Origin of the sequence: Klebsiella sp. MISC125 (assembly GCF_051131775.1) — a bacterium.
Taxonomy (GTDB): domain Bacteria; phylum Pseudomonadota; class Gammaproteobacteria; order Enterobacterales; family Enterobacteriaceae; genus Klebsiella.
In genome coordinates this window covers 2,979,854-3,037,524 of record NZ_CP180448.1, presented here as the reverse complement: position 1 = coordinate 3,037,524, position 57,671 = coordinate 2,979,854, and the positions used below count along the sequence as shown (strand labels likewise).

Annotated in this window: 52 protein-coding genes and 1 riboswitch (2 of these 53 running past the window's edge); of the genes, 26 read left to right on the top strand and 26 right to left on the bottom strand. The window is 54.3% G+C overall.

What is annotated here, in order from left to right:
* The 6 genes from ACMYSL_RS14385 to ACMYSL_RS14360 all read right to left on the bottom strand — a co-directional run.
* Positions 1-611, bottom strand: the 5' portion of a protein-coding gene (locus ACMYSL_RS14385; RefSeq protein WP_434663717.1) for an alpha/beta fold hydrolase. Its footprint begins 382 nt before the window's first position; 611 of the gene's 993 nt are visible here — the first part of the coding sequence; it begins with the start codon at positions 609-611; the stop codon falls past the left edge of the window.
* Positions 612-750: 139 nt separating this feature from the next.
* On the bottom strand, positions 751-1,488 hold the full coding sequence (locus tag ACMYSL_RS14380) for a glutamine amidotransferase (protein WP_434663714.1): 738 nt from the start codon (positions 1,486-1,488) through the stop codon (positions 751-753).
* A 104-nt stretch (positions 1,489-1,592) separates the two neighbouring features.
* Positions 1,593-3,512: a penicillin-binding protein 2 gene (gene mrdA / locus ACMYSL_RS14375; protein WP_434663712.1), complete on the bottom strand. Its 1,920-nt coding sequence runs from the start codon at positions 3,510-3,512 to the stop codon at positions 1,593-1,595.
* A 216-nt stretch (positions 3,513-3,728) separates the two neighbouring features.
* Positions 3,729-4,361: a LysE family translocator gene (locus ACMYSL_RS14370; RefSeq protein WP_434663709.1), complete on the bottom strand. Its 633-nt coding sequence runs from the start codon at positions 4,359-4,361 to the stop codon at positions 3,729-3,731.
* Between the two features lie 19 nt (positions 4,362-4,380).
* Positions 4,381-4,460, bottom strand: a riboswitch (ZMP/ZTP riboswitch).
* 59 nt (positions 4,461-4,519) lie between these two features.
* Positions 4,520-4,981: a DMT family transporter gene (locus ACMYSL_RS14365; RefSeq protein ID WP_434663707.1), complete on the bottom strand. Its 462-nt coding sequence runs from the start codon at positions 4,979-4,981 to the stop codon at positions 4,520-4,522.
* Positions 4,982-4,990: 9 nt separating this feature from the next.
* Complete coding sequence (locus ACMYSL_RS14360; protein WP_181486193.1) at positions 4,991-5,425, bottom strand: DMT family transporter; 435 nt, start codon at positions 5,423-5,425, stop codon at positions 4,991-4,993.
* A gap of 99 nt (positions 5,426-5,524) precedes the next feature.
* On the opposite strand from ACMYSL_RS14360, the gene ACMYSL_RS14355 reads away from it, so the two are divergent.
* Together ACMYSL_RS14355 and katG are read left to right on the top strand one after the other, a co-directional pair.
* The gene (locus tag ACMYSL_RS14355; protein WP_434663705.1) at positions 5,525-6,457 is read left to right on the top strand and encodes a LysR substrate-binding domain-containing protein; all 933 of its coding nucleotides are present in this window, start codon (positions 5,525-5,527) and stop codon (positions 6,455-6,457) included.
* Between the two features lie 265 nt (positions 6,458-6,722).
* Positions 6,723-8,900 (top strand): catalase/peroxidase HPI, encoded by a 2,178-nt coding sequence (katG, locus tag ACMYSL_RS14350; RefSeq protein WP_434663703.1) that lies wholly within the window; start codon positions 6,723-6,725, stop codon positions 8,898-8,900.
* 63 nt (positions 8,901-8,963) lie between these two features.
* Here the strand turns inward: katG and ACMYSL_RS14345 are convergent, their stop codons facing one another.
* Positions 8,964-9,545, bottom strand: a complete 582-nt coding sequence (locus ACMYSL_RS14345) for a TetR/AcrR family transcriptional regulator (RefSeq protein ID WP_434663701.1) — start codon at positions 9,543-9,545, stop codon at positions 8,964-8,966.
* Between the two features lie 149 nt (positions 9,546-9,694).
* On the opposite strand from ACMYSL_RS14345, the gene ACMYSL_RS14340 reads away from it, so the two are divergent.
* The 3 genes from ACMYSL_RS14340 (at position 9,695) to ACMYSL_RS14330 (ending at position 13,982) form a co-directional block, all read left to right on the top strand.
* The gene (locus ACMYSL_RS14340) at positions 9,695-10,567 is read left to right on the top strand and encodes an arginase family protein (protein WP_434663699.1); all 873 of its coding nucleotides are present in this window, start codon (positions 9,695-9,697) and stop codon (positions 10,565-10,567) included.
* 266 nt (positions 10,568-10,833) lie between these two features.
* On the top strand, positions 10,834-12,963 hold the full coding sequence (locus ACMYSL_RS14335) for a TonB-dependent receptor (protein WP_434663696.1): 2,130 nt from the start codon (positions 10,834-10,836) through the stop codon (positions 12,961-12,963).
* An 8-nt stretch (positions 12,964-12,971) separates the two neighbouring features.
* Entirely contained in the window at positions 12,972-13,982 is a 1,011-nt protein-coding gene (locus tag ACMYSL_RS14330) for an ABC transporter substrate-binding protein (RefSeq protein WP_434663694.1), read from the top strand.
* Positions 13,983-14,016: 34 nt separating this feature from the next.
* Here ACMYSL_RS14330 and mgtU read toward each other — a convergent pair whose 3' ends face one another.
* Genes mgtU through mgtA form a run of 3 tightly spaced genes read right to left on the bottom strand, consistent with a single transcriptional unit; the run spans position 14,017 to position 16,957 of the window.
* Positions 14,017-14,103, bottom strand: coding sequence for a magnesium transporter protection protein MgtU (gene mgtU, locus ACMYSL_RS14325; RefSeq protein WP_369685506.1), 87 nt, complete (start codon positions 14,101-14,103; stop codon positions 14,017-14,019).
* Between the two features lie 10 nt (positions 14,104-14,113).
* Entirely contained in the window at positions 14,114-14,206 is a 93-nt protein-coding gene (gene mgtR, locus ACMYSL_RS14320; RefSeq protein ID WP_182238782.1) for a protein MgtR, read from the bottom strand.
* 18 nt (positions 14,207-14,224) lie between these two features.
* On the bottom strand, positions 14,225-16,957 hold the full coding sequence (gene mgtA / locus ACMYSL_RS14315) for a magnesium-translocating P-type ATPase (protein WP_434663693.1): 2,733 nt from the start codon (positions 16,955-16,957) through the stop codon (positions 14,225-14,227).
* 803 nt (positions 16,958-17,760) lie between these two features.
* Here mgtA and ACMYSL_RS14310 point away from each other — a divergent pair.
* Positions 17,761-19,170, top strand: coding sequence for an MFS transporter (locus ACMYSL_RS14310; protein WP_434663691.1), 1,410 nt, complete (start codon positions 17,761-17,763; stop codon positions 19,168-19,170).
* A gap of 104 nt (positions 19,171-19,274) precedes the next feature.
* Positions 19,275-19,883: a class I SAM-dependent methyltransferase gene (locus ACMYSL_RS14305; RefSeq protein WP_182238790.1), complete on the top strand. Its 609-nt coding sequence runs from the start codon at positions 19,275-19,277 to the stop codon at positions 19,881-19,883.
* On the opposite strand, the gene ACMYSL_RS14300 is transcribed toward ACMYSL_RS14305, so the two are convergent.
* Positions 19,880-20,773 (bottom strand): LysR family transcriptional regulator, encoded by an 894-nt coding sequence (locus ACMYSL_RS14300; RefSeq protein ID WP_434663688.1) that lies wholly within the window; start codon positions 20,771-20,773, stop codon positions 19,880-19,882. The genes ACMYSL_RS14305 and ACMYSL_RS14300 overlap by 4 nt on opposite strands.
* 163 nt (positions 20,774-20,936) lie before the next feature.
* On the opposite strand from ACMYSL_RS14300, the gene ACMYSL_RS14295 reads away from it, so the two are divergent.
* Positions 20,937-21,737, top strand: a complete 801-nt coding sequence (locus tag ACMYSL_RS14295; protein WP_304259307.1) for a helix-turn-helix transcriptional regulator — start codon at positions 20,937-20,939, stop codon at positions 21,735-21,737.
* 85 nt (positions 21,738-21,822) lie between these two features.
* Complete coding sequence (locus ACMYSL_RS14290) at positions 21,823-22,440, top strand: LysE family translocator (RefSeq protein WP_434663687.1); 618 nt, start codon at positions 21,823-21,825, stop codon at positions 22,438-22,440.
* A 43-nt stretch (positions 22,441-22,483) separates the two neighbouring features.
* Here ACMYSL_RS14290 and ACMYSL_RS14285 read toward each other — a convergent pair whose 3' ends face one another.
* The 7 genes from ACMYSL_RS14285 to ACMYSL_RS14255 form a co-directional block, all read right to left on the bottom strand.
* Positions 22,484-24,784, bottom strand: a complete 2,301-nt coding sequence (locus ACMYSL_RS14285) for an FdhF/YdeP family oxidoreductase (RefSeq protein ID WP_434663686.1) — start codon at positions 24,782-24,784, stop codon at positions 22,484-22,486.
* A 202-nt stretch (positions 24,785-24,986) separates the two neighbouring features.
* Positions 24,987-25,904 (bottom strand): bestrophin family protein, encoded by a 918-nt coding sequence (locus tag ACMYSL_RS14280; RefSeq protein WP_434663685.1) that lies wholly within the window; start codon positions 25,902-25,904, stop codon positions 24,987-24,989.
* Between the two features lie 178 nt (positions 25,905-26,082).
* Entirely contained in the window at positions 26,083-27,003 is a 921-nt protein-coding gene (locus ACMYSL_RS14275; protein WP_434663684.1) for a cation diffusion facilitator family transporter, read from the bottom strand.
* 197 nt (positions 27,004-27,200) lie between these two features.
* Positions 27,201-28,070, bottom strand: coding sequence for an oxygenase MpaB family protein (locus ACMYSL_RS14270; RefSeq protein ID WP_434663683.1), 870 nt, complete (start codon positions 28,068-28,070; stop codon positions 27,201-27,203).
* 103 nt (positions 28,071-28,173) lie between these two features.
* A complete protein-coding gene (locus ACMYSL_RS14265; RefSeq protein ID WP_181486177.1) occupies positions 28,174-28,605 on the bottom strand; it encodes an OsmC family protein in 432 nt (143 codons plus the stop codon).
* A 72-nt stretch (positions 28,606-28,677) separates the two neighbouring features.
* Positions 28,678-29,166: a GNAT family N-acetyltransferase gene (locus ACMYSL_RS14260; RefSeq protein ID WP_434663682.1), complete on the bottom strand. Its 489-nt coding sequence runs from the start codon at positions 29,164-29,166 to the stop codon at positions 28,678-28,680.
* Between the two features lie 4 nt (positions 29,167-29,170).
* The gene (locus ACMYSL_RS14255; RefSeq protein WP_434664081.1) at positions 29,171-30,067 is read right to left on the bottom strand and encodes a LysR family transcriptional regulator; all 897 of its coding nucleotides are present in this window, start codon (positions 30,065-30,067) and stop codon (positions 29,171-29,173) included.
* A gap of 114 nt (positions 30,068-30,181) precedes the next feature.
* On the opposite strand from ACMYSL_RS14255, the gene ACMYSL_RS14250 reads away from it, so the two are divergent.
* From ACMYSL_RS14250 to ACMYSL_RS14230, 5 genes are all read left to right on the top strand, one after another.
* A complete protein-coding gene (locus ACMYSL_RS14250) occupies positions 30,182-31,033 on the top strand; it encodes a Vmh family MBL fold metallo-hydrolase (protein WP_181486175.1) in 852 nt (283 codons plus the stop codon).
* A 268-nt stretch (positions 31,034-31,301) separates the two neighbouring features.
* Positions 31,302-31,442: a stationary-phase-induced ribosome-associated protein gene (gene sra, locus ACMYSL_RS14245; RefSeq protein ID WP_110276534.1), complete on the top strand. Its 141-nt coding sequence runs from the start codon at positions 31,302-31,304 to the stop codon at positions 31,440-31,442.
* 306 nt (positions 31,443-31,748) lie between these two features.
* Positions 31,749-32,114: a hypothetical protein gene (locus ACMYSL_RS14240; RefSeq protein WP_434663681.1), complete on the top strand. Its 366-nt coding sequence runs from the start codon at positions 31,749-31,751 to the stop codon at positions 32,112-32,114.
* Positions 32,115-32,367: 253 nt separating this feature from the next.
* Positions 32,368-34,065: an NAD-dependent malic enzyme gene (locus ACMYSL_RS14235; protein WP_434663678.1), complete on the top strand. Its 1,698-nt coding sequence runs from the start codon at positions 32,368-32,370 to the stop codon at positions 34,063-34,065.
* A gap of 339 nt (positions 34,066-34,404) precedes the next feature.
* Positions 34,405-36,117, top strand: a complete 1,713-nt coding sequence (locus ACMYSL_RS14230; RefSeq protein ID WP_434663675.1) for an ABC-F family ATP-binding cassette domain-containing protein — start codon at positions 34,405-34,407, stop codon at positions 36,115-36,117.
* A gap of 50 nt (positions 36,118-36,167) precedes the next feature.
* On the opposite strand, the gene ACMYSL_RS14225 is transcribed toward ACMYSL_RS14230, so the two are convergent.
* Together ACMYSL_RS14225 and ACMYSL_RS14220 are read right to left on the bottom strand one after the other, a co-directional pair.
* The gene (locus ACMYSL_RS14225; protein ID WP_434663673.1) at positions 36,168-37,121 is read right to left on the bottom strand and encodes a bifunctional helix-turn-helix transcriptional regulator/GNAT family N-acetyltransferase; all 954 of its coding nucleotides are present in this window, start codon (positions 37,119-37,121) and stop codon (positions 36,168-36,170) included.
* A 200-nt stretch (positions 37,122-37,321) separates the two neighbouring features.
* On the bottom strand, positions 37,322-37,921 hold the full coding sequence (locus ACMYSL_RS14220; protein WP_434663672.1) for an inorganic diphosphatase: 600 nt from the start codon (positions 37,919-37,921) through the stop codon (positions 37,322-37,324).
* A gap of 227 nt (positions 37,922-38,148) precedes the next feature.
* On the opposite strand from ACMYSL_RS14220, the gene ACMYSL_RS14215 reads away from it, so the two are divergent.
* Genes ACMYSL_RS14215 through ACMYSL_RS14190 form a run of 6 tightly spaced genes read left to right on the top strand, consistent with a single transcriptional unit; the run spans position 38,149 to position 45,262 of the window.
* Positions 38,149-39,771, top strand: a complete 1,623-nt coding sequence (locus ACMYSL_RS14215) for a TIGR04028 family ABC transporter substrate-binding protein (protein ID WP_434663669.1) — start codon at positions 38,149-38,151, stop codon at positions 39,769-39,771.
* Between the two features lie 10 nt (positions 39,772-39,781).
* The gene (locus ACMYSL_RS14210) at positions 39,782-40,726 is read left to right on the top strand and encodes an ABC transporter permease (protein ID WP_434663667.1); all 945 of its coding nucleotides are present in this window, start codon (positions 39,782-39,784) and stop codon (positions 40,724-40,726) included.
* Positions 40,723-41,574: an ABC transporter permease gene (locus tag ACMYSL_RS14205; RefSeq protein WP_434663664.1), complete on the top strand. Its 852-nt coding sequence runs from the start codon at positions 40,723-40,725 to the stop codon at positions 41,572-41,574. Before ACMYSL_RS14210 ends, ACMYSL_RS14205 begins: the two co-directional genes overlap by 4 nt.
* The gene (locus ACMYSL_RS14200) at positions 41,571-43,175 is read left to right on the top strand and encodes a dipeptide ABC transporter ATP-binding protein (protein ID WP_434663662.1); all 1,605 of its coding nucleotides are present in this window, start codon (positions 41,571-41,573) and stop codon (positions 43,173-43,175) included. The genes ACMYSL_RS14205 and ACMYSL_RS14200 overlap by 4 nt, the downstream gene beginning before the upstream one ends.
* On the top strand, positions 43,172-44,161 hold the full coding sequence (locus tag ACMYSL_RS14195) for a putative FMN-dependent luciferase-like monooxygenase (RefSeq protein ID WP_434663659.1): 990 nt from the start codon (positions 43,172-43,174) through the stop codon (positions 44,159-44,161). The genes ACMYSL_RS14200 and ACMYSL_RS14195 overlap by 4 nt, the downstream gene beginning before the upstream one ends.
* A gap of 9 nt (positions 44,162-44,170) precedes the next feature.
* Positions 44,171-45,262 (top strand): alkylhydroperoxidase domain protein, encoded by a 1,092-nt coding sequence (locus ACMYSL_RS14190; RefSeq protein WP_434663657.1) that lies wholly within the window; start codon positions 44,171-44,173, stop codon positions 45,260-45,262.
* A 15-nt stretch (positions 45,263-45,277) separates the two neighbouring features.
* On the opposite strand, the gene araJ is transcribed toward ACMYSL_RS14190, so the two are convergent.
* Positions 45,278-46,429: an MFS transporter AraJ gene (gene araJ / locus ACMYSL_RS14185; RefSeq protein WP_434663654.1), complete on the bottom strand. Its 1,152-nt coding sequence runs from the start codon at positions 46,427-46,429 to the stop codon at positions 45,278-45,280.
* A 264-nt stretch (positions 46,430-46,693) separates the two neighbouring features.
* On the opposite strand from araJ, the gene ACMYSL_RS14180 reads away from it, so the two are divergent.
* From ACMYSL_RS14180 to ACMYSL_RS14165, 4 genes are all read left to right on the top strand, one after another.
* Positions 46,694-47,131, top strand: a complete 438-nt coding sequence (locus tag ACMYSL_RS14180; RefSeq protein WP_434663652.1) for a VOC family protein — start codon at positions 46,694-46,696, stop codon at positions 47,129-47,131.
* Between the two features lie 107 nt (positions 47,132-47,238).
* Positions 47,239-48,057, top strand: coding sequence for a polyphosphate kinase 2 (gene ppk2, locus ACMYSL_RS14175; RefSeq protein WP_434663651.1), 819 nt, complete (start codon positions 47,239-47,241; stop codon positions 48,055-48,057).
* Between the two features lie 183 nt (positions 48,058-48,240).
* Positions 48,241-48,429 carry a hypothetical protein gene (locus ACMYSL_RS14170; RefSeq protein WP_289177027.1) on the top strand — a complete coding sequence of 63 codons (189 nt, stop codon included), beginning with the start codon at positions 48,241-48,243 and terminating at the stop codon, positions 48,427-48,429.
* A complete protein-coding gene (locus ACMYSL_RS14165; RefSeq protein WP_434663649.1) occupies positions 48,429-48,752 on the top strand; it encodes a CcdB family protein in 324 nt (107 codons plus the stop codon). Before ACMYSL_RS14170 ends, ACMYSL_RS14165 begins: the two co-directional genes overlap by 1 nt.
* Positions 48,753-48,794: 42 nt before the next feature.
* Here the strand turns inward: ACMYSL_RS14165 and fdnI are convergent, their stop codons facing one another.
* The 3 genes from fdnI to fdnG are packed head-to-tail and all read right to left on the bottom strand — an operon-like array spanning position 48,795 to position 53,387.
* Entirely contained in the window at positions 48,795-49,451 is a 657-nt protein-coding gene (fdnI, locus tag ACMYSL_RS14160; protein ID WP_142982273.1) for a formate dehydrogenase-N subunit gamma, read from the bottom strand.
* Entirely contained in the window at positions 49,444-50,328 is an 885-nt protein-coding gene (gene fdxH / locus ACMYSL_RS14155; RefSeq protein ID WP_181486154.1) for a formate dehydrogenase subunit beta, read from the bottom strand. The genes fdnI and fdxH overlap by 8 nt, the downstream gene beginning before the upstream one ends.
* An 11-nt stretch (positions 50,329-50,339) precedes the next feature.
* Positions 50,340-53,387 (bottom strand): formate dehydrogenase-N subunit alpha, encoded by a 3,048-nt coding sequence (gene fdnG / locus ACMYSL_RS14150; RefSeq protein WP_434663646.1) that lies wholly within the window; start codon positions 53,385-53,387, stop codon positions 50,340-50,342.
* A gap of 226 nt (positions 53,388-53,613) precedes the next feature.
* On the opposite strand from fdnG, the gene yddG reads away from it, so the two are divergent.
* Positions 53,614-54,492, top strand: a complete 879-nt coding sequence (gene yddG, locus ACMYSL_RS14145; protein ID WP_182238846.1) for an aromatic amino acid DMT transporter YddG — start codon at positions 53,614-53,616, stop codon at positions 54,490-54,492.
* A gap of 41 nt (positions 54,493-54,533) precedes the next feature.
* Here the strand turns inward: yddG and ACMYSL_RS14140 are convergent, their stop codons facing one another.
* Both ACMYSL_RS14140 and ACMYSL_RS14135 read right to left on the bottom strand, forming a co-directional pair.
* Positions 54,534-55,823 carry a lysozyme inhibitor LprI family protein gene (locus ACMYSL_RS14140; protein WP_434663642.1) on the bottom strand — a complete coding sequence of 430 codons (1,290 nt, stop codon included), beginning with the start codon at positions 55,821-55,823 and terminating at the stop codon, positions 54,534-54,536.
* Positions 55,824-55,991: 168 nt separating this feature from the next.
* A complete protein-coding gene (locus tag ACMYSL_RS14135; RefSeq protein WP_434663640.1) occupies positions 55,992-57,482 on the bottom strand; it encodes an MFS transporter in 1,491 nt (496 codons plus the stop codon).
* 119 nt (positions 57,483-57,601) lie between these two features.
* On the opposite strand from ACMYSL_RS14135, the gene ACMYSL_RS14130 reads away from it, so the two are divergent.
* Positions 57,602-57,671, top strand: the start of a protein-coding gene (locus tag ACMYSL_RS14130; protein WP_181486150.1) for a TetR family transcriptional regulator. The gene runs 506 nt beyond the window's last position; 70 of the gene's 576 nt are visible here — the first part of the coding sequence; it begins with the start codon at positions 57,602-57,604; its stop codon lies beyond the right edge, outside the window.

Here is a 57,671-nt window from a genome sequence, read left to right as displayed (position 1 = left end):
AAATCGTGAGTGTTCTGCCGATAGCCCGCCTCACCGCGTGGGGTGGCAAAATAGAACTGATACCACCACGACAGCTCGGCCTGCGGCGGCAGCGGTTTTTCGCCAATTTGCTGGCTGCTAATCAGATACCCGCTCACCGAAACAAGCGACTTCACCCGCTCCGGCCACAGCGCGGCTACGATATCCGCCGTACGTGCGCCCCAGTCAAAACCGGCAAAATCAGCTTGTTTGATATGCAAGGCATCCATCAGATTGACGATATCTTTCGCCATTGCCGAAGGCTGACCGTTACGCGGCGTTTTCGCTGAAATAAAGCGCGTGGTGCCGTAACCGCGCAGATAAGGCACGATCACCCGGTAGCCCTTCTGCGCCAGCGCCGGTGCGACGGCGGCGTAGCTCTGAATATCATAAGGCCAGCCGTGTAGCAGGATCACCGCTTGCCCGTCGCGCGGGCCGATATCCACATAGCCAATATTGAGATCGCCCGCCTGTATCTGATGCAGAGCGTTAAAGGCGGCGCTGTCCTCCGCCGCGCAGACGCTGGCGGAAACCAGTGAGGAGCAAATTAGCGCCAGGGCGGCATATTTACGGGATAAAAAAATGGTGTTCATGATGGTTGCCTCTTCATGGTTTGGATGACAGGCCTATCACAACACCGCGATGTATCTGCACTGTGCGCGCAGAGGGGGGATTTTGTCGCACCGTGTATCGTCATTGAACTCAGATACACGGTGATACAAAACGGAAAAATCAGACGTTATCCGGCGGCAAATAGTTAGCCACAAAACGAGTCAAAATCGCCGATGCCACAGGACTCTCTTCGACTTCACGGCTCAGTTTGTCCGGGTCAACGCCCTCATTACGCAGAACCGCCTGACGATACGCAATCAGCGAGCGGGCAATTTCCGGAGTGATTTCCGGGTGGAACTGCGTGGAGACGGCATGCTCGCCATAGCGAACAATCTGGTGCGCATCGTGACTGGACGAGGCCAGCACCTTCGCCCCTTGCGGCAGTCGGGTCACGGTTTGCATATGCGTAAGATGTGCGCTGAAGGGGGCCGGATGGTCAGCCAGCAGGCTGTCAGTTAATCCATTCGCAGAGAGAGTAACGGTTTTGCTTCCGGCTTCGCGCCCTGCAGGATGGTAATCCACCTCGCCACCAAGGGCGTGCGCCATAAGCTGATGCCCATAGCAAACGCCAAACAGCGGCATCTCAATAGCCATCGCGTCGCGGATCCACCCGGCGGTCATTTCACTCCATGGCAGGCGCTCGGTCACCATATCCCATGACCCGGTGATCACCGCCACGGTGTGGTTATCCGGCGCGGGAAGCGGTTCCCCGGCAAACACCCGCGCCACGCTGATTTTATTGCGCCACGGCGCGAGCAAATGACCGAACCAGACGGGAAGATCGCCATGGTCAGAGGCGATTTCAACCGGCGGAGTGCCGGTCTGGATAAGAAGTAGCGTATTTCGGCTTAACGACATCAGAACGCCTTTTTCACAACAACACAGAACTCTACTATGAGCAAAAGCGCTAACGGCGGCAAATAACCAATCCGTTAACGCTTATGCTCTGAGTGAATAATGCCCTATTGCGCGTCGGCGCTGTCTACCTGCGGCACCGTCGATTGTGCACCTTGCGCCGCTGGCGCATTGGCAGGGTCAAAAATATGGTCGAGGATCGCGCGTGCCGTTGGCCCGGCAACCACGCCATCGCCGCCACCGTTTTCCAGAATCAACGCCATCGCTACCTTCGGATGCTGATACGGCGCAAACAGGGTATAGAAAATATGATCGCGCAGGCGGACCGGGATCATTTTGGCGTTATACACCTGATTCTCCTTCAGGCTGAAGACCTGCGAAGTCCCGGATTTCGCCGCAATCTGATACGGCGCGGTATGAAACAGCTTATAGCCCGTGCCGTTGGGCTGGTTCGCCATGCCGTACATCCCGTTGCGCACGATTCCCCAATACGGTGAATGCGGGTCGCCAACCTGCGGTAAATTTTGCGGCGGCTGATAGCGCTCAACCTTATTGCCCTGTTTCATAGAGTAAAGCAGATGCGGGTTTTGCACTTTGCCGTTATTGATAAGCGTAGTCAGCGCTTTCACCATCTGAATCGGCGTAGCGATCCAGTAGCCCTGGCCGATGCCGACGGAGATAGTGTCCCCTTGATACCACGGTTTTTTATGCACCCGTTGCTTCCATTCCCGGCTCGGCAACACTCCGGCGTACTCTTCGTTAAGATCGATGCCGGTTGATTGGCCATAGCCGAATTTGCTTAACCACTCATGGATACGGTCGATGCCCATTTCGAACGCCACCTGGTAGAAAAAGGTATCCGCCGACTCTTCAATCGCTTTGGTGACGTTAAGCATGCCGTGACCGCTCTTCAGCCAGTCGCGATAGCGCCGCTGGGTGCCGGGTAGCGTCCAGGTCGGCGCGCCGAAGAAAGAAGTTGTTGGGGTGATGACCCCTGCCGACAGCGCCGACAGCGCCATATAGGGTTTAACCGTTGAGGCGGGCGGATACAGCCCTTGGGTTACCCGGTTAATCAGCGGCCGGTCAGGATTATCGAGCAGCGAGCGGTAGGATTGATAACCAATTCCCCTGACAAACGGGTTCGGGTCATAGCTGGGGCTGGAAACCATTGCCAGCACCCCGCCGTCGCGCGGATCGACCGCGACCACCGCCGCACGCTGCCCCTTCAGCACCGACTCGATATACTGCTGCAAATGCAGATCCAGCGTCAGGTAGATGTTCTTTCCGGCAACCGGCGGCACCTCTTTTAGCAGACGTACCACCCGGCCATGGTTATCCACCTCAACTTCCTGATAACCCGTGGTGCCGTGCAGCGCTTTCTCGTAATAGCCTTCAATGCCCTGCTTGCCGATATTATGGTCAGCGGCGTAGTTCTCTTCTTCGCCCGCTTTCGCCAGCTTTTGCAGGTCACTGTCGTTGATTTTCGAGACATAACCGACAACGTGCGCCAGCTCCGCGCCATACGGGTAATCGCGCTGCTGATAGCTATCAACGGTGACGCCGGGGAAATGAAATTCATTGACCGCAAAGCGCGCCACTTCCACGTCGCTGAGATCCGATTTTAAGGTCACCTCTTTATAGCGGCTGTTGTGGTGCATGTCGTCGCGGAAATCAGCAATATCTTCGGGCGTTAAATCAACAATCGGCGTGAGCTGTTGCAGCAGCGCCGTCATATCGGCGATTTTGCTCGGGATCACCTGTAAACGGTACAGGGTGATGTTTTGCACCAGCGGAATGCCGTTGCGGTCGAAAATCAGTCCCCGGCTCGGCGCAATCGGCAGCATTTTGATGTCGTTCTGATTTGAGCGAGTTTGATAGAAGTCGTGCTGATCGACCTGCAGGCGGTAGAGGTTAATAATCAGGATGGCAAAGCAGACCACCACCAGTAGAAAAGCAATGACAGCACGGCGAATAAATAGCATCTCTTCCGCTGAGTGGTCGCGAATTTCATCTCTCATTAGGGACATTAGCGGTCATTTACCTGGATTACAAAGGGCCTGAAAAGGGAAAAGCGGGGAAGAATAGCGTTATCGACGCGGGAGCCCTACCGAAAGGTTGCTAATGATTTGGCAGAAATGTATCAGTATGTGAGGGATAATAAGTGACAACGTCACACTATTGACCTCTGCTGGCAACTCAACAGAGGTCAATACCCATTAGCCAGCATAAAGAGAGGCCGTCTGCTACCTGCGTGCCTCAAAGGCGATTTTAACCGCCATCCCCGCCAGTACCGTCGCCATCAACCAGCGCTGAAACTGCTGCCATAAAGGGCGTCCGGCAAGAAACAACGAAACCTGTCCGGCCATCACCACAAGCAGCGCATTGACCGCTACGCTAATTATTGCCTGCGTAAACCCCAGCACTAAAGACTGAGAGAGAATGCTGCCGTGTCCTGGCGTAATAAACTGCGGTAACAAAGAGAGGTACATAATGGCGATTTTTGGATTCGCCAGATTGGTCACAAAGCCCATCAAAAACAGTTTGCGGCCGCTATCTGCGGGCAGATCGCGCACCGCAAAGACCGAACGGCCTCCCGGCTTCACCGCCTGCCAGGCCAGATACAGCAAATATGCGACGCCGCTGATGCGTAAAATGTCATATGCATAGGGAACAGCGAAGATCAGCGCGGTGATACCGAAGGCGGCGCACAGCATATAAAACACAAAACCCAGCGCCACGCCGCCCAGAGAAACCAGCCCGGCCCTTCTTCCCTGGCAAATCGAGCGCGAAATCAGATAGATCATATTCGGCCCCGGCGTCAGCACCAGACCAAGGGCGACAAGAGCAAAGGTTAGCAACGACGAAAACTCAGGCATAGCATATCTCCAGTCAATGAAGTGATGCCCAGGCGCGCGGCGGCTAAAACCATGCTCCCCAACAGTAACCTGTCTTAAGCGCCAGTAACATGGTGCTGAACAGTATGGTCGCGTTCGGCGGCGAGCGGCAACTCACCTGAACAGGTGGGCGCCATCTTTCAGCTGATTTTGTCTTTTTGCGCCGTACTGGAGCGATAGATAAAGAAAAGCGCCAGCCCCAGGCAGATAATCGCCCCCAGCCGTCCAGGCGAAAAAGTGATGGCATCATTTCCCAGCCAGCCAAAGTTATCAATCAGCAGACTCATGGCCAGTTGGCCAAAAATCACCGCCACCGTCGCCGTTGCGGTGCCAATACGCTGTACCGCCAGCACCATAATCACAATATAGGGCACGCCGCAGAATGCGCCCAGAAGCTGCCATTTCGGTACGTCCAGCAGCGTAGCCGCCTGACGGGGTTCAAAGTAAAAAATCAGTAGCGCCGTAATCACGCCACCTACCGCAAAAGTGAGAAACGCACTACGGAATACGCCAACCTGGCTGCCTAGCCGGCCATTGATTGCTGCCTGCATGCTCAACATTGCGCCGCCAACCAGCGCCAGCAAAATCATTATGCTACTCATGAGATATCCTCAGCTTGTGGCGATTAAAATCAGGGCGACAACGATAAACAGCAGAGCGATAAGCCGCCGACCATCAATTTTACGTTTTGGCGAGCCAAACAATCCGTAATGGTCGATCAGCAGGCTTTTGCATACCTGACCGGCGAGAATGCCAATCATGGTCATGGCGATACCGATAACCGGCACGGCAACAGTTAAGATGACGACGTAAATCGGCCCCAGAATTCCCCCGGTGAGCTGCCAGCCCGGCAAGGAGAAAAATGAAGGGCTTTGTCGTGGGCCAAACAGCAGCATCAGCAGAAACGTCAGCGCGGTTCCAACGCCAAAAATACTGAATGTGGCCCATAAATCCCCTACCTGCCCGGCCAGTGGCCCTAAAAGACCGGCTTCAACGGACAATCCCATACCGCCGACAATCACCAAAAAAATCAGTAATAACTGCATCGTTGCTACTCGCTTATTGATCAGGCGGCAGAGCATAAAGCAGCGGAGTGATGTAAAAAACGATACAATCAAGGAAACACTTTTGCGGATATTGCATTAATGAGTGATGCAGACAATGTGAATTTTCGGGCGCTACAGCTATTTATCGCTGTTTACGACAGCCAGAGTTTTTCAGTAGTCGCACGGCGGGAAGGTGTTTCTCCCTCTATGGTGTCGCGGGTCATCCATCAGCTTGAGGACTCCCTCGGTCAACAGCTGTTTTATCGAAACACCCGCGCAGTGGTGCCAACCGAAGCCGGACGCCTGTTCGCCACTCATGCCAGAAGCATCAGCGAACAGTTCAGCGCCGCCAGGCGCGATCTTCAGGACCGGAGCCTCCAGCCTGGTGGACTGGTGCGCATCAACGCCCCGGTCTATTTTGGTCAGCGCCATATCGCGCCGTGGCTGCCGGGCCTGACGGAACAGTATCCGCAGATGCAAATTGAACTGGCGCTGACCGATGACTTCATCGACCCTCACCGTGAAGCGACCGACGTTATTTTTCGTATCGGCAGCCTGCCGGATTCCAGCGTTCATGCCAGAGTGCTTGGTATGCAGCACCACTACCTGGTTGCAGCCCCGGAATATCTACAACGGCGCGGCATTCCGGAGACCCCAGAGGATCTTCGCCAACACAATACGCTGGTCTACAGCGGTTCAAACGGACCTAATCGCTGGCTGTTCCGCCTTGCGGATGGAGAATGGGTGCACCATCCGCAAACTCCGCAGTTGGCCTCAAACAATGCCGATGCGTTGCTAACCTCTGCGCTGGGCGGTATGGGCGTGGTGCTATTTCCCGACTGGATGGTGAATGAAGCGATTGGCGAAGGAAGGCTTATTAAACTGATGACCAATTATACCGCCGCTATCAGCAGTACGCCTTCGCCGGTTTCCGCTATTTACCCTCACGCCCGGCATCCCTCACTAAACGTGCGCGCGGTGATTGACTATTTTATCGACGCTTTTGGTACGCCTTTATACTGGCAGCGCTAAGCGGTTATACGCACTAAAATTGTCATAACTCAAACAATTAGCATTCGATGAAGACGAAAGCACTTTAACGTTTCCTTTACCCCTTTGTTACGACTATGGTTATTACGGTGGTTTTGATAACCAACCGTTTAACAACAATAATTGCACGGTTTTTATAATAGTAATTGAACGGAAATAGCTATTAAATCCGTAGACTCATTCAAATATCGCTTATTGGTAGCAGTGTATATCGTAATGGCATTCACAAAAGCAAACGGAGCCTGATATGAGCACGTCAAACGATCCTTCGAACACTCCATCGGCAGGGAAATGCCCTTTTCACGCCGAAACGCCAACGCAGAGCGCCGGTGGTGGTACCGGCAACCGCGACTGGTGGCCAAACCAACTACGTGTGGACCTGCTAAATCAGCACTCCAATCGATCGAACCCGCTGGGTGAAAATTTTAACTACCGGGAAGAATTCAAAAAACTCGACTATTCAGCGCTGAAAGCCGATATCCGCGCCGTGTTGACCGACTCGCAGGAGTGGTGGCCAGCAGACTGGGGCAGCTATATCGGGCTATTTATTCGTATGGCCTGGCACGGTGCAGGTACTTACCGTACCGTTGACGGACGCGGCGGCGCAGGCCGTGGTCAGCAGCGCTTTGCGCCGCTGAACTCCTGGCCGGATAACGTCAGCCTGGATAAAGCTCGTCGCCTGCTATGGCCGGTGAAACAGAAATATGGTCAGAAAATTTCCTGGGCCGACCTGTATATGCTCGCAGGTAACGTGGCGCTGGAAAACTCCGGTTTCCGTACCTTTGGTTTCGGTGCCGGTCGTGAAGATGTGTGGGAACCCGATCTGGATGTTGACTGGGGCAATGAAACCGAGTGGCTGGCGCATCGCCATCCGGAAAGCCTGAATAAGCAAGCCATTGGCGCCACCGAGATGGGTCTGATCTACGTTAACCCGGAAGGGCCTAACGCCAGCGGTGACCCGCTCTCCGCAGCCTCTGCGATTCGCGCCACCTTTGGCAATATGGCGATGGACGATGAAGAGATCGTCGCGCTGATCGCCGGGGGACATACGCTGGGTAAAACGCACGGTTCCGCAGTGACCACCCACGTTGGCGCCGAGCCGGAAGCGGCACCAATCGAAGCACAGGGCCTCGGCTGGGCGAACAGCTACGGCAGCGGTGCGGGCGCGGATGCCATCACCTCCGGCCTGGAAGTGGTCTGGACGCAAACCCCGACCCAGTGGAGCAACTACTTCTTCGAAAACCTGTACAAATATGAGTGGGTACAGACCCGCAGCCCGGCTGGCGCAATCCAGTTTGAAGCGCAGGACGCTCCGGAGATTATTCCTGACCCGTTTAATCCGGATAAAAAACGTAAGCCGACGATGCTGGTTACCGACCTGACGCTGCGCTTCGATCCGGAATTCGATAAGATTTCCCGCCGTTTCCTTAACGATCCGCAGGCCTTTAACGAAGCCTTTGCCCGCGCGTGGTTCAAACTGATCCACCGCGATATGGGGCCGAAATCCCGTTACATGGGCCCGGAAGTACCGAAAGAAGATCTGATCTGGCAAGACCCGTTACCGGCAGCCATCCACGCTCCGACCCCAGCGGATATCGCCACGCTGAAAACCGCCATTGCCGAGGCAGGCCTGTCGGTCAGTGAACTGGTTTCCGTTGCCTGGGCATCAGCGTCCACCTTCCGTGGTGGCGATAAGCGCGGCGGTGCCAACGGCGCGCGTCTGGCGCTGGAGCCGCAGAAATCCTGGCCAGTCAACGCTATTGCCTCCCGCGTTCTGCCGACGCTACAAGCGATTCAGAAAGCGTCGGGCAAAGCGTCATTGGCCGATATCATCGTGCTGGCAGGCGTGGTTGGTATTGAGCAAGCCGCTGCCGCTGCGGGCGTACGGGTAAACGTACCGTTTGCGCCTGGCCGCGTTGATGCGCGTCAGGATCAGACCGATGTTGAAGCGATGGACCTGTTGCAACCATTGGCCGATGGCTTCCGTAACTATCGTCGCGTTGAAGGTGGCGTTTCAACAGAGACCTTGCTGATCGATAAAGCACAGCAGCTAACCCTGACGGCTCCGGAAATGACCGTTCTGGTCGGTGGTCTACGTGCGCTGGGAGCGAACTTTGATGGCAGCCAGCACGGCGTATTTACTGACCGTATGGGCGTGTTGAGCAATGATTTCTTCGCCAATCTGCTCAGTATGGGCACCGTCTGGAAAGCCGTGGACGAGCAATCTGAGCTGTTTGTCGGTCGTGACCGTAAGAGCGGCGAAGAGAAATACACCGCGACCCGCGTTGATCTGGTATTTGGTTCCAACTCCGTGCTTCGTGCGCTGGCGGAAGTTTATGCCAGCAGCGATGCGCAGCAGAAATTTGTCACCGATTTCGTGGCAGCATGGACCAAAGTGATGAATCTGGATCGCTTCGATCTGTAATCCCTTCCCCGACGGGCTTCGCGCCTGTCGGGGTTTTCTCTCGCTCTACTTCCATCAGTCGGCTCACGGCAACTTTTGCAAAATACTCGCCATGATCACCGTAAAATTCCGCACATCTGTTTTAACGTTAAACGCAGGGTTTATCGCTTTGCGGCCAATGAAGCCATCAATAAGCGCGAAAATGGTCATTGTGGCCTCTTGCGCGTTAACATGTGGACTAAACTCTCCAGCCGCTACGCCTTTGCGGATAATGTCTGCCACGCCCTCGCGCATAACCTTGTCGCTGGCAGAAAAAGCCGCGCGCAGATGCTCTTTTCTGGCCGACTCCGCAATGATCTCCACCCACAGTTGATGAGATGACGGATAGCCCACTTCCTCTATGCACGAGGTCGTGAGACTGCAAATCTGCTCAAAGCAGGAGCCGTGAAATTGCTCCTGATGCTTTGCCAGCGCTGATTTCTGCTCTTCAAAGATGATCGCTTCAATCAGCTCATCTTTGCCTTTGAAATAGGTATACATCGCCCCGAGGCTAATCCCTGCACGCTGAGCAATCTCCCGCACGCTGGTGGCATTAAAGCCCTTTTCAGCAAAGCAGGCCGCCGCCGCGACGATCAGTTTATGGTACGTTTCTGAATTTTTTGACATTTTTACAACCTCCAGCGATGGGCAATTTTAGCCTCTTTTGCGCGGGACTGGCTAGACGTTGTACCGTGATACTTGCGCAAACTTCAGCTGAGAGATAGAGTGAATGAACGTTCGTTCATTTTTGTGTTCACATCTGAACTGAGGACTTCATGACCCACTCAACTCACGATAATCTCCGTCTGATCTTCCCGCAATGGCAAGGCGGGAACAACGCGCCCTACTATTTTGGTTCCCAGCTTCTTGCCTGGCTGGCTCCCGCATCGCAGGGGCCGGTTGCTGAAGTCGCCGTCACGCCGCCATCCGATAAACCGCTGGTGAATGAAAATGGGATTGTGGGACGTCGCCAGGTTGTTGCCCAGTTGCGTGATGCGCAGGAGAAAATCGCAGCGCACCGTCCACAAACCATTGTGACGCTGGGTGGCGATTGTCTGGTCTCACTGGCGCCGTTCGCTTATCTCACTGAGAAATATGGCGATAAACTTGGCATCCTGTGGATTGACTCGCACCCGGACGTGATGACCCCGGCACAATATCCGCACTCTCATGCTCACGTCCTTGGCGCGCTGATGGGCGTGGGAGACAACGAGCTGACTCGCGACGTTAAAACGCCTCTATCGCCGCGCAAAGCGATGATTGCCGGTATTCACAACCCGCTGGAATATGAAGCACAGTTTCTTGCCGACCACGCTATCGCGACCTGCGATCCGCAAGCGGTGAGAGACGGCGCTCAGGCGGTAAGTGACTGGATAACCCGAGAAGGTATTGAATATCTGGCTGTCCATCTTGACCTTGATGTGCTTAACCCCGGGCTATTCCGCTCGGTGCTCTTCGCCAGACCGGGACGCGGGGAACACGACTTTGGCGATGTAGCCGAAGGGAAACTGACGATGAGCGAAGTGGTCACGCTGGTCAATCAGGCTACTGCGCTGGCATTACCGGTAGGACTTACCGTCGCGGAACATCTGCCCTGGGACGCAATAAACCTTAAGCAGATGCTTGCCGAATTACCACTTCTCAAATGATTGCCGTTCCCCTGATATCTTCAGGGGAACACGGCCTACTCCCTGATGGGGATACCGTCATGAAATTCATTGAATAATCAATTAAATAAGAACTCTGAATAACTGAATCTGGCAACGCTTAATGATTGACACTAGTCGTTATATATTGACATACATAGCGATCATCCCTACCCTTAATCATCATACAATTATAATTCGTACCCTTCAGACGGAGACGTGAGTCGCTCTCGCCTCATTCCACTTTCACCAGTCTGAAATTAAAACTCATGCGCTTAACGAAACTCGCTTTATTGACCGGGGTTATTCCCTGCACCTCATTGTTTATGGCGATTACCGCCCATGCCGAAGAAACCATGGTGGTCAGCGCCGCGCCGCAGGCCAACGCAGAATCTCTTGATGACAATACCCCTGCAGCACAAAAGCAGGCGACGCTGGGTAACCTCGGCAAACGCAAGCTTCTTGATGTACCGTGGGCGGTACAAACCATGTCGGATTCTCTGATTCGCCAGCAGCAGCTCGGCAGCGTTAAAGACGTTTACCGCTATATGCCTTCCGTACAGGGCGAAGGCGTGCGCCCGCAAACCCGCGGCATGCAGGGTAGCGTAGTACAAAACAGTATGATTGATGGCCTTAACGTAGTCTCAACCACCGAATACCCGGCGGAGCAGTTCCAGCGTATCGAGGTGTTGAATGGTATGGCGGGCGCGCTGTACGGGCCGGCTAACCCAGCGGGGATGTTTAACCTGGTATCAAAGCGGCCAACCGATGTTCCGCTGCGTCGGGTAACCGTCGGCGGCGGCACCGGTTCGGGTGCCAACGCAGCGCTGGATCTGAGCGGACCACTGGATGCTGGTGACCGGGTTAAATATCGTCTCAACCTGATGGATCAGGATGGTAGCGGCTATACCCACGGCAGCCGCCAGCGCAATCAGTATGCCGGGCTGGCGCTGGATTTTCAGCTGACCGATAAAACCGTGCTTGAGAGCAACTTCAGCTACTATCACTTCTATCAAAAAGGGATGCCCGGCAGCTTTGCTCTCGCCAAAGGCACCCATTTTCCGTCGGCATTGGACCCAACGAAAGACAAATATGGCCAGTATTACGCCGGGAATGATGACACCACCACCACCGGTAGCCTGCATATCAAACATGACTTTGACGGCAACTGGCTGCTGGATGTTGGCGTGCTGCGTCAAATTGCCGATCGCGAATCCACCGCCGTCACCAATACGCTCACCGATAATAAAGGCAACTACACCACTACGACTGCCAACTCTGCCGCCAGCCGTTTTACGATCAACAGCTATCTGGCGAACCTCACCGGCAGCGTGGAGACCGGCTGGCTACAGCACGATCTGGCGTTCGGCATGCGCGGTTTTGTGTGGAAAAACTATAATCCGCGCAGCGGCGGTACCCAGACGCTGGGCAGTTCCTCGCTAAACGATAATCCGACGTTTGAGCGCCCAAATTATCCTGATTTCACTGACCGCTATCATTCAGCCACTACCACCCAGCACGTGTTTCTGCTGAGCGATACGCTGACCTTTAACCCGCAGTGGAGCCTGCTGCTTTCCGGCAGCGAAAACCTGTTTACCGTCAGCAACTACAACAAAAGCAGCCAGCGCAGCAGCAAAAGCGATGATAACGGCGTCAGCGGTTCCGCCAGCCTGATGTATAAACCGATTGATAACGTCACCCTCTATACCACCTGGGCCAACAGCATGCAGCAAGGCGATAGCGCGCCAACCGGTGCTAATAATGCCGGTGAAGTGCTCGACCCCTACCGCAGCCACCAGATTGAAATCGGTGCCAAATATGCGCCGACACAGGATTTGCTGCTAAGCACCGCGCTATTTCAGGCTGAACGTCCGTTTGCTTATACCAACAGCAACGGCGATTTCGCTCAGGACGGTACGCAGAAAAACCGCGGGATCGAGCTGATGGCCGATGGTCACGTCACCCGTAATCTGCGCCTGTTTGGCGGCGCGACCTGGCTTGACCCACGCCTGCATGACACCTCAAGCGCCAACGCGGATGATAAACAGGTCGTTGGTTTGCCGCGCTTTACCGCCAATATGCTGTCGGTTTACAGCATCCAGCAGCTGCCAGGCCTCGACGTGAATGGCAACATTCATTACGTTGGCCGCCGCGCGACCGATAACGCCAACGACAGCTGGGTAGGCAGCTATACCACTGTCGATCTTGGCAGCAACTATCGCACCCGGTTGTTCAATACCGACACCACCTTTAGGTTAGCAGTCACTAATATCACCAATCGTCACTACTGGACCAACATCGTTCCCGGCGCGTTAACCGGCTATACCGGCGCCGGATACGCCAGCGCGCAATTAGGCGCGCCGCGTGAAGCGACGGTCTCAGTGCAGTTCGACTTCTAAGGAGCCCAATGAAAAAATTAGCTGCTGGTTTACTCTGCGCTTTTCTGGCCTTCCCGGCGCTGGCTTCCCGTCAGGTGACCGACGATGCCGGACACAACGTTACCCTTCCCGACAGCGTGGACAGGATTGCCGAAGGCTGGTACGCCCACCATTCGCTGCTGATGACGCTGGGAGTGGGCGACAAAATTGTCGCTACCGTCAACCGCCCTGACGCGCGCCCGTGGATGTTCCATATTGCGCCGAAGCTGCATCAGGCACTGATCGCTCGCGGGCCGCACTTCACCAGCGAGGCGCTGCTCGCTCAGGGAGCCCAGGTGGTATTTGTCGCGAAAGATAACGGTGATGCCGCGGCGTTTCGCCAGGCGGGCCTGCCGGTTATGGAGATGCGTTTTACCGACTATCCTTCGCTACAGCACTCGCTAACCACCACCGCGCAGGTGTTTGGTAGCGAACAAGCGTCGACGCGAGCAAGCGAATATAATCAATATCTTCAATCAGTTATTGATAGCGTCGGGCAAAAAACAGCGTCACTCAGTGATAATGAACGCCCACGAGTACTGCATATTCAATCGCTGAAGCCGCTGAAAGTTGACGGCAGCCATACGCTGATTGACACCTGGATCCGCCTGGCGGGAGGTCAAAACGTCGCAGAGGAGATTAATGGCAACATGCAGGAGGTTTCGCCGGAAAAAGTGCTGGCCTGGCAGCCGGATATTATTATCCTCGGCCCCGGCAGCGGCGACTGGCAGACATCAGCCTGGGCCGGGCTTTTCGCCAGCCTGAAGGCGGTGAAAAACGGTCAGGTGGTGCAGAATCCGTCAGGCGTTTTCCCGTGGGATCGTTATGGCACCGAAAGCGCATTGCAAATTCAGTGGGCAGCAAAGCTGTTTCATCCACAGCGCTTCGCCAATGTTGATATGGTGAGCGTCACTCGTGATTTCTATCAGCGCTTTTTTGATTATCCGCTTAATGAGAAAGAGGCTGGGCGGATTTTACAGGCGCTACCGCCGCAACAATAAGTCAAAACCCCAGGCCACAGGCCCGGGGTTCCTTTTATCTTATCCAGATAGTCAGCAAAATAATGATGACCGCAATCATCACCACCCGAATAAACACGTTATCCAGCGGAGTTTTTCGCATTATCTTTTCCTCACTCTATGATTTGCCGGAGGGCCAACAGCAGCACCAGTAAACCCACCAGGAAAAACATCAGCGCGATGAGGTTGTCTGGAGAACGATTCATCTCGACACCTCCTTTTCATCAGAACCACTGACCGAACCGTTTGATATAGAAGCGCTTCATCCCTTGCGCCACCAGGCAGTAGCTCAGCAGCGTGGCAACCAGCCACGGGAAGTAGCTCAGCGGCAGCGGCTCTAATCCCACCATCGCCCCCAGCGGCGAGAACGGGATATAGATACCCAGCGCCATAATCAGCACGGTGGTCAGCAGAACCGGCAGCGTGGCGCGGCTCTGGATAAACGGGATCTTCTGCGTTCTCAGCATATGCACAACCAGCGTCTGCGACAGCAGCCCTTCGATAAACCAGCCGGACTGGAACAGCGCCTGCGCTTCGACATTATTCGCCGCAAACACGTACCACATCAGCGCAAAAGTGGAGATATCGAAGATGGACGACGTCGGGCCAATCCACAGCATAAAGCGACCGATGTTTTTCGCATCCCACTTGCGCGGTTTGCGCAGAAACTCTTTGTCCATCTTGTCCCACGGCAGCGACAGCTGGGACAGATCGTACATTAGATTCTGGATCAACAGATGGATCGCCAGCATCGGCAGGAACGGGATAAACGCGCTCGCGACCAGCACCGAAAAGACGTTGCCGAAGTTAGAGCTGGCGGTCATGTTCAGGTACTTAATAATATTGCCGAAGGTCTCACGCCCCTTGATGACGCCCTCTTCCAGCACCATCAAATCTTTTTCCAGCAGGATGATATCGGAAGCCTCTTTGGCGATATCCGCCGCACTATCGACGGAGATCCCCACATCAGCGTCACGCAGCGCCGGGGCATCGTTAATACCATCACCGAGGAAGCCAACGGTATGGCCGTTTTTCTGCAATGTTTTCAGAATGCGTGATTTCTGTAGCGGCGTCAGTTTGGCGAACACCGCGCGCTTTTCTACTTCGCGCTCCAGTTCGTTATCCGTCATCGCTTCGATCTGTGCCCCGGTCAAAATGTCGTGCGCATCAATCCCTACTTCAAGGCAAATACGCGCCGTCACCACCGGGTTATCGCCGGTTAACACTTTCACCGCTACGCCGTTATCACGCAGCGCGGTAATCGCTTTTCCCGCGCTCTCTTTCGGCGGGTCGAGGAAGGTCAACATTCCTTCGACCGTCAATCCCTGCTCATCGGCAGTACTGAGCGGAGTTGTCAGAGCGGCATCATCCAGCTTGCGGGTCGCCAACAGCAGGACGCGGAAACCCTGAGCGTTGTAGTCCTCAGTTTTGGCTAACAGCAGATCGCGACGGGTTTCATCCAGCTCGACCACCTTATCGCCTTCGCGCAGATGCGTCGCCACCATCAGCATCTCTTCAACTGCGCCCTTGCAGATCAGGTTTTTGTCGCCATGACGCACATCTTCTACCGAGACCGACACACGGCGACGCACAAAGTCGAACGGCAGTTCATCGAGCTTCACAAAGCGTTCTTTCGTCGAGGGGGAAATCCGCCCTTCACCAAAACGCAGCACCGCTCTGTCCATCAGATTACGCGCGCCGCTCTGGCTGCTGCTGTTCAGCCACGCCAGGGTCAGCACCCGGTCGCTCTCGGCACCGCTCACATCGAGATGGTGCTCAAGAATGATATTGTCCTGGGTCAGGGTGCCGGTTTTATCGGTGCACAATACGTCCATCGCGCCAAAGTTCTGAATGGCGTTCAGACGCTTGACGATCACTTTGCGTCGCGACATGGCGATAGCGCCTTTCGCTAAGTTTGAACTGACGATCATCGGCAGCATTTCCGGCGTCAGGCCCACCGCGACCGCCAGGGCGAACAATGACGCCTCGACCCAGTCGCCTTTGCTGAATCCGTTGATCAGCAACACAATAGGCACCATCACCAACATAAAGCGGATCAGCAGCCAGCTGACGCTGTTCACTCCGCGATCGAACGCCGTCTGGGTACGGGTTCCAACGATGGATTTCGCCAGTGAACCAAACCAGGTGCGGTTTCCGGTCGCCACAACCACCGCCTGCGCCCTGCCGCTGGTGACGTTGGTACCCATCAGGCAGATGTTGCCCAGCTCAAGCAGGCTTTTATCCTTGTTCGGCGAAGGTAGCCGATCGCTGTCCTTGCCGGAGACGCTGGCCATCACGTCATATTTCTCAACCGGTAGCGACTCGCCGCTGAGAATCGACTGGCTGACAAACAGGTCCCGCGACTCCAGTAGACGAACGTCCGCCGGAACCAGGTCTCCCGCAGCGAGGAAAATCACATCGCCCGGCACCAGTTCTTCAATAGGAATCTCTTCCTGAACCGGGCCGATATTGCCCGGGCCGCGACGCAGCACCGTGGCGGTAGTGCGAACCATCGATTTCAGCGCCTGCGCCGCCTTGTTGGTGCGAAACTCCTGCCAGAAACGCAATAACCCGCTCAGGCTGACCATCGTCACAATAATGATAATTCCGGTCAGATCGGTCTCTTCGCCGTTACGCAGCGGTAGCCAGTAATCGGTCACGAAGCTGACGGCGGCCAGCGCCATCAGGACATAGATAAACGGGTTATTGAATGCCTGCAGAAGCTGGATCAGCGCCGGAGGTGCCTGTTCATGCGCAACCTCATTACGGCCATAATCCTCAAGCCGCTCAAAGGCATCTTCCGTTGTCAGCCCCTGACGGCTGCTGTTTAGCCGCGCCAGCGTATGGTCCGGGCTGTTAAACGCCTCAGTCTCAATTGCGAAGCTCTTTTTATGCTGCTTATCATTTTCTGACGCAGACCGGTTTACTTTCCGGTTTTCTATTTTCATGTCAGTCATGATTGTTCCCCAAATTTAAAACGTGTTTGTCCCTGCATAAAATATCTATGCATAATGTATTTCTTTCGCTATTAAGCGCGTATTACTTTAGGCCTATGGGAATATCCATCATTCCCTCCTTATGCGACCATTCGCAGGATGATTGAATTAAGAAAGCATCAGTAAAATATAAAAATGGCAGCAAACATTCTTCCATTTTGCGGGAAGAAACAACTGCCAACTTTAACGATGACGCGACAAAACCTCGCCCTGACAGGCGATTAGCGTCGAAGACGTGGTGGAGGAAACAGCGTGTTTTTAAACATGAACATGACGATTATCCTCGCAGCAGCGCTGCGTTTACTTTATAGGGGATGCAATCGTCAATAACAGAAGGATTGCTGCCCGCCGGGTGGCAAGCAGCGCAAAAGAAATAGCGTCAGCTTGCCTTGATGTTTAAGTAAGGGTGACTGTCCAACATATTTCTCCTGATTGAATTTGTGCTCATTATAGTCACTCAATTATTTGAGTAAAGTTAAAATGTCGCTTTGGTGATGGTTTGTTTAGAATTATCTAATAGCTAAAATTATTTGATCATTTGACGTTACAGAAAAAGAACTCAGGCCCCCATTCCGCTTCCCCCGGTGGTTTGCTTCAAATCCTGCCGCCTGTGTCGCTTAAAACCAGCGTATTCACGAACACTTTCACATTTCATCAACATTTTCCGCTACACAGCGTCGTTAAGAGAAGCGATTAAAAATTTAAAACTATTAACAATCAATTAACATTAGCAGGCAAACATTTTATCTGAGGAAAATAATAATATGTCTACCACCCAGGTTCTGGGCGACGCCACGTTCGCCTCCCCAGGACAACCCCACGCCAGCTTAACCGCTCGCATCGATGCGCTGCCCGCCTCCATCGGCCTGTGGTCTTTTATCACTCTGCTGGCGCTGGGCGGCTTCTTCGAGCTGTACGATCTTTTTCAGACCGGGTATATCAGTACCGGACTGCTGGCAGAGGATATTTTCCATACTGGCGAGAACGGCATCTTTGGTATCTCCGACCAGGCGGCTTTCGCCTCATCCACCTTTCTGGGGCTGTTTATCGGTGCCAGCCTGCTTGCACCGCTGGCGGATAAACTGGGGCGACGCCACACCTTTATGTTTGCCCTCGCCTGGTACGGCATTTTTTCATTGATTATGGCGTTGCAGAACAGCGCCGAAGGGGTAATTTTCTGCCGCTTTCTGGTTGGGATCGGCCTCGGTATTGAGCTGGTAACCATCGACACCTATTTAAGCGAATGGGTACCGACGCATCTGCGCAACAAAGCCTTCGCTTTCGCCTTCTTTATCCAGTTTTTATCGGTACCTGCGGTGGCGCTGATGTCATGGATGCTGGTACCGATCACCCTTTTCGGCCTCACCGGCTGGCGCTGGGTGATTATCTTCGGTGCTCTTTGCTCCCTGGTAATTTGGGTTATTCGCAAAAAGCTGCCGGAGTCAGCGCGCTGGCTGGATGAAAAAGGCCGTCATGAAGAGGCGCACGAGGTGATGTGCGAAATGGAACAGCGCTGCGGCGTTTCTCCTTCCCCCCGCCACCATGTCGAGAAACAACCGTCTCAGCGCAAAATGGGGGCTTTCAAAGAGATCTGGGCTCCGCAATACCGCAAACGCACCATCATGCTGATGGTGATGAACTTTTTCCAGGCAATCGGCTTCTTTGGTTTTGGTAACTGGCTGCCCGCACTGCTTTCCGGCCAGGGGGCAAGCATCACCCATAGCCTGCTGTATGCGTTCTTTATTACGCTGGCCTACCCGATTGGCTGCCTTTTCTGCACCCGCTTCGTACATCGCTTCGAAAACAAATGGCAAATAGTTCTCTCGGCGCTGATGACCGTGGTGTTCGGCACCCTGTTTGCGCTACAAAACAGCCCGGTGCTGCTGGTGATTTGCGGATTTATGATCACCTGGTCCAACGCCTGGCTGACCATCAGCTACCACGCCTATCAGGCTGAAGTGTTTCCGACCCGTATTCGCGCACGGGCGGTAGGTTTCTGCTACTCCTTCAGCCGCCTGTCGACGGCGATCACCAGTATTCTGATCGGCATTATTTTGCAATATGCCGGTACGCCAGGCGTCATCAGCTTTATTGTCGCCAGTATGCTGATGGTGATGCTGTCAGTGGGAATTTTTGGTCCAAAAACCCGGGGAATTAGTCTGGAAGATATCTGATAGAGAGCGCCACTTTATGCCTGACAGAACACACGTCAGGCTTGAATTTATCCAGTCGCAGATGGCAGGCTATGAGCGAGTAGTCGCTAATCAGGTAGGAAAAAATGGATCATCCTTCAGCAAAAAACATCGTCGCGCTGTATGAAAAGCAGTGGGCCACGTTTCAGACCCTGCGCTCTACCAGCCTGTTTGAAAAGCCGTGGCTGGACAGATTTCTCAGCATCATCAAGCCTGGAGGAGCGATCCTGGATATTGGCTGTGGCAATGCCTCGCCGATTGCCGAATATCTGCTCAGCCGGGGTTTTCGCGTGACGGGTGTTGATGCTTCGCCGTCAATGATTGCCCTGTGTCAGCAGAAATTCCCCGCCGGCCGCTGGCTAACCGGAGATATGCGCGAACTGGCGCTGGCAGAAAAGTTTGATGGCGTGCTGGCGTGGGACAGTTTTTTCCATCTTCCGCGGACCGATCAGCGCAGGATGTTTAGCCTCTTCGCCGCCCATGCTGATGACGGCGCGGCGTTGATGTTTAATACCGGTACCAGCAACGGCGAGGCGATCGGCCTGTTTGCTGGCGAGCCGCTTTACCACTCGAGCCTGGCATCGGAGGAGTATCAGGCATTGCTACAACAATATGCTTTCAAGGTGGTGAAACATAGCGTGGAGGACCCGCAGTGCGGTGGCCGCACGGTCTGGCTGGCGGCTAAGCGCGGCTAGCTTACCGACTCGCCAAAAATCCTTTGCGCATCGGCAAAACATTTTTCCGCCAGCGACGATACCGGTTCTTTGTTGCGCATAATCAGCGCCAACATCGAGTCAACTTCAGTCTCCGCGATGGGTCTGATGTCCAGATTATCGCTCAACGCTTCAAGACCGTTATTGAGCGGCATGATCGCGCAGCAGATCCCGGCCTGCACCGCCTGGATAATCTGAAAAGTAGAGTCGCTTTCGAAGACGTACTTCGGCGCCAGCCCCTTGGCCTTAAAGCTCATTTCTATCGATTCGCGGTAGTACATGCCCTTCGTCAGAAACCCCAGCGGCAGCGCGGCCAGCGTCTCCCATTCAGGAGTCGTATCCTCAAACTGATAGTGACGCTTATCATGCAGCAAACCCATGCGGGTATTTGGCAACCAGACCACATTAAACAATTGGCTATCGACGTGGTGCAGATAGCAGATCCCAAGATCCAGCTGGTTGCGGCTAACGCCGTCGATGATCTGCTCCGAAGTCATCGACAGCAGGCTGAACTGTAGCTCCGGGTATTTATCCGCCAGCGGTTTAATCAGTTGCATCGGATTCAGGCTGGCTAACGGCACCATTCCGACTCTTAACTGACCTACCATCTGCCCGCGACAAATCGCCGCCTCCGCTTCCAGCCCGTCGTGCGCTGCCAGCAGCGCTCGTGCCCACGCCAGAATGCGTTCCCCTTCCGGGGTAAATCCCTCAAACCGCTGCCCACGCTGGATCAGCGTCAAATTAAGTTCTTCTTCAAGATTGCGAATACGCATAGAAAGCGTGGGCTGGGTGATATGACAGGCCGCCGCGGCCTGGCCGAAATGACGCGTCCGGTCGAGCGCAATCAGATATTTAAGCTGTTTGATATCCATCAGTTACCCAGTGTGTTTGCGCTTTCTCATTGTGCTGTAAACACAGCAGAAAATGTTAGTTAAATGTTATGTGCAGCGTTGACGAAATTCAAGCGCCGTTCGGCTGTTGCTGGTCCCACGTTCACAGGGCTACACTCATGCCATGCACTGGCAGGAGAAACCGTTGAAAACTCGCCTTCATCACGTTCAGCAGCACCGGCTAACTCTGCCGGGGCTGGAAGCCATGTCGTTAGTCACGGAACAGAGCTTTCCGCGCCATTCGCACGATCAATTTGGTATCGGCATTTTCACTCAGGGCGCGCAGCACTCGTGGAGCCATCTTGGCAAAATCGAGGCCGCCGCCGGAAATATCATTATGGTCAACCCGGGAGAGATGCACGATGGCATTCCGCTGGATGGTCCCCGCAGCTGGCAGATGGTTTATCTCAACCCTGAACGGGTTGCTGGCGAATTTCAGGGAGAGAGGAAGGCCGAAGATATTCTCCTGCGCCCGGTCGTTGAGGACCCGCAGCTGCGCGGGCTTATGCAACGGCTTTTTAGCGAGATTACCGCCCTTGTGACCGACGATATTGCAGTGGAAGAGGCGCTGCTGCAATGCCTGATGCGGGTCACTCGTTTTCATCTCTGCACCAGGTCGCCTGATAAATGCGACTCTCCGGCTGTTGCGCTGGCCAGACAATATATTGATGATGCCCCTGAAGAGAAAATCTCTCTCGACGTTCTCGCCGCCCTGAGCGGTATCAGCCGCTTTCAACTGATCCGCGGCTTCGCACGCGAAACCGGCATCACGCCGCACGCCTACCTGATACAGTCCCGCGTGCGATTGGCACGCCGTCTGTTAGCTGCTGGCCATTCACCCGCTGACACCGCGCTGATGGCCGGTTTTGCCGATCAAAGCCATCTCACCCGTGCCTTTCAAAAACAGTTCGCCATGACGCCAGGACGCTATCAGGCGCTCCGTTAGCTGGCGGCGTGCAATTTTGTTCAATACCGACGCGACGCTTTCATAAATACTCAGGCCTTCGATTCTTTACGCCAGGAACTACGTTATGTCGTTAATCAGCCCTGAGTTTCTTCTGACTTCACTTATTGTGGTTATCGCCCCCGGCACCGGGACGCTTTACACCATCGCCACCGGTTTATCGGCGGGAAGGCGCATGAGTTTTGCCGCGGCCTTCGGCTGCACGCTGGGCATTATTCCGCATATGCTTGCGGCGATAACCGGGCTGGCGGCGATCCTCCACAGTACGCCCGGCGCATTCGAACTGGTGAAATATGCGGGCGTCGCCTGGCTGCTGTATCTGGCGTGGGCCACCCTCACCCAGCGCGGTAGCCTGAGCGTGGAAAATAGCGAGAGACGCAATCTACTCCAGGTGATTACCCACGCTATCCTGATCAATCTGCTTAACCCCAAGCTGCCGCTCTTTTTTCTCGCCTTTTTGCCGCAGTTTATCCACAGCGACTCGGCTTCCCCGATCAAGGAGATGCTGATATTAAGCGGAATATTTATGCTGATGACGCTGCTGATTTTCATGCTCTATGGCGCATTTTCAGCGGCGATGCGCGGATATGTGCTAACACGCCCCAGGGTCTTACAGGGGCTCAGAGTGAGCTTCGCCGCCGGGTTTGTCGGGCTGGGTATTAAGCTTATTCTGGCGCAAAAGTAGCGGAGCGCCCACGGCGGTAAATACGCCGTGGGTGAGTATTGACCTAACGAATCCCTTCCAGCGTACGGATCTCTTTCGAGCGTAGCGTCAAGCGAATAGGCGCCGATTTATAAGAGGGCGTGCCGCTCTCTTTATCGAGATAATCCAGTGGCACCAGGACGTTAGCTTCGGGATAGTAAGCCGCGACGGTGCCCGGCGCGATGCTGTAAGCGACCAGCGTGATATCTTCCAGCCGCTGGTGATTACCCGGCAGCGCGGAGCGAATATCCACCCGGTCGCCGTGCTCGAACCCCTGCTCCGCCATATCCTGCTCATTCATAAACAGCACATCGCGACGGCCAAAGACGCCGCGGTAACGGTCGTCCATGGCGTAAATCGTGGTGTTGTACTGATCGTGGCTACGCAGCGTAACCAGACGCATCACATCGTCACCATCAACTTGCTGGTTTTCGTGCACGCCGTGGAAAACCGAGAACATCGCTTTGCCGGTTGGCGTCGGCCAGATACGTTCTGTTGGCGGCAGCGGCATTCTAAAGCCGCCGGGATGGCGAATACGCTGGTTGTAATCATCAAAACCGGGAATTGTCTGCTCGATCAGGTCGCGGATCTTGTCGTAATCGGCGACCAGCCCCAGCCAGTCAATTTTACTCTCCGGCAGGGTCGCCATGGCCATCGCAGCAACAATCGCCGGTTCAGAGCGCAGCTGCGGTGAACCCGGTTTTAGCTTGCCCGACGAGGCATGAACCATCGACATCGAATCTTCCACGGTAATCGACTGACGCCCCGTCTGCTGGATATCCAGCTCGGTACGCCCCAGACACGGCAGAATAAAGGTCTCTTTCGCCACCAACAGATGCGAGCGGTTAAGCTTGGTGCCAATATGCACGCTTAGATCCAGGCTTCGCACCGCCGGGAAAGCGCGCTCATGATCCGGCATCGCCACCGCGAAGTTACCGCCAAGGCACAGCAGTGCTTTTGCTTCACCGTCGATCATCGCCTGTAGCGCTTTTACCGCATCGTGACCATGCTCCTGCGGCGGCGTGAATCCGAACACCCGTTGCAGGTTGGCAAGGAACTGGGCGCTCGGTTTTTCGGTAATGCCCACGGTGCGGTTGCCCTGCACGTTGGAGTGGCCGCGCAGCGGGCAGATCCCGGCCCCTGGCTTGCCAATATTGCCACGCATCAACAGCAGATCGGCAATCAGGCGTACGTTCGAGGTACCCTTGTTATGCTGGGTGATGCCCATCCCGTAGGTAATAATGGTGGCGTTCGATTTAGCATAAGCCAGCGCCACGCGTTCAAGACTGTCGCGCGTCAGGCCCGACTCGCGTTCAATATCCGGCCAGCTTGTGGCATGCAGATCCTGCGCAAAGTCAGTGAAGCCCAGGGTATGTTCGGCGATAAACTCCCGATCCAGTACTTCGCCCTGCTCTTCTTCCATCCGCAGCAGCGCCTTCGCAATGCCCTTCAACGCCGCCGCATCGCCGCCCGCTTTAACCTGGAAATAAGTGGAGGCGATGTTGGTCGAGCTGTAGGTCGCCATCTCAATAACGTTCTGCGGATCGGCGAAGCGTTCGAGCGCCCGCTCTTTTAGCGGGTTGAAAACAATGATCGGGACACCACGGCGCGCCAGTTCGTGCAGCGTGCCCATCATGCGCGGATGGTTGGTGCCGGGGTTATGACCGATGGAGATAACCAGTTCAGTTTTCTCAAAATCATCCAGCGAAACCGTGCCTTTACCGATGCCAATAGACTGCGGCAGGCCGACGCTGGTCGATTCGTGGCACATATTGGAGCAGTCCGGGAAGTTATTGGTGCCAAATTCGCGGGCAAACAGTTGGAATAAGTAAGCGACTTCATTGGAGGCGCGCCCGGAGGTGTAGAACTCCACTTCGTTGGGTTGCATCGCGCTGAGGATTTCGCCGATGCGGGCAAACGCCTCTTCCCAAGCGAGCGGACGTAGCGTATCGCTGCCCTTATCGTAAACCAAAGGCTGGGTTAAGCGCCCGTAGCCTTCCAGTTCGAAATCGCTCTTCGCCAGCAACGAAGTGACGGTGTTGGCCGCCAAAAACTCCGCGGTGACGCGTTTGCTGGTGGCTTCCCAGGTAACCGCTTTCGCACCGTTTTCGCAGAATTGAAACGTCGATTTATGCTCTTTGTCCGGCCAGGCGCAGCCGGGGCAATCAAAACCATCCGGCTGGTTGGTGCGCAGTAGCGTTGCGGGGGCATCAAGCGCATCCATTTGCGTGCGAACGGTGATGGCGGTGGCTTTTAATGCTCCCCAACCGCCCGCCGGGCCATCATAGGGATGGACGCCAGGGACGACGCGTCTTTTATTACTCATGTTGACTCCTGATACGCTTTCGGCGGCGGATTGCAGGTGAAGCGCCGCATTATTTCTTATCGCCCGCTACCAGTAAGTATGACGGGCGTTTTGTTAACGAAAGCATAACAATCAGGGCGGTAACTGTATAATCAATGTTATCTATCACGCGTTAGATTTAACTTATTTAACGATTAATAAACATACAATTTCATTTGCCAGATCAGGTTAAATTGTAATAACGATCGGGCTCAAGCTTATCCGGCAGAGGGTGCTGATCGGTCATATCCAGCAGGTTGCGTTCAATGGTGTTGCACATCGCATTGAGCGGCAAGTCGTTAGCAGCGGTGCCAAACGGGTCTTCCAGCTCCTCCGCCAGCGAATCCCAGGACAGGAAGGTATAGGAGATAAATACCGAGACAAATGGCGTCATGTAATGCAGGTCGCCAACCAGCGCGAACGGCAGCAGCGCACAGAATAGATACACCGTGCGTTGTAAAATCAAGGTGTAGGCAAAAGGCACCGGGGTACTCGCCAGGCGCTCGCAGCCGCCAAGGGCATGACCCAGCTCATCGAGCTTATTGTCCATCAGGCTGTGGCTGATATCACTCATCTTCCCTTCTGCCCGAAGACGCCCCAGTTCATCGCCCGCCAGCAGCAGGATGCGATTGGTCGGCATCGAGCTGGCAAGAATCTCGGCAACCGTCTGCGGCGGCAGTAACCGCGCTAAATCCGCGCTCGGATCCGTTTTACGCAGCTGATGCTTCAGGCTCCAGCTAAAAGCGACCAGGTAGCTAACCAGGCGTTGGTGAGATTCACTCTCCATCGGAAGAATATTTTTTAGCTGACGCACCAGCGTTCTCTGGGCAATCAGCACCGTTCCCCACAGATTGCGAGCTTCAACAAAGCGGTTATATCCTGCGCTATTACGAAAACCGAGGAAAATGGCAATGGCGATCCCTAGTAAGCTAAACGGCGCGACGGTCAGATGGATGCCGAGTTGCTCGTACCATTGATAGCTAATGATGGCGATAATCGACATCATCACGTTAAGCAGCAGGCGAAAGACGATTTTTGACAGCACCGAGCCGTGCCAGTCAAACAGACGAAGAAACCAGTGTTGTTCTGGCCGAATAATCATTTATCTATTAACCGATTGTATTTTTATATTGTTTAAAAACACGACATTGTGTCAGGCCCGCTATTAATCAGCGATAAAAAATAGCGGCTGAATTATGGACCCTTTTTATTTCGCTGGCAATCTCATGCTGAAAATATATAACCATGGATGCAGCATGGAAATAAAACCATACCCTCAGCTAAGTTAGAACAGACTTAGTTGCCGACTGGCAGGGGTCTATATGAATCATCATATTCAGGACGTTATGATTTTTTAATACCCGCGCGCGGGCCAATAGCGCAATATCATGCCCTTCAACAACTGACAAATTCCCCGCCACCTCAACGTGTACATCCACCAGGATTAAATCACCGGCGCGGCGGGTTTTCAGGTCATGCAGTGCGATGACTCCGGGCGTCGCCAGAATAGTCGTTTGTATCTGCTGTTCGGTATCGCTATCCACCGCGCGATCCATTAAGTCATGCAGTGCATCAATGGCAAACGAGTACCCCATGCGGGTGACCAGCACGCCGACAACAAGCGCGGCAACCGGGTCAAGCCATACGAACCCGGCAAGGTTACCGATAATACCAACCGCCACCACCACCGACGATGCAGCGTCGGAACGGGCGTGCCAGGCATTGGCAATCAGCATCGAAGACTGAATTCGCTTCGCCACCGCCAGCATATAGCGAAATAAAACTTCTTTGGCAACCAGCGCGGCAAGAGCGACCCACAGGGCGATGATATGAACATCCTGAATGGATTCGGGGTGCAGCAGTTTGTTGCAAGCAGACCACAGCATACCCAACCCAACGATCAACAACAGTGCGCCAATCACCATTGAAGCACCGTTCTCATAACGCCAGTGGCCATAATGGTGATCGCTATCCGAAGGCTTGCGGCTTTTTTTATTGGCGAGCAGAACCACAAAATCAGCGATCAGATCGGAAAAAGAGTGAATCCCATCGGCTATCAAACCCTGTGAGCCGGAAAATATCCCTGCCAGCACCTGAAAGCTGGATAAAAAAAGATTTACCACCACGCTGATTAGCGTACTTTTACGTGCGACCGTGGAACGCTGATGATATTTATCATCAGGCTGAGTTTTCATCGTCATTGAACACCTCTATTGAAAGAGAGACAACGTACACGATTTTGTTTAATTTTTCCTGAGCAATATGCTGCCGTTAAGCCAATATTTAAGTTTTTATAATATCGTCAATATTTAAATGCGAATAATTTCTTTTTATAAAATATAGCCTCAACAATAATAGCCTTGGCTATATTTATGCCACGCTTCGCATTCCCGAATAATTAATATTCATTCATCCGTCGCATCGCGCAATGATAGGCGCCATTGCGTACCGAAGCGCGCAGGACGCGAGCCACACCGTGTACGGTCATTCGCGCACTATGTCGCTGCAATGCGCTCATCGGCAAATTAAGCTTCTCCTGCGCCCAGGATGGCAGCAGGTCGATACCGGCGCGCATCATCATCCGCCCGACCGGCTGACTCAGGCGGCCCGGCAGCCGCGTTGACAACAGCACGTTAGCCACTTCCTGCGTGCGTTCGTCGCAACGCAGCACTGGTCGCATATCCTGCAAATAATCGGCAACCTGCCGCGGCGTGACCGGGATGTCGCGAGCCCCCAGACGGCGGGCGATTTCGGCGGCTTCCTGATAATACTGTTCCTGGCGGGCGGCGCTGATCACGGTCCGTTTGTAACGCAAATGGGAAGCCATAAAGCTGCTGCATTCGGCAACGTGAACCCAGGTGAGCAGTGCGGGATCGCTGGCCTGATACGGCGTACCGTCTTTATCCTGACCGCTCACGCGCAGATGAATCCCCTGCACTTTGGCGATCAGCCGCTCGGCGTCGACGGTGGTACCAAAGGTAGTGGCGGAAATAAACTGGCTGGTGCGGCGCAGGCGACCAAAAATATCTTCGCGGAAGTTCGAGTGATCCCAGACACCTGCCAGCGCCAGAGGATGCAGCATCTGCAATAGTAACGCGCTGACCCCGCCGCACAGCATGGACGTGAAATCCCCATGAACCTGCCAGATGGCCGACTGCGGGCCAAACAGCCCCGGCTCGCCTTTAGGATGTTCAAAATCGATCTCTTTAAGCGCCATGCCGGTTAAGCCCAAAACCTGAGCTTCAATCATTGTGCGTACACTGGCCATTGCGTTACTTGCTCCTTTCCGTAAGCGGAAAAGATAGCATTAATCTACGCAGGTGACATTTGGTTAAAGAAGGAAGTGCCCGCCTGAGACGGGCAGCGGGGAATTATGGATTAAGCTGATAGTCGAGGCTTATCTCAGCATTAAGCACCTGCGAAACCGGGCAACCGGCTTTCGCTTTTTGAATGATGCCGTCAAACACATCGGCCTCGATGCCTGGCAGCACAATTTTGCTCTGCAGCGCGATTTTGGTAATCGCAAAACCGCCGCCGGATTTGTCCAGCGTCACCACAGCCACGGTATCAATTGAGGTTGCGGTATAGCTCTCTTCGCTGAGCATCAACGACAGCGCCATCGAAAAACAGGCCGCATGGGCCGCGCCGATCAACTCTTCCGGGTTGGTCCCCTTCACGCCTTCGAAGCGGGTGTTAAAGCCATAAGGTTGCTGGTTCAGCGCGCCGCTCTCGGTGGAGACAGTTCCTTTACCGCTTTTCAGATCCCCTTCCCAATGCGCCTGACCTTTCTTATGGATTGCCATGATATCGCTCCTTTTTGACATTAAAGAAATAAAGTATAGAAGCCATTTCTCTTTCAGGCAGCGCACTGTCGTTTAATCAGACGAATCCAACGGGATATTTTTGCTCATATTAACGCCGGTAACGCGAAATCCGGTGGCTTCGTAGACATGGCGAGCGCGTTGATTATCCCCGGCGACGCGCAGTTTAATTTGCATAAACCCTTTGCTTGCAAGTTCACGTTCAAAAGCGGTCATCGCCTGCTTGCCCAATCCCTGCCCTTGAAAAACGGGGGAAATATAGAAATCGCAGATAAACGCGGAGCGCGTTTTCGCATCCGGCTTATACCATAGATAGCCAATTCGGGTTTCCACGCCCTCAACATGATTGAGTAAACAGAGCAGAACCTGGCCGCCGGTGTTAACGCCATCGGGTAAATCTTCGGCGATTTCCCGCTGTGCCTGAGCTAAAGCCGCCGACGGCGAAAGCCCGTAGTTTGCGGCAATTTCCGCCGCGTAATCGGGGATAAAATAATCGAGGTAAGCCGGGTACTCATCCTCGCACATGGGTCGAAACAAAATCATCCATTTACTCCTTTAGATCCGTGGGTTGCGCCAGTCGTTGCTGAACCTCTTCCAGAAACAGCGGCAGCGCGCTGGGCTGATAATCGCGTGAGAGATAAATCCCATACACGCTTAGCGCTTTTGGCTGATAAGCCGGTAAAACCTGCCTTAGCGCCCCGCCGTTAAGCGCCCGCTGCGCCTCCAGCTCCGGAAGCATCGCGATGCCACAACCGGCCACCGCCGCCTCCAGCAAGAGAGAGGAGATCCCGGCGCTGAGATTACCGGAAACCGCCACCGCCACGCTATCGCCTTGTGGATCAATAAACTGCCAGGTCTGACTGGCGAAATGGCTGTAATGCAGGCAATTGTGGCGAGATAAATCATCCGGCGTGTGCAGTGGTCCATTCTGCTGTAGCCAACGCGGAGAAGCGCACAGCACCGAACGGCAAACACCAAGACGACGAGCGATAGCTCCCGGCTCCGGGTTATCGGTGATGCGGATCGCAACGTCAATCCGTTCACCAATCAGGCTCACCGGATGATTATTGATATCCAGCTCAAGGCGCAGCTGCGGATAACGGGCAAGAAAATCGGGCAACAGCGGAGAAATGAGCTGCATAGCGGTGAAGTGCGCACAGGCTACGCGCAGCGTACCGCTGGGGACCGCGCGCTCGGTTTGTCCGGCGATTTCATCCGACAGCTGCGTGAGCGTGCGCGTTTTTTGCAGTACCTTTTCCCCGGCGGAGGTTAGCGTCAGCCTACGGGTTGAACGGTGTACCAGCCGGGTTCCGGCCCACTGCTCCATCTGCTCGAGATAGCGGCTGACCATCGGGCGCGACATCCCCAACGCTCGCGCGGCGGCGCTCAAACTCCCCAGTTCACAAATACGTATATACACCTGAGCGGCGATCACCCGATCCATCATTCGATTCCATCTGCACGATTTATGAAACTCAGCATCTCTTTTTTCAGGAATATTCGCAAATCATGAAATGCGTAAAATAGCGTTCATTCACCTGATAAAGAGAAAACGCGCATGAAATCATCTGTCCTTGCCATCGCAACCACCCTGTTCAGCACCACCGTACTGGCTGCGCCTTTGACGCTGCAAACCTACAACCCGCAGGAAAACGGCATTTTTGCCGTCAACTCCACCCTCGCCACCGGCCCGCATGAAGCGGTACTGTTCGATGCCCAGTTCAGCGTGAAGGATGGTGAGAAGCTGGTCGAGATGGTTCAAAAAAGCGGTAAGAAACTGACTCGTATCGTGATCACCTCCGGGGATCCGGATTTCTATTTTGGCCTGGAGCCGCTGGTCAAAGCGTTCCCGCAAGCCAAAGTGGTCGCGACCGCTGAAGTGGTCAAACATATTAATGCTACCAAAGAAGCCAAACTGGCGTACTGGGGCCCGCAGATGAAAGACGGTGCGCCGAAGCAAGTTTATGTGCCACAGGTCATCGAAGCCAACACGTTCACCATCGATGGTGAAAAAGTCGAAATCCGCCAGCCGCAGAACTACGCCGCTTTCGTGTGGATCCCGGCGAATAAGGCGATTCTCGGCGGAACCGGCGTGGCATGGGGAATGCACGTCTGGACGGCGGACACACAAAGCGTCGAAAGCCGCCAGCAGTGGGTTAATACGCTCAACGAAATGGCTTCACTACATCCGCAGCAGGTGATTCCAGGCCACTATCTTGGCACGCCGCCAGCAGGCGACCGCGCGATTGTCTTCACCCGCGATTACCTGACGCAGTTTGAGCAGTCGTTAAAGGATCATAAAGATTCCGCGGGCGTGATTAAGGCGATGAAGCAGCGCTGGCCGGGGCTCGCAGAAGAGAGCTCGCTGGAGCTGAGCGCCAAAGTGAATACCGGCGAGATGAAGTGGTAGTTCTGGCTATGGATGGCGGCTGGCACCAGTGCAGGCGGTTGGTGTAGGCCCGCGCAAGCGAAGCGCCGCCGGGCAATAGCTGATAGACGGTGCTATCTGCAATCCAAAAGAGACTGTTCTTAATCTGTCACGGCAACATTGCTAAACCTGACAATATGAACCACGCTGATTATCGCCGCACCAAAAATGGGCGGCGTACTTAGGGTTAAATTTCGTCCGATTTACATCGGGCTTGTCCTTGAAACCAGAACCGGATAAAGGAGTAAGAATGAAATCGAACCATCAGGCACGTCATCTTCTCGGTCTGAACTACAAGCTTTCCCAGCAGAAAAAAGTGCTGCTGGAAGGCGATGCGGAAACCACGCTAAACCACATCCATGCTACCGGTCGCAAACGCCGCGGTGGCTAATTTTTCAGCTGAGTGATGATAGAAACACCGTCCTGCATGCAGGATGGTGTTTTTTTAAGACTATCGACTGCATGTTTACCCTTCTTTGATGCCATATTTTCACCTTGCTAATATACATAGCATCTACACCTAAAAAATCTGATATACCTTGGTTTATCCTTTCCTGGGAGCAAGATTCTCATTTACACAAATGAAGTATTACGCTGGTAATAATTGTTGGATATTACCATGGTTGAATGACTTCCGATGCACTGCCCTAAGTTGTATTGGTAAGGCTATCTATACCGATAAAAGAGATAATCAGAAATGAAATTTTTATTTTTAGCTGTAATCCTGCTAGTCCCATTAACAGTAATGGCTAACGAGTGGGGAATTACTTGCAGTGGTGTAAGTTTAACTGTTTCACAAAGCGCTAAAGATGGTTATTTTGTTAAAAAGGATAATAATATCTATCCAATTGTGGGCGGATTCAATCAAAATGGAAATGAAATGAATGTATATGCTAAATACATGGATGATGTAAGAGTTAATGATAATAATATTATTCCTGTAGATGCCAATCAATCTTTAACTTTGATTCAAGCAGGTACTGATGGACATACAAAATTCCGCTTCCTTGATGGTCGGGGTAATCACTCCTGTTCCCTGAGCAGCTTTAAGGCTGGTGAATAAAATATTTACTATTAATCACCATAGTAATAACGAATAAACCATGTGGGAATACATACGTTATTCCCTCTCGGTTTTTCTTATTCGAGAGTGTACTTAACAGCATTCTCAATATTATCCCCCACATATATTTGTAATATGCTTGTTTTATTGTGGCATAAACCAGACTGCTCTATACTCTGCGCGCTGCAATTCCCTGCCAGCCCCTCGCCTGTCGCCGCGCCTGGGCTGAAGCGATCACCAAGGAGTTAGTGCGATGCAATTCACTCATAAGAAAAACCGTTCTCTTTACATCCCTTACGCAGGCCCCGTTCTCCTTGAGTTTCCGTTACTCAACAAAGGTAGCGCCTTCAGTATGGAAGAGCGCAGCAGTTTTAACCTGCTGGGACTGCTGCCAGAAGTGGTCGAAACCATCGAAGAACAAGCCGAACGCGCGTGGATCCAGTATCAGGGATTTAAGACCGAGATCGACAAGCATATTTATCTGCGCAACATCCAGGATACCAACGAAACGCTGTTCTACCGCCTGGTTGGCAACCATCTCGATGAGATGATGCCGGTTATTTACACTCCGACGGTAGGTGCTGCCTGCGAACGTTTCTCTGAGATCTATCGTCGCGCCCGTGGCGTTTTTATCTCTTATCAGAACCGTAATAACCTCGACGACATTCTGCAAAACGTGCCGAACCATAACGTCAAAGTGATCGTCGTGACCGATGGCGAGCGTATTCTCGGTCTCGGCGACCAGGGTATTGGCGGGATGGGTATTCCTATCGGTAAGCTCTCGCTCTACACCACCTGCGGCGGCATCAGCCCGGCCTACACCCTGCCGATAGTGCTGGATGTCGGTACCAACAATCAGCAATTGCTTGATGATCCACTGTATATGGGCTGGCGTCACCCGCGTATCACCGACGACGAGTATTACCAGTTCGTCGATGACGTTATTCAGGCGATTAAAGCCCGCTGGCCGGATGTGCTGCTGCAGTTCGAAGACTTCGCGCAGAAAAACGCTATGCCGCTGCTTAACCGTTACCGCAATGAAGTTTGCTCGTTTAACGACGATATTCAGGGTACCGCTTCAGTGACCGTTGGCACGCTAATTGCCGCCAGCCGCGGCGCGGGCAGCCAGTTGAGCGAGCAGAAAATTGTTTTCCTTGGTGCCGGTTCCGCAGGCTGCGGTATCGCCGAGCAGATCGTGGCGCAGATTCAACGTGAAGGTTTAAGCGAAGAAGAGGCCCGCAAACGCGTATTTATGGTTGACCGTTTTGGTCTGCTGACCGACGCCATGCCGAACCTGCTGCCGTTCCAGAGCAAACTGGTGCAAAAGCGCGAGTTTCTGCAAGGGTGGGATATCACTAACGATGTGCTGTCGCTGCTTGACGTGGTACGCAACGTCAAACCAGATATTTTGATCGGCGTTTCCGGCCAGCCGGGGCTGTTCACCGAAGAGATAATCCGCGAGATGCATAAGCACTGCCCGCGGCCGATCGTGATGCCGCTGTCGAACCCAACTTCCCGTGTGGAAGCTACGCCGCAGAACATCCTTAGCTGGACCGACGGCGAAGCGCTGGTCGCCACCGGTAGCCCGTTCGCACCGGTGACGCTCAAAGGCAAGCAGTACGTTATCGCCCAGTGCAATAACTCCTATATTTTCCCAGGAATCGGGCTTGGCGTTATTGCTTCCGGCGCATCCCGCGTCACCGACGAGATGCTGATGGCCGCCAGCGAGACTCTCGCGAAACACTCACCGCTTGTTAATAACGGTGAGGGCCCGGTTCTGCCGGAGCTGAAGGATATTCAAACCGTTTCGCGTGCGATTGCTTTTGCGGTGGGGAAAATCGCCCAGGAGCAAGGCGTGGCGGTGAAAACGTCGGCAGAAGCGCTGTTGCAGGCGATTGCCGATAACTTCTGGCAACCGGAATACCGGAATTATCGCCGGACTTCGATTTAAGCGAAAACGCTGCTGATAAAAACGAAGGAACGAACCGGGGCCTAAAAATCAGGCCTGGTTCGTTCACTGCTAGCCAAAACCCCTTTATCCCTCTACACTGCCGTCACCCATCAACTAACTGAATAGAAAAGGAGGATCCCATGCCGTACTGTGAAATGTTTAGTTTTTCACATACATTTGGCGATCGCACCAGCTCAAGCGTTATCGGTATCGTGCTGCGATAACTTCAGCTTGAGCGAAGAAACCAAAGACTAAATCCCTTCCCTCGGGCTTACCGGGTTATCGTCAGCGATGTTTGACGAGGCATTTCTATGCCTGTAACTCTTGAGTAAGTTCACAATGAGCACATTACTAACTGCACAATCTCTTCATGTTGATACGGCGTTTGGCCCGCTGTTCACCAACCTCTCCTTTACCCTGAAAAAAGGCGACCGCATTGGCCTGATTGGCTATAACGGCTGCGGTAAAAGTACCCTGTTACAGGTGCTCGACGGCACGCTGTCCCCCACTTCAGGTAACGTGGCGCTGGCTAATCATTGCCTGATGGCGCGCGTAGAACAACATCTCCCGGATACGCTGTTAGCGCAGCCCCTGCTCGACGTTGTGCTGGCAAAACTCACGGCTGTCGATCGCGAAAGTCAGCGTTGGCAGGCGGAACGACTGCTGGCGGAGATGGGCTTTACGCCAGCGGAAACTCAACAGCAAGCGTCAACCCTGAGCGGTGGTCAGCATACCCGACTACTGCTCGCCAGGGCGCTGATTCAGCAACCGGATCTGCTGCTGCTGGATGAACCGGGAAACCATCTCGACCTGCCGACCCTCCTGTGGCTGGAAAGCTTCTTGCAAACCTGGCAGGGGAGTTTCGTTCTGGTGTCGCATGACAACCCGTTATTGGATGCTGTAACTAATACCAGTTGGATCTTGCGTGACAACACCTTGCACGCCTTCTCCCTGCCCTGTAGCGCCGCCCGTCAGGCGCTGGAAGAGCAGGACGCCAGCGACGCGCTGCGTCATAAAGCGGAGCAAAAAGAGATCGACCGCGTCGCCGCCAGTGCCAAACGATTAGCTATTTGGGGCAGGACGTACGATAACGAAGATCTCTCGCGCAAAGCCAAGCAGATGGAGAAACAGGTTCTGCGCCTGAAGGAGAGCCAAACCGACCTCACCGCCGGAACGCCATGGCGGCTGGCGCTGCACGGCGACGCGCTGCGGGCAGACCGACTGCTGGAGATAGAGCAGCTCCCTGTTCCGCCAGCGCCGGGGCTGCCCGCGCTGTTCACTGCGGGCCTGGCTCGCCTGAAAAGCGGCGACCGGGTGGCGATTATGGGGCGCAACGGCTGCGGTAAATCCTCACTGCTGCGTCTGCTGTGGCGGCATATGCAACAGAACACAACGGAGAACGGTTTACGTCTGCATCCGCGACTGAAGCCGGGTTATTACGACCAGACCCTGCATCAGCTTGCCGATGACGTCACTCTTCTTGAGGCACTGGAGGCTTTTGAACCGGCACCGGAAATACGCAAGCGAGCGCTGATTTCCGCCGGATTCAACTGGGTGCGTCACGGGCAAAGGGTAAGCACCCTAAGCGGTGGCGAACGTTCACGACTGCTGTTTGTTGGCCTGTCGCTGGCCTGCTATAGCCTGTTGTTGCTGGATGAACCAACTAACCATTTAGATATTGATGGCAAAGCGGCGCTTGCAGAAACGCTGCGCGATTATCCCGGCGGTCTGCTGTTAGTCAGTCATGACCGGCAGTTAATCGACAACAGTTGCAACCGCTTCTGGCTTATTAATGAACACGGGCTTAGCGAATGGAACAGCGCCGATGAAGTCTATGAAAATCTGCGCGCCGCCGTTCGTCGCCCGATGGCGCAGACCGCGACAGCACTCACCATCGAACCTGAAGAGGATAACGATACGCTGCTGGAACGGCTAGTCATGCTGGAGCAACTGTTGGCTGAGGATCTGACCCGTAGGCCAAAACATCAAAAACCGCAGTTGCAAGCACAATGGCGTGAGGAGATTGCTACCATTAACACACGGTTAAGTTAATGAATTTCCCCCGGCGTGAAATAACTGCGCCGGGGGATTATTTATTATGATTATGTCGACTGTTTTACCCGAGTAAACTGCTGTTCGGTCATCATCCTGCCCCACTGATCCCCCTGCCACTCTTTATGAAGTGTGAATCCGAAGGATTCATAAAGCCTGCGTGCGGCATTCAGTCCGCTGAACGTCCACAACTGCACTGTCGAAAAATCCTGGCCGTCACAAAAGGCCATAGCTTCGCTCAAAAGACGTCTGCCGATTCCGCTCCCCCGACAGCTATCGTCAAGAATAAACCAACGCAGATGCGCCTCATTATTACCGAGATCCTGACCGTCAATCGCCACCGACCCGACAATTCTCTCGCCCTGCACCGCAAGCCAAATCCGGCTACACGGCGTATCAAGACGACCAGAAAACTCCGCCAGTCCACTAGCGACTTTACTCTCAAAAAAGTGACCAAACCCATAGTGCTTCGCATAGTACTCGCCGTGCATCTGCGCAATGCGGCCAATCATTCCCGGTCGATAACCCGTGAGGATGCTGATCTCTTTTTTCGGGGCGACGGCCTCAGCATCACGGCATTTTTCTAGCGCGTAAGCCCAGGTTGTGAGGCCCTGCGCAACGTTTTGTTTTTGGTCGTCGGTCAAATAAGCCAGCGCAGTAACGACCCGCATTGCTCCGTAGGCGTGAATTTTGCTGACGGTAGCCACGCCTTTTGCTGTTAATTCAAGCTGCTTAAAACGCCCATCGTGAGCAGCGGGTTTTTCCTGTAGCTCTCCGGCAGCAAGCAGTCGGGAAAGCATTCGGCTGACGCTCGATTTTTCAAGACCCAGAATCTGAACCAACTGAGCAGCCGTCATGGCACCGCGAACCGAGATTTCAAGTAAAGTGTGGACCGCAGAAGGTGAATAATCCGTGGCGGCAAGCGTGGTATTCATAAAACCCAGCTCGCGCACCATCAGGCGGGAGGCGGTTCGAATTTCATCAACAAGTGAGGGTATCGTCATTTCAGTTCAGCAGATTTAATAAATGGTTGCATGATACAACCATCTTCATACATATGCTGTCAATACGTGATGCTGGACGTACGGCAGATGCTCCAGCATCATGGCGGGGCTGATTGCCTGAATGCTGGCATATTTATCTACACGAATATTGATATTACGTAGAAAAATCGACAGGCACCGGATGGTGCCTGTTTATTCATCTATTGCGGATTTTTCTCTTTCCAGGCGTCCCATGCCGCTTTAATCTCCTGCTTCGCGGCAGCGGCATCGTTAAACCCGTTCAGCTCAACTTTTTTGCGGCCATCCGGCAGCTGTTTGTAAACGCGGAAGAACGCCTCAAGGCGCTCCTGCTCAATTTTTGGCAGGTCGCTCACATTTTTGATGTCATCGTAGGTCGGATCGATTTTACTCGCCGGAACGGCAATAATTTTGTCGTCCTTCTCGCCGCCATCAATCATCTTCAGCACGCCAATCGCGCGCAGCTTAATCAGCGTTCCCGGAGCCATTGGCGCACGGGTATAAAACACCACGTCCAACGGGTCACCGTCTCCCGCCAGCGACTGGGTCAACGAACCATAGTTAGCCGGATAGGCCACCGGCATTGACTGAAAACGGTCAGCAATCAAAAAGCCCGTTTTGGCGTCCGTCTCATATTTAATAATACCGCCCGCCGGAATTTCAGTGACCGCATAAAACTCTTCGGGATTGTTTTTCGGCTGTGGAAAATCCAGAACGTTTTGCGCCTGAACGGCAGCAGTAAACAGAAGACCTGCGGCAAGGATAGTTTTTACCAGATGCATTGTATTGTCGCTCTATCGTTATAAGAAATTGAAAAACAACACGATAAAGGGATTAGATGAATAAAATATGACGTTAATTTTTCATTACGATGAACGCCAGCCTCTTAAAATCCCCGCTGCAAATATACGAATTGCTTTTTATGCAAATGCTTAGCGTAAATCCTTATTTCCTTTGTCAAAACGCGCGCCCGATGATGGCAACACAATAGATAACAAAGGAATTCACCATGCAAACCCGTTTTCGCCTGCCCGCGCTGGCGGCACTTTTTTTAACCGGTACCTTTTCCGTGTGGGCCGCCGACGCGCCGGTTAAAGGCGGCACACTAATTTATCTGGAGCAGCAACCGCATACCAACCTTTATCCGCCAGCCGGAGGGTTCTATCCCAACGGAGGTATTCTCAATCAAATAACCGATAAGCTCACCTGGCAAAACCCGGAAACATTACAAGTCGAACCGTGGATTGCCGAAAGCTGGAGTGCTAACACCGATAAAACCGAATATACCTTTAAGATTCGCCCTGGCGTCACGTTCTCTGACGGCACGCCACTGGATGCCAATGCGGTAGCAAAAAACTTCGACACCTACGGTCTGGGAAATAAAACGCATCGCCTGCCGGTTTCTGAAGTGATTAATAACTACGACCACAGCGAAGTTATCGACCCATTGACGGTCAAATTTTACTTTAAAAAACCGTCACCGGGTTTTCTGCAGGGCACCGCCACTATTGGCTCCGGGCTGGTCTCTCTCAGCACTCTCGCACGTAATTTTGAAGAGCTGGGCGACGCCCGCCATATTATTGGCTCCGGACCGTTTACCGTTAAAGATGAAAAGCCGGGGCGCGAACTCACCCTGGTGGCGCGTAAAGATTATCAATGGGGGCCGAAAAACCTCGCTCAGCAGGGGCCCGCGAATCTCGACGGCATCACCTATATCGTGACGCCGGAAGACAGCGTGCGCATTGGCGCGCTATTAGCAGGCCAGGCCGATTTTATCCGCCAGGTCCAGGCCTATGATGAAAAACAAGCGACCGATCAGGGTTTTAAAATCTATGCAGCTCCGACGCGCGGTGTTAACGATAGCCTGAGCTTCCGCCCCGATAATCCGCTGGTCGCCGATCTGCGCGTCCGTCAGGCGCTGCTGCATGCAACCAACGCCAAACAGGTAGTTGAAACCCTGTTCTCCGCCAACTATCCGCAGGCCACCTCCGTCATCGCCACCACGGCGGCGGGCTACGTTAATCTCAGCGATAAACTGGCGTTCGATCAGGCCAAAGCAAAACAACTGCTTGATGACGCTGGCTGGAAACCGGCCGCCGACGGCATTCGGGTGAAGGATGGGCAGCGCCTGGCATTAACCGTCTATGAATCGCTGCCGCAGCCGCAAAACAAGGAAGTGTTGCAACTGATCGCCCAGCAGTGGCGTCAGGTTGGCGTCGCACTGGCGGTAAAAGCCGGCGATGCCGGCAGCCATACGCTGGATAACCTCGACCCGCTGAAAACTCCGCTCACCGTATCTGAAGTGGGTCGCGCCGACCCGGACGTGGTCAAAAGCATGTTCTTCCCCAACAACCGCGATGCACTGCTGCAAAAAGGCGGCTCCAGCGACAAGGTACAAAGCTTCCGCGACGATAAACTCAACGCGCTTTTGACCGCCATTTCCGCCGAGGTTGAACCGCAAAAACGTCTCCAGCTTACCGGCGATGCCCAGCGCTATCTGCTCGATAACGCCTACGTGATCCCCATTTTTGAAGAGCCGCAGGTCTTTGCCGGCGCGCCGTGGGTCAAAGGCGTGAGCTTTGAAGCGGTAGGCCGCCCGTCGTTCTACGGCGCGTGGCTGGAAAAGCACTAAGGAGCATGCGATGAGCCATTATCTTCTACGGCGTTCAGGCCAGGGATTACTGGTGCTGTGGGCGGCGTTTACCCTTTCTTTCGTGCTGCTACAGGTGCTGCCGGGGGATGCTGTACTGATCAAGTTTCAGAATCCGGACCTCGGACTCAGCCCTGAACAAATCGCCGAAATGCGCATCGCTTATGGTGCCGACAGCCCTTTGTGGAAACAGTATTTTCATACTCTGTTCGCCATGTTGCAGGGAGATTTTGGCTATTCGCTACAAGCGGGCATGTCGGTCAGCGCGCTTATCGCCAGCAATCTGCCGGAAACAATAAGCCTGGCGCTACCCGCCTTCGTACTGGCGGTATTGCTGGCTTTCGCCCTCGCCTTTGCTTCACGGCTGCCGGGCCTGCGCTGGTTGAGCAATTCTCTGCAATCACTGCCGGTACTGTTTATTTCACTGCCAACGTTCTGGCTGGGGATTGCCCTGATTCAGCTTTTCTCGTTCCAGCTGCGTTGGATCCCGGTGATTAATCCGGGTCCGATTGAAGGCCTGATTCTGCCGATCGTCGCCGTCGCAATACCGATTTCGGCCCCGCTGGCGCAAATCCTGATGCGCAGTCTGGATCAGGTCGCCGCGCTGCCGTTTGTCGCCGTCGCTCGCGCCAAAGGAATGAGTGAGACCGGCGTCCTGTGGCGGCACGTCATCGGCAACGCCCTGCTGCCGGTGCTCAATATTGCGGGTCTGCTATTGGGGGAACTTATCGCCGGAGCGCTGATCACCGAAACCGTGTTTGGGCGCGGTGGACTCGGTTTGCTGACCCAACAGGCCGTTAATAATCAGGATATTGCCGTGCTTCAGGCGGTGGTGATGATTTCCGCCCTTGGCTTCGTCCTGATTAATCTGCTGGTCGATCTGCTGATGCCGCTGTTCGATCCGCGCCTGAAAACCGTTATCGGAGGTGTAGTATGAGCCTGGTTGATTACGCCACCGCCGCTCGTCGCAGAACGACAAACTGGCGCTCGCTACGCTTGCAGCCCGGTTTACTGCTAGCCTGGACGGTGATGAGCGTTGCCATATTGATGGCTGCAGCCCCGCAGTTATTTACCGCTTATAACCCGCTGGAAGGTTTTCCCGGCGCACAGCGTTTAGCTCCGCAGGCCGGTCACTGGCTGGGAACCGACCAGTTGGGCCGCGATCTCTGGAGCCGCATTGTCTTTGGTGCCGTCCACTCGCTTTCCGCCGCGCTGGCGGCGGTGGCGATTGGCCTGATCGTCGGGACCGCGCTGGGCACTCTCGCCGGGGCGCTGGCGGGACGTGTTGAATCGGTGGTTATGCGCCTGGTCGACGTTCTGCTGGCGATCCCCTCTTTATTACTGTCGCTCACGGTCATTATCCTGCTCGGCTTCGGCACGCTCAATGCCGCCGTGGCGGTAGGCGTCGCGGCGATAGCCAGCTTTGCCCGTCTGGCGCGAGCGGAAGTGGTGCGCGTACGCCACAGCGATTTCGTTGAAGCCGCATACGGCAGCGGCGGCACCTTTTTCGCCGTCTTCTGGCGGCATATTCTGCCCAACTCACTCACCGCTGTTCTGGCCTTCGCCACCCTTCAGTTCGGTCAGGCGATTCTCGCACTCTCGACCCTCAGTTTTCTCGGCTACGGCACGCCGCCGCCGGTACCAGAGTGGGGATTACTGATCGCCGAAGGCCGCAACTACCTCTCCACCGCCTGGTGGTTAACCACCCTTCCCGGCATTGCGGTCGTCGCTGTCGTGCTTGCCGCCAACCGCATTAGCCAGCAATTTAGCGGAGAACGCCGATGAATGTTTTAACCGTAGAGAACCTGCGTATTAGCTATCGTTCACAACGCCAGTGGCGTGAAGTGGTGCACAACGTTAGCTTCAGCGTAAAGCGTGGTGAAATGCTGGCGTTCGTCGGAGAATCCGGCTCCGGAAAAACCACTACCGCTCAGGCGATTATTGGCCTGCTGGCAGATAACGCGCGCCGGGATAGCGGGCGTATCAGCATTAACGGTGAGGATATTAGCAACTGGTCCGCAAAACGCCTCGATGGCCTGCGCGGCGCGCGGATTAGCCTGGTGCCACAGGATCCGGGTAACTCTCTTAACCCAGTCAAAACTATCGGCGCGCAGGTGGGTGAGATCCTGCGCCTGCATCAAAAAAGCAGCGCCGCGGAGCGCAAAGAGCAGGTGCTGGCGCTGCTGACTAAAGTCGGTTTGAGCCACCCGGAACAACGCTTTGATCAGTACCCCCATCAGCTTTCAGGCGGTATGAAGCAGCGGGTACTGATTGCTATCGCTATCGCCCTGGAGCCTGATTTAATCATCGCCGATGAGCCGACCAGCGCCCTAGACGTCACGGTACAAAAACGCATTCTTGACCTGCTCGATACGCTACGCAGGGAGTCCGGCACGGCGGTACTGTTTGTCACTCACGATCTGGCGCTGGCGGCGGAACGCGCCGACCGCCTGCTGGTCTTCCGCCACGGAGAGATTCAGGAGCAAGGCGCAACCGGCGATGTGGTGCGCACGCCGCAGCATGCCTATACCCGCCAGTTGCTCAGCGATCTCCAGGGATCGACGCTGGCCATAGCCCCAACCTCCGGGCGTATCCTGGCGACCCCGGCAATTCGCGTTGAGGGCATCAGCAAACGTTTCTCATTGGGTCATTCCCACTTACAGGCGCTGGACGCGGTGAGTTTCGAGGTTAAACGCGGCAGTACTCATGCGCTGGTTGGCGAGTCCGGTTCCGGCAAAACCACCCTCGCGCGGATCCTGTTGGGGTTTGAAAAGGCTGATATCGGTCACGTCTCTATCGATGGTATTGATGCCGGGCATCTCAGCCGCGAGGCGCTGCGCCAGCTACGACGCAAAATCCAGTTCGTCTACCAGAACCCCTTTGCCTCACTGGATCCGCGACAAACGCTATTTGAGATTATTGAGGAGCCGTTAAAAAACTTTGACCATCTGAATGTCGAAGCAAGACGTCAACGCGTGGAAACGGTCGCCGCCCGCGTGGCGTTAGCCCCAGAACTGCTCTCGCGAACCGCCCGGGAACTTTCCGGCGGACAGCGCCAGCGGGTCGCCATCGCCCGCGCCTTAATCCTTGAGCCGACGATCCTCGTGCTGGATGAGGCAACGTCCGCACTGGACGTCACCGTACAGGCGCAAATTCTGGCCCTGCTGCAACAGCTTCAACAACAGCTCGGGCTGACCTATCTGTTTATTACTCATGATTTAGCGACGGTACGCCGTATCGCCCACAGCGTTACGGTGCTGCAGGCTGGCCGGGTTGTTGAACACGGCGAGGTCAGCCGACTGTTTGCCGCCCCGCAGCATGACTATACCCGCGAGCTTATCGCCGCTATTCCCTGGTTTTCATCGCCGAGCAAGGAGGTCGCATGACCCGCAAACGACTGGGATTTTTCACCCGCCTGTTGGACCACGCAACGCCCAAAGAGCGCTATCGGCTGGCAACCGAGCAAATTCGCCACGCCGAGCGTCTGGGGTTCGATAGCGCCTGGATTGCCCAGCACCATTTTCATGAACATGAAGGCGGTCTGCCGTCACCGCTGGTATTTCTCGCCCACGCGGCGGCGCACACCGAGCGCATTCGTCTGGGAACCGCCATTATCACCCTGCCGATGGAAAACCCGCTGCGGGTAGCCGAGGATGCCGCAGTGCTGGATCTGTTAGCGGATGGTCGGCTGGAGGTGGGCTTCGGCTCAGGCGGAACCCACACCTCGTTCCTGCCCTTCGGGCTGACAATCGATCAGCGCAGCACGGTGTTTAGCGAGCATTTGCATTTGATCCAAAGCGCCTGGCGCGGCGATTCGCTATCGCATCCGGATAACCATCTTTACCCTCAGGCGCCGCAGCTTGCCGAACGCATCTGGATTGCGACATTTTCCATTGAAGGCGCCGTTCGCGCGGCTCAGTCCGGGCACGGATTAATGCTCTCGCGAACGCAACCGCGCCCATCAGGACAACCCACGCTGCCGCTGGATGCTATTCAAAATCCAATTATTGATGCTTACCTTGCGGCGCTGCCAGCAGGCGTTGAGCCACGAATACTCGCCTCGCGCACTGCGTTCGTCGCCGATAGTCAGGCGTATGCGCTAGAAGTAGCGGAACCCGGTTTACGCCAGCAGGCCGCGCAGCATCGGGCCGCAGGTCATGAGATCATTGGTGACACCGTCACTGATTATTTATCCCAGCTTGACGCCCACGTTGGCGACGCAGAGCACGTTGCCGCTTCGCTGGCGCAGGATAGCGTGCTATCGCGGGTCACTGATATTTCGTTTCAGGTGCACTCCGTTGAACCGTCGCACCGCGACACACTTCGTTCCATTGAGCTGATCGCTCAGCATATTGCCCCGCAGATACGATAAGGAGTCACCATGACGTTAAGTCAGGATATTTTGGCTGAACTGGCAGAGATTGCCCCGGATTCCGCTTTAGCGGCGGCGCGCGCTGTGCGCGAGGCAGCAACCCGCCACGCGCAGGGAAGCTATGAAGTGCTGTTCAGTCAGCAGGATAACGATTTTCCGCTGGACGAGCGTTTTGCCATTGCTGCGAAGGTGGCGAAACTGCACCAGGCCGATGCGCTGGCCGCCCACTATGCCGGTTTTGGCATTGCCGACCCCACGTCACCTCGACTGACCCCGGCGCTGGCCTTCGCCCGACTGTTAACATTTACCCCGGTGGAAGCCACACCGTCGGCGCTGGAGGCCTTGATCCGCGCCAGATGGAGCCTGCGCGGTATAGTGACGCTTGCCCAGCTTATCGCCTTCGTCAGCTTTCAGAGTCGGCTAGTCAATGGGCTACGTCTGCTTAACGGAAAAGCCACCACCGTCGCGGAAACCCCGGTGGTTGCGGGCTTCTGGCACACCGCGCCGCAGACCGTCAGCGGTAAGAGTGCGCCAGTGCATTTCACCCGCGATGAGCTGCACTGGGAGCCGTGGCTGGATGCCAAACCGTTGGCGGAATTTACGCCGGATGAACAAGCGCTGCTGGCGAAATTTGGCCATAGCGATTCGCCCTATTTCCGCCTGCTGGCGCGCAACCAACCGGTACTGGAACAGCGCACATTAACCGATAAAGGGATTTTCTATACCCCCGGCGGCCTGCCTCGTGCTGAACGAGAACTGGCGGCGACGGTAGCGAGCAAAATCAACGGTTGCATCTACTGCGCCTCGGTGCACGCTCGCAAGGCAGCACAGCTGGCGAAAGATGAAACGGCAGTTGAAACGCTGCAGGCAGTGACGCCGGGAGAAAAGCTGAGCGACGGGCAGACGCCGCGCTGGCAGGCGCAAATCGATTTCGCCGCTGCGATTTCCGTTACCCCTCCAGCGCTCGCCATCAGCCACCTGACGGCAATTGAACAACAGGGGCTGGATACGCTGGCGCAGCTGGATTTGCTGCAATCGGCGGCCTTCTTCGCCTGGGCCAACCGTTTAATGTTAACCCTCGGCGAACCGTGGCAGGCGTAATCGCGACGGAATCAATCAGACCAAACGCTGCTGACAGCGGGCATAAATCAGCAGCGAACTGAGTGCCAAAAACGAGAGCAGCGCGGCCGGTAAAGCAACGGAGCTCCAGCCAAAACCGGCCGTCACCACCATCCCACCGAACAGCGCCCCAATGGCGCTGCCGAGATTAAAGGCGATTTGCCCGCCCGCCGCCCCCAGCATCTCGCCGCCTTTGGCATTTTGCAGCAGCAGAATTTGCAGCGGCGCTGCCAGGGCAAAAAGCGCCGCGCAGCAAATAAATGCCAGCGTTAATGATGCGGCTTTATTTTCACCGAACAGAAATATCAATAATAAAGTGGCGACAATAATCCCATCCGTGACGGCGGCAATACGTAATGGGCTATAGCGAACGGAAACTTTACCGCTGAACAAATTGCCTAATACCATTCCCAGCCCCACCAGCATCATAATAAATATGACGGCACTCTCGCCAAAACCGGAGACGTTAATCATAAACGGCTTAATATAGCTAAACCACGCAAATACCCCGGCATTACCAAACATCGTGGCGGCAAAAATAAGCCACGGTGCGGGAGATTTCAAAAAATGGAATTGCTCGCTCAAGCGCGCCGTTGATTTATCAAACAGCGTGGGAATCCACCAGGCAATAGAGACCAGAACTGCAACGTCAAAGACTGCAATCGCCAAAAAGGTATAGCGCCAGCTGAACTGGTGTCCAAGCCAGGTCCCGGCGGGAACCCCCAGTAAATTGGCGACCGTCATCCCGGCGATCATCCCCGCTACCGCCGCAGTGACCTTCCCTGGAGGAGCGGTTTTCGACAGGATGATGGCCCCCACGCCGAAAAATGCACCGTGCGGGAAGCCGGAGATCAGGCGACCCAGCGCCAGCATCGAATAGCTGGCGGACAAGGTAAATATGGCATTGCCGATAACGCAAAGGGCCACCAAAAACAGCATGACCGACTTTAACGAAAAGCGGCTAGAGAATAACGCCATAATCGGCGCGCCGATGACCACGCCAAAAGCATAATAAGAGATCATATTGCCTGCGGCGGGAATGGATATGCCGACATCATGAGCGATTTCAGGTAATACGCCCATAATGCCAAATTCCGCCATGCCGAGTCCGAAGGTGCCAAGCGCTAATGAAAAAATTGTTTTTTTCATACATCTGTTACAGGAGTGAAAAGACGGCCGGCATTATTGACTATTCAGCACCAGCAAACCAGATAAAAACGCGCGGCGGGGGTTTTATCCATATAACAGCTCGATTCGTTCATGCGAAGCCCGGACGGGCCGCGTGAAAATGGTTTAAATGCCAACGTCCAGCTCTAAGAATCAGTGGGCTCAAACGGTTAAACGCCCCCTTGATCTCAACTTAACTTAAGGTTGTAGAGTGTCCCCCTCAGCAATTCACAGAGTGAGAAAAGCATGCAACCTGTTGATGTCGGCTTCACCCATGTCGCCTTTACCGTTCGCTGCCTGGCAAGCAGCATTGATTTTTATACTCGTTATACCGCAATGACGGTTATCCACCAGCGCGAGCCTGACTTGCCCTCAGCGCGTAAGGTGGCATGGCTCAGCGACCGTACCCGACCCTTCGCGCTGGTGTTGGTACAGAGCGACGAACCGGCCGATACTCCGCTGGGTCCCTTCGGCCACCTCGGCGTCGCCTGCGCCACCCGGCAGGAGATTGACAACAAAGTCGTCGAGGCGCGACGCGAAGGCGTCTTACGCCGGGAACCTGAACAGGCGGGCGATCCGGTCGGATATTTCGCCTTCTTCGCAGACCCTGACGGCAATACCCTCGAGCTTTCATGGGGGCAACAGGTCGGCCTTCAGGTCATCAATGGCGGGCTTCCTGCCTGAACGACGACACGGTCGCCCGGCCGTATCTTAACGGGCAATATTTCCCGCCGCCTTGCCGCTCAACGATTACACTTCAAAGAGATATCACGGCAGCACGGAGAATCGAGATGGGTAAAAAAAACAGCGGCAAAGCGTCCGATACGGCCATGAAGGTCGCTCCGCTCGATAATAAAGAGTATGAAAAGGCATTGCGTCGGCTACACGTTGAGCTGGTGAAATTACAGCGCTGGGTGGTGCATAAAGGGCTGAAGGTGTGCATCGTCTTTGAAGGCCGCGACGGCGCCGGTAAAGGCGGTACAATCAAAGCGATAACCGAGCGAGTCAGTCCGCGAATTTTCCGCGTCGTCGCCTTACCTTCGCCAACCGAACGCGAAAAGAGTCAGCTCTATTTCCAGCGCTATATCAAGCATCTACCCGCCGCTGGCGAGATTGTGATTTTCGACCGCAGTTGGTACAACCGCGCTGGCGTTGAACGCGTGATGGGGTTTTGTACCCCCGAAGAGGTGCAAAAGTTTCTCGAAGGAGCGCCAATGGTGGAGCGTGGCATGGTGGAGTCCGGGATCATCTTGCTTAAATACTGGCTGGAGGTAACCCCGCAAGAGCAAGAGCGCCGTCTGCGCGACCGGATCGACGACGGACGCAAAATCTGGAAGCTCTCGCCGATGGATATTAAGTCTTTCAACCGCTGGGACGACTATACCGAAGCCCGCGATGCGATGTTTGCCGCCACGGATACTGCCTGGGCGCCGTGGTTTGTTGCTCGCTCGGAGGATAAGAAACGCGTGCGCCTGAATATTATTACCCATTTGCTTTCACAAATACCCTATGAGTCTCTGCCCGTGGAACACGTTACCTTACCAAAACGCAAAATAGGCAAAGTCAAAGCAACCAATTTCCCTTTCCGCTTTATTGCTGAAAAATATTAATTTTCCCCTCACCTCTGCGCAGAGTTCTCCCTGTGCAGAGGGTTATTACGATAACCGTTAATATTTCATTCTGTTGCTTTACGCTGGAAGCCGTCTCGCAAAATAAAAAACAAAGTTAATAATAGCGTTTATTTCTAAGTTTGGTGGAGCGATAATAAGGATATCAACAGGAAGGAGTCTATAATGAAGAGCAACGCGATGAACAAAAAACAGGCCAATCAGCATATTGTAACGGTTAAGCAGCCCTATCAACAGCAATCCATTGTTGATACGGAAATCCGCCAGCAGAACCGGGAATTCATAAAAGCCATGAATGAATTTACCGCACGCGCCGGTTTACTGTCGGAAGACCCGTTTTTCGGAGGGATTTAATGGCCGCACAATTTGATGTTTATCGTAATCCATCCTCGAGGACAAATGAATTACTACCTTATCTTATGGTGATCCAACATGATTACTATGATGATTTATCGTCGAGGTTAATTCTTCCACTAAGTCATCATATGCACATGGCAGGTCATTATCACGCCGCCGCGCCACTAATAAACCTCGAGTTTCATAAGCTATTCCTCAACACACCTGGAATAACCAGCGTGGCGAAACAGAGGCTGGATGAAAAGTATTTAGTCTGTAATTTACGTAAAGAAAGAACCACCGTCATTTCCGCAATTGATGCGCTCATCACTAACACGTAGACCCGCTCCGTCATCACCGGAGCGGGGAACCATAGCTAAGGCTTACTTCAGCCCTTCACGACTTTCTTTCTTCGCTTCCATACGCTCCACGTCGCGATACCAGCGCGGGTGATGCTTCTTCGCCCAGCGGCGGCTCACCTTCCCTTCGATCATTCCCTTAATCGATCCTTTAACCCAGAATGCCATATACATATGGATCAGAATCGCATGAATGAGAATAATCGCCGAGGCCGCGTGGATCAGCAGGCTATAGCGAATCACCTGAATCGGGAAATAGTGGGCAAAATAAGGCCGCCAGATAATTACACCGGTCACCAGCAGCACAAAGATCATGCTCATAATGGTCCAGAACATCATTTTCTGCCCGGCGTTATATTTCCCCACCCGCGCCACTTTATGTTCGTTGCCCTTCAGTACCTCGACAATGCCCTTCAGCCACGGAATATCCTGTTTATCAGGAATATTGTGATGGACGAAACGCACGAACATAAACATCAGGGCGACGAAAATCAGCACGCCAAAGAACGGATGCAGAATACGTCCCATCTGCGGTGTACCGAAGGTTTCAGTCAACCATTGCAGGGTCGGGAAGAAAAACGAAATGCCCGATAGCGAGACCAGAAAGAAGCAAATCACCACCGTCCAGTGACAGGCGCGGTCGATAAACTTCGTGCGCACAATCATTTTCGATTTACTCATCATGCTCCTCCTCATCGTCATCCACTTCCTTGTTCGGCCCAATCCCGATGTAGTGATAAATCAGCCCGGCAAAGGTGGCGACAAAACCGATGGCGGAAAGCGGCTTCAGCGCCCCTTTCCACAGATTGATAGAGGTATCGATCTGCGGCTCTTTCGGCAGGTTATGGTACAACTCCGGCCGATCGGCATGATGCAGTACGTACATCACATGCGTACCACCGACGCCCGGCGGGTTATAAACGCCAGCATGCGGATAACCGCGTTTCTTCAGCTTTTCAACCCGCTCATGCGCCACTTCCAGCATCTCTTTCTTGGTGCCGAAATGGATAGCGCCGGTTGGGCAGGTTTTCACACAGGCCGGTTCCTGGCCGACGCTGACCCGGTCAACGCACAGTGTGCATTTATAGACCCGGTTATCCTCTTTGTTGAGGCGCGGGACGTTAAATGGACACCCTGCGATGCAGTAGCCGCAGCCAATGCAGTTCTCCTGCTGGAAGTCGACGATACCGTTAGCGTACTGAATAATCGCCCCGGCAGACGGACACGCCTTCAGGCAGCCCGGATCCTCACAGTGCATACAGCCATCTTTACGAATCAGCCACTCCAGCTTGCCGTTCTGCTCGGTTTCGCTAAAACGCATCACCGTCCAGGACTTAGCGCTGAGATCGGCGGGGTTATCGTAAACCCCGACGCAGTGTCCAACGTCATCGCGGATATCGTTCCACTCGGAACAGGCCACCTGGCAGGCTTTGCAGCCCACGCAGGAGGAGACATCAATCAGCTTTGCCACTTCCGCCTTAAAATCCCGCGCGCGCGGCGCGGGCGTGATCGGGTTGGTGGCGGAGCGTTTAATGATGTCCTGAGTTTCCATCGCCATTCATTCGCTCCTTACGCTTTCTCGATGTTGACCAGAAACGCCTTGTACTCCGGCGTTTGCGAGTTGGAATCACCCACGTTCGGCGTCAGGGTATTGGCGATGTAACCTTTGCGGGCCACGCCTTCAAAACCCCAGTGCAGCGGGATCCCGACGGTTTCCACCTGCTGACCGTTAACGTTGAGCGTTTGCAGACGGCGGGTTACTACGGCCACCGCACGAATAAAGCCGCGCTTGCTGCTGACCGTCACCCGATCGCCATTGGCAATCCCCTTCGCGCTCGCCAGACCCTCGCTGATTTCGACAAACTGTTCCGGCTGCGCAATCGAGTTGAGCAGCGCATGCTTAGTCCAGGTGTGGAAATGCTCGGTCAGGCGATAAGTGGTACCGACATACGGGAACTTGTCCTTCTTACCTAAACGCAGGGCATCTTCTTCATACAAGCGCACCACCGGACTGGAGATGACGTTCGGATGCAGCGGGTTGGTCCCCAGCGGCGTTTCCATTGGCTCGTAGTGTTCCGGGAACGGCCCTTCAGCCAGCTTATCCAACGCAAAGAGGCGGCCAAGACCTTCTTGTTGCATGATAAACGGCCCGGTTTTACTGCCCGGCGGCGCGGTATTGAAGTCCGGAATATCATTCCCGACCCATTTACTGCCGTTCCACTGGATCAGCATCCGTTTCACATCCCACGGTTTACCGTTGATATCCGCCGAGGCGCGGTTATACAGCACGCGGCGGTTGAGCGGCCACGCCCATGCCCAGCCCAGCGTATTGCCAAGCCCTGACGGATCAGCGTTATCGCGGTTGGCCATCTGGTTGCCCTGCTCGGTCCAGCTCCCGGTGTAGATCCAGCAAGACGAAGCGGTGCTACCGTCATCACGCAGCAGCGCGAAGCTGTTCAGCAATTGACCTTTCTTCGCCAGCAGCACACCGTTGGCGTCGTATAGATCTTCCAGTGCATAGCCGTTGTTCTCTTTGGCGATCTCTTCCGACTCCGGATGATCCGGCTGTTTGTAGTTCCAGCCCATCTTCAGCAGCGGCTCGACGCCTTTGCCGCCTTCAGTGCGATACATCTCACGCAGACGGTGGTAAATACCGGCCAGAATTTCGCCGTCGTTACGTGCTTCGCCCGGCGCATCCTGACCCTTCCAGTGCCACTGCAACCAGCGCCCGGAGTTGGCGATAGAGCCATCCTCTTCGGCAAAGCAGGTGGACGGCAGACGGAATACTTCGGTCTGAATCGCGGCGGAATCGACGTCGTTAGACTCGCCGTGGTTTTGCCAGAAGGTCGATGTTTCGGTGACCAGCGGATCGATAACCACCATGTACTTCAGTTTGCTCAGGCTGCGGACAACTTTGTTTTTGTCCGGGAACGAAGCCACCGGGTTAAAGCCCTGGCAGATATAGCCGGTGACTTTGCCGTTATCCATCATATTGAAATACTTGATAACGTCGTAAGCCTGGTCCCACTTCGGCAACCAGTTAAAGCCCCAGTCGTTCTCTTTCTGCGCCGCGTCGCCATAGAAGGATTTCATCAGGCTGACGAAGAACTTCGGATAGTTGCTCCAGTAGTTCACTTGATCGGCAAGCGTTGCTTTTGGCGTATTCGCCGCCAGATAGCTTTGCAGGCTCGTCTGTTTTTCAGACGGCAGCGTCAGATAACCGGTCAGACTGGTCGAGAGCAGACCTAAATCGGTTAATCCCTGGATATTGGAGTGACCACGCAGCGCGTTCACGCCGCCGCCCGCCATGCCCATATTGCCAAGCAGCAGCTGGATCATCGCCATGGTGCGAATGTTCTGCGCCCCAACGGTATGCTGCGTCCAGCCCAGCGCGTACAGGAAGGTGGTGGTTCTATCCGCTGCGCTGGTAGAGGCCAGCACTTCGCACACTTTGAGGAAATCGGCTTTCGGCGTGCCGCAGATGTTCTCCACCACCTCTGGCGTATAACGAGAAACGTGCTGCTTCAGCAGGTTCCACACGCAGCGAGGATGTTGCAGAGTTTCATCGCGCATGGCGTAGCCGTTTTCGTCGAACTGATAGTTCCACGAAGATTTATCGTACTGACGTTTTTCAGCATCGTAGCCGCTGAACAGGCCATCCTCAAAACCGAAATCTTCGCGAATCAGCAGGTTAGCGTTGGTGTAGTGTTTAACGTACTCCGCATTGATTTTGTTATTTTGAATTAGGTACAGCAGAACGCCCGACAGGAAAGTAATGTCGGTACCAGAGCGAATCGGCGCATAGATATCAGCCACCGACGCCGTGCGCGTAAAGCGCGGGTCGACGACGATAAGCGTCGCATCGTTGTTGTTTTTCGCTTCCATCGCCCAGCGGAATCCCACCGGATGGGCTTCAGCGGCGTTACCGCCCATCACCACCACGACGTTAGCGTTTTTGATATCAACCCAGTGGTTGGTCATCGCACCGCGACCAAATGTTGGAGCAAGACTTGCTACCGTTGGTCCGTGTCAGACGCGCGCCTGGTTATCTACCGCCAGCATGCCGAGAGATCGCACAAACTTCTGCGTCAGCATACCGGTCTCATTACTGGCCGCCGAGGCGCACAGCATCCCGGTGGAGAGCCAACGATTCACCGGGACGCCCTGTTCGTTCTTCTCGATAAAGTTGGCGTCGCGGTCATCTTTCATCAGTTTAGCGATGCGGGTAAATGCCTCATCCCAGGAGATACGCTGCCATTTATCTGAACCCGGCGCACGGTATTGCGGATAGCGCAGACGGTTTTCGCTATGGATGTAGTCCAGCAGACCCGCGCCTTTCGGGCACAGCGCACCGCGGCTCACCGGGTGATCGGAGTCCCCTTCAATATGGTAAATCGATTCTTTCGCGTTTTTCGCACCGTCGCCCAGGCTATACATTAATAGCCCGCAGCCCACGGAACAGTATGTGCAGGTGTTGCGGATCTCTTTCGCACGCAGCAATTTATAGTTGCGCGCCTGAGCCAGCGCCATTTTGGGTGCAAAACCCAATGCAGCAACTGTTGTTCCGGCCATACCGCCTGCGCAGATTTTAAAAAACTTTCTGCGGCTGACGTCCATTGTTCCCCTCCATGCGGGATGTTTATTCATCGCGGAAGGGAAAACTAACAGCAAAGTCCCTGTTTTATTTGCGTCAAATCAATGTCCAAAACGCATGCCCCCTTAATAGTCAGGAACGTCGAAATTCATTACCCCATTAGTATTAAGCGTTAAGGAAAATATCCCCCTGAAGCCAACAAAAAGTGTTATAAAACCCGACTGCATTTGAAGCAATATCAGGTTAAATATGGAAAAGAAGAGAGCTACGCTGATTGGATTCGCCGCCATTATTCTCTGGAGTACGATGGTCGGGTTGATACGCGGCGTTAGTGAAGGGCTTGGGCCGGTGGGCGGTGCGGCGATGATCTACAGTCTGAGCGGTATTTTGCTGATCTTTACCGTCGGCTTCCCGCAAATACGCCAAATCCCTCGCCCCTACTTACTGGCGGGTAGCCTGCTGTTCGTCAGCTATGAAATTTGCCTGGCATTGTCGGTAGGATTAGCCGGTACCCGCCAGCAGGCGATTGAAGTGGGAATGGTCAATTATCTGTGGCCCAGCCTGACGATTTTATTCGCCATCTTGTTTAACGGGCAAAAAAGCAGCTGGCTGGTGATCCCCGGATTGTTACTGGCGTTATTTGGCGTCACCTGGGTATTAGGCGGTGAGCACGGTCTGAATATCGATGAAATAATCAGCAACGTAGTCTCCAGTCCGCTGAGCTATATTCTGGCCTTTGTCGGCGCGTTTATCTGGGCGGCCTACTGCACGGTCACCGCCAAATACGCAAAAGGCAAAAACGGCATTACTCTGTTTGTCCTGCTCACCGCCCTGACCCTGTGGCTGAAATTCCTGTTCAGCGAGCAGCCGCCGATGGTCTTTAGCTGGCCGGTCATCATCAAGCTGGTCACCCTGTCAGTCGCGCTGGGATTAGGTTACGCGGCGTGGAACGTCGGTATCCTGCACGGCAACGTTAGCCTGCTGGCCGCCGCCTCCTACTTTACCCCGGTGCTCTCTTCGGCGCTGGCGGCGTTGTTGCTCAGCGCTGCGCTGTCGTGGTCATTCTGGCAGGGTGCCGGGATGGTGTGCATTGGCTCCCTGCTCTGCTGGCAGGCGACCCGGCGCTAAGCTGCCCGCGGCGGCGGATATCTTTCGCCGCCATCGGGACTTTATTTTTTAGCGATATAAATTTCGTAATGCTGCCCTTTCTTTTCTGCAGAATAAGTGCGGTATGTGGCAACAACCAGATCCTCATCGTTATAGTTCAGGTAGTAAGGCTGCAACATCCCTTCCACCGGTAATATACGCTGAGTGGTTTTATTTTTAATATCTGTTTTCCAGATGCAGGCATAACCGCCATCGTTATCAAAATAAAATGAATTCTCATCGCCCCAGGCATAGTTGCGCATATATTCGAAATCATTACCCTTTGAAGTCTCCCCCTGCGCCAGGAATACATTAATCCCCTGATCCGGCCTGTCAGCCGGGAAATAGAACATCCCTTCGTCATAATCATCGCGTGACGCCAGGCGCCATTTCCCATCCGGGGACGCTACCCGACTGGTGCACTCCTGAGTTTCGCAGTAGCCCACCCATGCCTCTTTTTTTAAGCTTGCCTCGCTGCGCGTGGTGCTCTGCGTTTTTTCCACCTTGTCACTGGTGGGATCAAGAGTGTAAGTCTCTACGGTATAATCGGTGCTGGCTCTAATATCGGCCAGCTCTGGATCGGGGCGCTGAAGAACGGAATAGACGATACTATTCGTACTACCGGGGTCGTATTTAATCATCACATCGTCACGGTATGAATATTCGTAATGAGCAACAATCAGTGACTTCCAGCCGTTTTCAACGCGAATAATATTGTTAACCTGCTTATCGCCCTCTCTTCCGGAGACAAGAAAATAGATAACCAGATCACCGTTCACCACTCTGTGCGTCAGCACTCGCCAGTCAGAGTCATCCAGTTTATAATTCCGTGATGAGATAACCCATTCTGGTACGATGACCTTAACCCGCCAGCGGTCCTCGGTAATGGTAAAACCATTTTTATTTTGCAAGTTCTGCGCCATGGGCGGGTCGAGTAAATCGCCATCACGATTAAAAACGTCATCAACATTCCGAAAAGGTAAAATCGCGGTTAAATCTTTATTTCTGGCAACATACTTTTCTTTTATACAAGAAATATCATCCCCACACTGATTTCTTTCTTTCACCCATTGGCGCTGTTCCCTGAACAATGTGCCGTGATTAATACTGTTATTAAGTGCCGAAGTAAAAAACAGGTTTAAAACATTATCCACACTTGATAGATAAGTATCATTACATATCGTTAATTCTGTCTTATTAAGATTTTGAGCTGAACAATCAAACCCTGCGGCATATACCGGCAGCGATGCTATAAATAACCCAGCACCGCAGGTTAACTTTTTTGCGTTACGACTAAAGCACGTCAGTGTCATTGTGAATTCCTTTTACCTTTCCCTGCCACTTTCTCATACGGTATCCGGAACATTAATTAACATACTCAGGTGGTAAACGACAGCACAACGCATCTCCACATAGAAGAATCAGAAAAAATAAAGAAGATTGGATAAATAAAAGCCGGAGAATAACTCCGGCAAAAGGAATTAATTCAATTCCGGCGCTTTCGCCAGGCTGCGCCAGATACCTGCCGTCAGCAGTAAAAGCAGGACGCCGGCCGTCGCCAGCACGATGCTGTGCGAGCTGATAAACGCCGTCTTCGCCGCCTCGATCAGACTTTGCGCCGGAATGGCGGGCATCGACTGCGCCAGCTTAATCGCCTCGCTAATCGATGATGACGCCTGCTCTGCCGCCGCGCCTTCCACACCCATCGGCAGAATAATTGACGACGTGTAGCTACGAGTCAGGATCAGGCCAAATAGCGCAATCCCCAGGCCTGCACCCAGCTCGTAGGCCATGGTTTCAATGGCTCCTGCCGCTGCGGCTTTCTCCTTCGGCGCGGCAGCCATAATCGCTGAGCTGGAGGCGAGCAGCGCGCTGGCGACGCTGAAGCCCAGTAGCGTCATCAGCCCCCAAGCCTGCCACTGCTGAGTGCTGAAATCGGTCATCGACAGGCCGAGGAAGCTCAGGGCGCTCAGCAACATGCCGCCGGTCGCCACCTCGCGCAGCCCTAATCGTGACACCAGCATCCCGGCAATCGGCCCGCTAAACCCGCTGGCTACCATCACTGGCAGCATAAATAGCCCGGCCTCAAAAGGCGTTTTGTTATGCACAAACTGGAGTTCCTGCGCCATCAGCAGCTCGAAACCGACCAGGGTGATCAGCGCCGTCATCGCCATCATCACACCACTTAAAATAATGCGGTGGGTAAACAGACGCATATCGACCATCGGGCGTGCCGCCGAGAGCTGCTTACGCACAAACCATGTCAGCATCGCTGCGCCAGTAATCGCCACCAGTCCGGTTATCCACAGCGCCATTTGCCCTTTCAGCGCCGTTTTGGCGCTAAATACCAGCATCAGTATGGCGGCAATAAGGATCAACGCCTGGAATAAATTGAGCGGCTGTTCGCGCCGCGCAGGCTGGCGTGGGACCACTTTGGCATTAATCGCCATCACCACCAGCACGATCGGTACGTTGATCAGGAATACCGAGCCCCAATAGAAATGCTCCAGCAGCATGCCGCCAACCAGCGGGCCAAATGCCGCACCGCCAGAACCGACCGCCGCCCACAGGCCGAGCGCCATGTTACGATGGCGGGCTTCCGAGAAGGTGCTACGGATCCCGGCGAGCGTTGCCGGGACGATCATCGCTGCCCCTACCGCTAACAGCGCGCGGGAAGCAATGAGCGTCGCTGCCGTGGGTGAAAACGCCGCCGCCAGCGATGCCGCGCCAAAAATACCGCTACCGAGCAGCAGCAGCCGTTTGAAGCCGATTTTATCGCCCAACGCGCCCATCGGCAGCACCATGCCGGCCATCACCAGCGAATAGATATCAATAATCCACAGCAGCTCATTGCCGCTGGTTCCCAGCGCCACGCTCAGCGTCGGCGCAGCCACATGCAGTACCGTGGCGTCAATCGCCACCGGAATATAAACCAACAAAATCGCCATCAGCGTCAACCATTGCCGAGACATACTACTTTTCCTCAATGTTGAAATTGGACATTTGTCCAGGATGGCGATCCTGCCGTAATGTTGAACGAGTGTCCAACTTTTTGTTACTATCGCCAAAAAAACAGGGGTCACGGAACGTTATGAGCTATTTAAATCGCGATGCGCGTCGGGAAGTCATTGTGCTGGCAGCCATGCGCGTGGCGCTAAGAG

Bases quoted from the DNA above. Each gene is read 5' to 3' on its own strand.
- ACMYSL_RS14380 (WP_434663714.1), bottom strand. From the start codon at position 1,488: ATGTCGTTAAGCCGAAATACGCTACTTCTTATCCAGACCGGCACTCCG.
- mrdA (WP_434663712.1), bottom strand. From the start codon at position 3,512: ATGTCCCTAATGAGAGATGAAATTCGCGACCACTCAGCGGAAGAGATG.
- ACMYSL_RS14370 (WP_434663709.1), bottom strand. From the start codon at position 4,361: ATGCCTGAGTTTTCGTCGTTGCTAACCTTTGCTCTTGTCGCCCTTGGT.
- ACMYSL_RS14365 (WP_434663707.1), bottom strand. From the start codon at position 4,981: ATGAGTAGCATAATGATTTTGCTGGCGCTGGTTGGCGGCGCAATGTTG.
- ACMYSL_RS14360 (WP_181486193.1), bottom strand. From the start codon at position 5,425: ATGCAGTTATTACTGATTTTTTTGGTGATTGTCGGCGGTATGGGATTG.
- ACMYSL_RS14355 (WP_434663705.1), top strand. From the start codon at position 5,525: ATGAGTGATGCAGACAATGTGAATTTTCGGGCGCTACAGCTATTTATC.
- katG (WP_434663703.1), top strand. From the start codon at position 6,723: ATGAGCACGTCAAACGATCCTTCGAACACTCCATCGGCAGGGAAATGC.
- ACMYSL_RS14345 (WP_434663701.1), bottom strand. From the start codon at position 9,545: ATGTCAAAAAATTCAGAAACGTACCATAAACTGATCGTCGCGGCGGCG.
- ACMYSL_RS14340 (WP_434663699.1), top strand. From the start codon at position 9,695: ATGACCCACTCAACTCACGATAATCTCCGTCTGATCTTCCCGCAATGG.
- ACMYSL_RS14335 (WP_434663696.1), top strand. From the start codon at position 10,834: ATGCGCTTAACGAAACTCGCTTTATTGACCGGGGTTATTCCCTGCACC.
- ACMYSL_RS14330 (WP_434663694.1), top strand. From the start codon at position 12,972: ATGAAAAAATTAGCTGCTGGTTTACTCTGCGCTTTTCTGGCCTTCCCG.
- mgtU (WP_369685506.1), bottom strand. From the start codon at position 14,103: ATGCGAAAAACTCCGCTGGATAACGTGTTTATTCGGGTGGTGATGATT.
- mgtR (WP_182238782.1), bottom strand. From the start codon at position 14,206: ATGAATCGTTCTCCAGACAACCTCATCGCGCTGATGTTTTTCCTGGTG.
- mgtA (WP_434663693.1), bottom strand. From the start codon at position 16,957: ATGACTGACATGAAAATAGAAAACCGGAAAGTAAACCGGTCTGCGTCA.
- ACMYSL_RS14310 (WP_434663691.1), top strand. From the start codon at position 17,761: ATGTCTACCACCCAGGTTCTGGGCGACGCCACGTTCGCCTCCCCAGGA.
- ACMYSL_RS14305 (WP_182238790.1), top strand. From the start codon at position 19,275: ATGGATCATCCTTCAGCAAAAAACATCGTCGCGCTGTATGAAAAGCAG.
- ACMYSL_RS14300 (WP_434663688.1), bottom strand. From the start codon at position 20,773: ATGGATATCAAACAGCTTAAATATCTGATTGCGCTCGACCGGACGCGT.
- ACMYSL_RS14290 (WP_434663687.1), top strand. From the start codon at position 21,823: ATGTCGTTAATCAGCCCTGAGTTTCTTCTGACTTCACTTATTGTGGTT.
- ACMYSL_RS14285 (WP_434663686.1), bottom strand. From the start codon at position 24,784: ATGAGTAATAAAAGACGCGTCGTCCCTGGCGTCCATCCCTATGATGGC.
- ACMYSL_RS14280 (WP_434663685.1), bottom strand. From the start codon at position 25,904: ATGATTATTCGGCCAGAACAACACTGGTTTCTTCGTCTGTTTGACTGG.
- ACMYSL_RS14275 (WP_434663684.1), bottom strand. From the start codon at position 27,003: ATGACGATGAAAACTCAGCCTGATGATAAATATCATCAGCGTTCCACG.
- ACMYSL_RS14270 (WP_434663683.1), bottom strand. From the start codon at position 28,070: ATGGCCAGTGTACGCACAATGATTGAAGCTCAGGTTTTGGGCTTAACC.
- ACMYSL_RS14265 (WP_181486177.1), bottom strand. From the start codon at position 28,605: ATGGCAATCCATAAGAAAGGTCAGGCGCATTGGGAAGGGGATCTGAAA.
- ACMYSL_RS14260 (WP_434663682.1), bottom strand. From the start codon at position 29,166: ATGATTTTGTTTCGACCCATGTGCGAGGATGAGTACCCGGCTTACCTC.
- ACMYSL_RS14255 (WP_434664081.1), bottom strand. From the start codon at position 30,067: ATGGATCGGGTGATCGCCGCTCAGGTGTATATACGTATTTGTGAACTG.
- ACMYSL_RS14250 (WP_181486175.1), top strand. From the start codon at position 30,182: ATGAAATCATCTGTCCTTGCCATCGCAACCACCCTGTTCAGCACCACC.
- sra (WP_110276534.1), top strand. From the start codon at position 31,302: ATGAAATCGAACCATCAGGCACGTCATCTTCTCGGTCTGAACTACAAG.
- ACMYSL_RS14240 (WP_434663681.1), top strand. From the start codon at position 31,749: ATGAAATTTTTATTTTTAGCTGTAATCCTGCTAGTCCCATTAACAGTA.
- ACMYSL_RS14235 (WP_434663678.1), top strand. From the start codon at position 32,368: ATGCAATTCACTCATAAGAAAAACCGTTCTCTTTACATCCCTTACGCA.
- ACMYSL_RS14230 (WP_434663675.1), top strand. From the start codon at position 34,405: ATGAGCACATTACTAACTGCACAATCTCTTCATGTTGATACGGCGTTT.
- ACMYSL_RS14225 (WP_434663673.1), bottom strand. From the start codon at position 37,121: ATGACGATACCCTCACTTGTTGATGAAATTCGAACCGCCTCCCGCCTG.
- ACMYSL_RS14220 (WP_434663672.1), bottom strand. From the start codon at position 37,921: ATGCATCTGGTAAAAACTATCCTTGCCGCAGGTCTTCTGTTTACTGCT.
- ACMYSL_RS14215 (WP_434663669.1), top strand. From the start codon at position 38,149: ATGCAAACCCGTTTTCGCCTGCCCGCGCTGGCGGCACTTTTTTTAACC.
- ACMYSL_RS14210 (WP_434663667.1), top strand. From the start codon at position 39,782: ATGAGCCATTATCTTCTACGGCGTTCAGGCCAGGGATTACTGGTGCTG.
- ACMYSL_RS14205 (WP_434663664.1), top strand. From the start codon at position 40,723: ATGAGCCTGGTTGATTACGCCACCGCCGCTCGTCGCAGAACGACAAAC.
- ACMYSL_RS14200 (WP_434663662.1), top strand. From the start codon at position 41,571: ATGAATGTTTTAACCGTAGAGAACCTGCGTATTAGCTATCGTTCACAA.
- ACMYSL_RS14195 (WP_434663659.1), top strand. From the start codon at position 43,172: ATGACCCGCAAACGACTGGGATTTTTCACCCGCCTGTTGGACCACGCA.
- ACMYSL_RS14190 (WP_434663657.1), top strand. From the start codon at position 44,171: ATGACGTTAAGTCAGGATATTTTGGCTGAACTGGCAGAGATTGCCCCG.
- araJ (WP_434663654.1), bottom strand. From the start codon at position 46,429: ATGAAAAAAACAATTTTTTCATTAGCGCTTGGCACCTTCGGACTCGGC.
- ACMYSL_RS14180 (WP_434663652.1), top strand. From the start codon at position 46,694: ATGCAACCTGTTGATGTCGGCTTCACCCATGTCGCCTTTACCGTTCGC.
- ppk2 (WP_434663651.1), top strand. From the start codon at position 47,239: ATGGGTAAAAAAAACAGCGGCAAAGCGTCCGATACGGCCATGAAGGTC.
- ACMYSL_RS14170 (WP_289177027.1), top strand. From the start codon at position 48,241: ATGAAGAGCAACGCGATGAACAAAAAACAGGCCAATCAGCATATTGTA.
- ACMYSL_RS14165 (WP_434663649.1), top strand. From the start codon at position 48,429: ATGGCCGCACAATTTGATGTTTATCGTAATCCATCCTCGAGGACAAAT.
- fdnI (WP_142982273.1), bottom strand. From the start codon at position 49,451: ATGAGTAAATCGAAAATGATTGTGCGCACGAAGTTTATCGACCGCGCC.
- fdxH (WP_181486154.1), bottom strand. From the start codon at position 50,328: ATGGCGATGGAAACTCAGGACATCATTAAACGCTCCGCCACCAACCCG.
- yddG (WP_182238846.1), top strand. From the start codon at position 53,614: ATGGAAAAGAAGAGAGCTACGCTGATTGGATTCGCCGCCATTATTCTC.
- ACMYSL_RS14140 (WP_434663642.1), bottom strand. From the start codon at position 55,823: ATGACACTGACGTGCTTTAGTCGTAACGCAAAAAAGTTAACCTGCGGT.
- ACMYSL_RS14135 (WP_434663640.1), bottom strand. From the start codon at position 57,482: ATGTCTCGGCAATGGTTGACGCTGATGGCGATTTTGTTGGTTTATATT.